Genomic DNA, 55,642 nt, shown 5'->3' with positions numbered 1-55,642 from the left:
GAAATCCGGGGCCGCCCCCACCTCGGCATTTTGGTTCTCGAACTTGAGAACGGGACGAAGCGATGCGCCGGTCAACCGGCGCACATTCGTTTGAATGATCGGATTTTGCCGTGGACAAGCAGGTGGCAGCGCAGCAATCGGCAATGAGCTTGCCCATTCCGCGCTGGGAATTCATTGCGCTCTGCGCGGCGCTGATGGCGCTCAACTCTTTGGCCATCGACATCATGCTGCCGGCGCTGCAGCAGATCGGCGCCTCGCTCGGCGTCGAGAACGAAAACCATCGCCAATACGTCATCACCGCTTACATTCTCGGCTTCGGCACCGGACAGCTTTTCTTCGGGCCGATATCCGATCGTTTCGGCCGCCGCGCGCCGCTGGTCGTCGGCCTGATCATCTATGTCGCGGCGGTGGCTGCCGCTGCTGTTGCGCCGACCTTCGGCATCCTGCTCGCCTGCCGTGTCGTGCAAGGCATCGGCGCCGCGGCGACGCGCGTCATTGCCGTTTCGATCGTGCGCGACACCTTCGAGGGCCGCCGCATGGCCGAGGTGATGTCGCTGATCTTCATGGTGTTCATGGCGATCCCGGTCGTGGCGCCCGGGATCGGCCAGTTCATCATGCTGTTCGCCACCTGGCACTGGATCTTCGTCACCATGGCCGTCGGTGCGCTGATCGTGTCGACATGGTCGCTGCTGCGACTGCCGGAGACGCTGCATCCGGAATACCGCCGCCCGCTGACGGTCAACGCGGTCGTCGGCGGCTTCCGCATCGTGCTCACCAACCGCATCGCGCTTTGCTATGCCTTTGCCAGCACTTTCATCTTCGGCGCGATGTTCGGCTTCATCAATTCGGCGCAGCAGATCTATCTCGATGTCTTCCACGTCGGCGAGCTATTCCCGCTGATCTTCGCCGGCGTCGCTGGCGTGCTCGCCTTCTCGAACTTCCTCAACGCGCGCCTCGTAGGCAGGATCGGCATGCGCCGGCTGTCGCAAAGCGCGCTGCTGCTCTTCCTCGCCATCAGCCTGATCTGGCTCGTCGTCTCGCTGGAAATGCAGATGCCGCTCTGGCTGTTCATCGCCTTCTTCGCCGGCGCGATGGTCCCATTCGGCTGCCTCGGCGCGAATTTCAACGCGCTTGCGATGGAGCCGCTCGGCGAGCTTGCGGGCACGGCGTCCTCCATCCTCGGCTTCATGCAGACCTTTCTCGGCGGCCTGCTCGGCACGCTGATCGGCCAGGCCTACAACGGCACGGTGACACCGCTCGCCGCCGGCTTCTGCAGCGTGTCCGTCGCCGCCCTGCTGATGATCCTGGTCGCCGAGCGCGGGCGGCTGTTCCAGCCGCACAACCCGCCGGTGTGAAGCAAGAAAGGTCGATCTACTCGGCCCAAAGCTCGCGGCGTAGCTCCTGCCAGCTTTGCTTGTCGGGCGCGACGAGCAGCCCGCCATCGATATGTGACGGCAGATAGGCGTCGCCGTCGATCCGCGCGGCATAACCGCCGGCCTCCTGATGGATCAGCACGCCCGCAAGGTGATCCCACGGCATCAGCTTGTTGTAGACGACGAAATGCGCGTGGCCGCTGGCCAGCAACCTGTATTCATGCGCCGCGCAGCGATAGCCGAACTGCGACAGCGCCTTGGTATGGTTGCGCGCAAGCCGCGACCGCTCCGGCTCCTTCAGATACTGCCACGAGACCGCGCCAGTCATCTCGGCGATCGGCACCGGCTCGGCGACCTTGACCTTCTCCAGCGCGCCATGCGCATGGCGGATATGGCTGCCCGCCCCCTTGGCGCCGATCAGCCAGTCCTTGCCGATGGGGTCGTGAATGATGCCGGCAACTGTCTCGCCCTTGACGACAACGCCCAGCATGACGCCGAACAGCGGCACGCCGGAAGCGAAATTGAAGGTGCCGTCGACCGGATCGATGACGAAGGCGAGCTCGGCATCGCCAAGGCCCCTAAGCAAGGCTGGATTGTCGGAGCAGGCCTCCTCGCCGACGATCATCGCTGAAGCGTAACGCTCGCGCAGCCTGGCGGTGATCAGCCTTTCGGCGTTCACATCCGCTTCGGTCACCAGATCGGCAGCGGAGGTCTTCTGGCGGATGTCGCCCTCGCCCAGCCGACGGAAGCGCGGCATGATTTCAGCCCTGGCTGCATCGGCGAGAAGCTCGGCCAGCCAGTCGATCGCGCGGTCGTCAAATGTCATCGGAAATGTCTTGCCCTGTGGTGAGGCGCGCATCGAGCGCGGCGAAGTCGAACAGTTTTCGGTCGAGCAGATGCGAGGGCCGCACATTGGTCATGGCGCGGATCATCGTGTCCTTGCGGCCGGGCATACGCCTCTCGATGTCGTCGAGCATCGCCTTCATGGCGTTGCGCTGCAGCCCGTCCTGGCTGCCGCAGAGGTCGCACGGGATGATCGGGAACTTCATCGCGCCGGCGAACTTCTCGAGATCCACCTCGGCGCAATAGGCGAGCGGGCGCAGCACCATGACGTCGCCCTCGTCGTTGATCAGCTTGGGCGGCATGGCGGCGAGACGCCCGCCGTGGAACAGGTTCATGAAGAAGGTTTCGAGAATGTCCTCGCGGTGGTGGCCGAGCACCAGGGCGGCGCACCCCTCCTCGCGTGCGATACGGTAGAGATGGCCGCGCCTCAGGCGCGAGCAGAGCGAGCAATAGGTGCTGCCCTCCGGCAGCTTGTCGGTGACCACCGAATAGGTGTCCTGGTACTCGATGCGATGCGGGATGCCGTTGGCGCTGAGATAGTCCGGCAGGATGTGTTTGGGGAAATTCGGCTGGCCCTGGTCGAGGTTGCACGCTAGCAGCTCGACCGGCAGCAGCCCGCGCCATTTGAGGTCGAGCAGCAGGGCGAGGAGGCCATAGGAATCCTTGCCGCCGGAAAGCGCCACCAGCCAGCGCTCGCCGGGCTTCACCATGGCGAAGTCTTCGATCGCCTGGCGGGTGAGCCTCAAGAGCCGCTTGCGCAGCTTGTTGAACTCGACCGAGGACGGCACGTCACGAAACAGCGGATGAAACCCGCCCTCTTCCTCGTCGGCGATCGGTTCAAGCGATTTGACGCCAAGTGATCTGGTATCTGGCAGCATGTTCATGGCGCGTATGCCCACGGTCTTTGTTACGGCCCGGCTTAACGGACAAGACCGACAAAGAAAAGGCCGCCTCGAGGGCGGCCTTGAATGGTGTCGCTGACTGACTTCGATCAGCGCGAATAGAATTCGACGACCAGGTTCGGTTCCATCTGGACAGCGAACGGCACGTCCGCAAGGCCGGGAACGCGGCTGTAGGTCGCGGTCATCTTGTTGTGGTCGGCCTCGATGTAGTCCGGCACGTCGCGCTCGGCCAGACCGACCGATTCCAGCACGATGACGAGCTGCTTCGACTTCTCGCGCACCTCGATGACGTCGCCCGGCTTGCAGCGGTACGAGCCGATGTTGGTGCGCTTGCCGTTGACGTTGACGTGGCCGTGGTTGACGAACTGGCGGGCGGCGAAGATGGTCGGCACGAACTTGGCGCGATAGACGATCGCGTCGAGGCGCGACTCCAGCAGGCCGATCAGGTTCTCCGAGGTGTCGCCCTTGCGGCGGTTGGCCTCTTCATAGACCTTGCGGAACTGCTTCTCCGAAACGTCGCCATAGTGACCCTTCAGCTTCTGCTTGGCGCGCAGCTGCAGGCCGAAGTCGGAAAGCTTGCCCTTGCGGCGCTGGCCGTGCTGGCCGGGGCCGTATTCACGCTTGTTGACCGGGGACTTCGGGCGGCCCCAGATGTTTTCGCCAAGACGGCGGTCGATCTTGTATTTCGCGGATTCGCGCTTGCTCATCGCATTCCCTTTCAAAACAATATACTCGGAACCCCATGGCTCCGGGCGAAGGAAACGCGCCCTCCTCTGGCCTCCGTTTTCGAGACCTGACAGGGTTTTCCACGCAACGCGACGGAAAACCCACGGGACACGTCAGTTCGAGCAAGACCGCCGGCTAGCGGTGAGGTCTTGCCCATGCAAAAGAAACCACCGGGCGTCGCCACCCGGTGTTGGAGGGGCTGTTAAACGGAGATTTAACCGGTGTCAAGCTTGTGACTGGCTGCACGGCCCGCGACGCTATAACAATTCAGCGTTGCATGCGGTGCCGGCGGACGCCCGACGGCATCGGGGCGGGGCTGCAATCACTTTGGACGTAAGCTCGCCCTGACACTTTGATGAAGGGACTGGAGCAGAGGAGTCCGAATTCCCATGAAGAAGTTCTTCCTTACCTTGACCGGAGCCGCGGTGTTGGCCGGGTCGATGGCCGTCATGACGCCGGAGCCGGCGATGGCAAGGCACTGGTACGGCCATAAGCAGGTCTGCCGCGTCGTGGTGAAGAAAAGGGTCGTCTGGCGGCACGGCCACCGTCACGTCATCCGCTACAAGGTGCGGCGCTGCTGGTGGCGCTGGTAATTGCCGGCCTAAAGCGCGTCGCGCTGAAACGGAATCAGGCGACGCGCTTTAGATTTGTTTTCATGCATGTCGTTTTCGCAAAACCGCTGCACACTTTTGCGCGACATGCATTAAATCCAATCCAGACGAAGCCCGCGGTTCATTCCGCGGGCTTTTTCATGCCAGGCCGGGCCTGCAACGCGTGCAGACGCCGAAAGCAGCCCGCGACAGGCACCTACGACTTCTTGTTGGGCAGGCCCTTGCGCTTGGTTTCGGCGAACTCCTCGAGCTGCTTCTCGCTCATCGATTCATACATGTCGCGCGAGGCGCCCTTGAGCTCGCTCTTCTTGATCTCGCCGCGCTTGGCCGCAAGTGCCGCGCCGGCTGCCTTTTGCTGAGCTTGAGATGTAGCGGGCATGGTGTGTTTCTCCTTGTTGTGTGGAGAAACGCTACGCCATAGGCCGCAGTTCCAGCCCTAGCGCGCGGTCAAGCCAAAGCCCTGGATGAGCCGGCGCATGGCAAAATCCACCTTGCCTGAGGTGAAGACTGCGATATCCGGCTCGCTTTCGCCCGCCGGCTCGCCGATGGGCTCGAGCAGCGACATGGCCCGCCTGGCGATCGCTTCCGCCGGATCGATCCAGTCGACCGGCCAGGGCGCCGTCTTGCGCATACGGTTGACCAAGAAGGGATAGTGCGTGCAGGCGAGCACGACGATGTCCGTGCGCTGGCCGTCGCGCTCGATGAAGCAGGGCGTAATCTCGGCGCGCACGGCCTCCTCGTCGACAAAGCCCTCGCGCATATAAATCTCGGCCAGTCCGGCGAGCCGGTCGCTGCCGACCAGCCGGACATGGCATTTCTGCGCCCATTTGCTGATCAGGTCGCGCGTGTACTGGCGCTTCACCGTGCCCGGCGTCGCCAGCACCGACACCAGGCCGGCACGCGTGCGCTCGGCCGCCGGCTTGATCGCCGGCACGGTGCCGACAAAGGGATGTCCGGGGAATTTTTCGCGCAGCGCGTCGATCACCAGGGTCGAGGCGGTGTTGCAGGCGATGACGGAAATCGCCGGTTGAAGCCGGTCGAGCAATTTGCCGAACAGTGCCAGTATGTGTTCCTTGAGCGCCGGCTCCTCCCATGCGCCGTAGGGGAAAGCCGCATCGTCGGCGACATAGACGAAGCGACGATCCGGCATCAGCACGCGCGCCTCGCGGAGCACCGTCAACCCGCCGATGCCGGAATCGAACATCAGGATCGGGCGCTGGCTTGATCGATCGTTCATTGTCATCCGACCATGGAAGAGGCTGGCCGATAATTGGCCAACCGCGCTTCTATCCTGAACGATCATGGTCTTGAAGTGGCAAATGCCAGCAGCTTTTGCGCAGTGCCGACCGGCTCAGAGCCCGCGCTTGCCGAAACCGGCAGGTCGAGGCCGGCCGAACGGCTGGAGCGCCGGACGCGTGATTTGCGCCGCAGCCCGCGAGGCAGCCGGAGCGACGCTCGCTGTCGTCCGTTCGGTGCGCGCCGGTGCCGGCAACGAGTCTTCGAAGTCGAAAACCTCGGTCAACTCATTGATATTACTGCCTGCGACAGGCTTCGCCCACAGGATCGTGCACCAGAGGCCGAATATGGCCAGGCCGAGCAGGTTCACGCCGCCAGGCGCGCTTTCCGGATTACCGAAATCGATGACCAGAAGCGTGCCCGCCTGCAGGAAGGCATAGATGCCGGAAAAGACGATGTAGGACCACAAGATCCAGCCCGAACCATTGGCATCGCGGCTGCGGCGCCAGGCGATATTGCCGCGCAGCGCGACGAAGATGAGCGACACGATAAGCGCGGCGCCGGCCAGACCCTGCCGTGAAGGTCCCGGCATCGAATTGATCAATCCGGCGAAGCCGATCGTTCCGGCAATGCACAGAACGATCGCCACCGCTTCAGCGATGAACAGGCCGAGCGAATAGAAGAAGAAACGCAGACGGCCAATATTGGACGTGAACATCTGCTATCCCACCGTTTCAATAATGATGGATCAAACCGAATAATATTCGGTTACTTTGAAGGCTTGGACCTTACAGTTTTTAACTTTCTTTGTCCGCTGCTCGCTTTCGCGTGGCGGGCAACCGCCTCGGATCATCCCCCGGTGAGCCGTCGCCGCGCGGCATTGCCGGAGAAAACCTGTCGAGCGACGAGATGATGCCGCGCAGCACCTTGAGCTCCGGCTCGGTGAAGCTCGCCCGCGTCAGCACGGCGCGCAGATTGTCGACCATCTTCGGCTTCTTCTCTTCCGGGCGGAAATAGCCGCGCGCCTCGAGAGCGCCTTCGAGATAGGTGAACAGGCTGTGCAGTTGTTCCTTGGTCGCCGGAACGAGCTCCGGCCCGGAAAAGTTGGTCGCGGTCTCTTCGGCGAGGCTCGATTTCATCCATTCATAGGACATCAACAGCACCGCCTGCGCGATGTTGAGCGAGGAGAAGCTGGGGTCGACGGGAAAGGTGACGATCTCGTCGGCGAGCCCGACCTCTTCATTGTAGAGGCCGAAACGCTCTCGGCCGAAAAGAATTCCGGTGCGCAGCCCGGCCTCAACAAGGGCCCTGAGCGCCCTGCCCGCTTCCACCGGGCCGCGCACCGGCTTGAAGCCGTCGCGCTCGCGCGCCGTGGTGGCGAAGACGAAGTTGAGATCGGCGACCGCCGAAGCAAGGTCGTCGAACACCCTTGTCGCGTCGATGACATGGTCGGCGCGGCTGGCGGCCGCGCGCGCCTTCTCACTCGGCCAGCCGTCGCGCGGATTGACCAGGCGCAGCTCCGAAAGACCGAAATTCGCCATGGCGCGCGCGACCATGCCGATATTCTCGCCGAGCTGCGGCTCGACGAGGATGATCGCCGGTCCGGCGGTCTTGGCGGGGTCTACTGCGGTTGGCATGGCTCTCCGTACATAGGGTTTGCGGCGTTTCGGCGTCCCCTGCCACATCCGGCCCGGAAAATGAAGCATTCACAAGCGCGGCACCGGTCTGCAGCCGGCTCATCGCGGTTTGCGCGCTCAAAAAGGCTTTGATATACGCTGCCCAACCCCGGCCGAAACCATGCGGGCAAGGCCGTTCAGATCCCCCAGCAACGAGGCATTCTTTCCATGGCGAAGATCAAGGTGGCGAACCCGGTCGTCGAGCTCGACGGCGACGAGATGACCCGCATCATCTGGCAGTTCATCAAGGACAAGCTGATCCACCCCTATCTCGACATCAAGCTGGACTATTTCGACCTCGGCATCGAGAACCGCGACGCCACCAACGACCAGGTGACGATCGACTCGGCCAACGCCATCAAGAAATACGGCGTCGGCGTGAAATGCGCGACGATCACGCCCGACGAGGCCCGCGTCGAGGAATTCAAGCTGAAGAAGATGTGGAAGTCGCCCAACGGCACCATCCGCAACATCCTCGGCGGCACCATTTTCCGCGAGCCGATCATCATGAAGAACGTGCCGCGCCTCGTTCCCGGCTGGACCAAGCCGATCGTCGTCGGCCGTCACGCCTTCGGCGACCAGTACCGCGCCACCGACTTCCGCTATCCCGGCAAGGGCAAGCTGACGATCAAGTTCGTCGGCGAGGACGGCACGGTGATCGAGCATGACGTCTACGACGCGCCGGGCGCCGGTGTCGCGATGGCCATGTACAATCTCGACGAGTCGATCCGCGAGTTTGCCCGCGCCTCGCTGAACTACGGCCTGCTGCGCAACTTCCCGGTCTACCTGTCGACCAAGAACACCATCCTCAAAGCCTATGACGGCCGCTTCAAGGACGTCTTCCAGGAGGTCTACGAGAAGGAATTCGAGGCCGAGTTCAAGGCAAGAAAACTCTGGTACGAACACCGCCTGATCGACGACATGGTGGCCTCCAGCCTGAAATGGTCGGGCGGCTATGTCTGGGCCTGCAAGAACTATGACGGCGACGTGCAGTCGGACACGGTGGCGCAGGGCTTCGGCTCGCTCGGCCTGATGACCTCGGTGCTGATGACGCCGGACGGCAAGACGGTGGAAGCGGAAGCCGCGCACGGCACCGTCACCCGCCACTACCGCCAGCACCAGAAGGGCGAGGAAACCTCGACCAACTCGATCGCTTCGATCTTCGCCTGGACGCGCGGCCTCGCCCACCGCGCCAAGCTCGACGACAATGCCGAGCTGAAGCGCTTCGCCGAGACGCTGGAGAAAGTCTGCATCCAGACCGTCGAGGCCGGCTTCATGACCAAGGACCTGTCGCTGCTGATCGGTCCCGATCAGCCCTGGCTCTCGACCACCGGCTTCCTCGACAAGATCGACGAGAACCTGCAGAAAGCAATGGGGTAAGGAGAGGTGCGAAGTGCCGGCGAAAGGGCTCGCCTTTGCGCCGGCAACAATGCCGACCTTTGTCAGGCCATTTTCAAGGCGCATGGGCTAAGCGACCGGAGGAGCGGCTCCGTCTGGTCCAGCGACGGGCAAGCACCTCCCTACTACCCCAATGCCGCAACTCTGGATGCCGATGCCGTAGCGGCTCAACTTGCCGAAATAGCCAGACTGACATCCGTTCTTGCCACCGATTTTTCGGTCAAGGACGGATTTTGCCGTCTTGATCTCCAACCGCTGGGGTTCAGTCAACTCTTCGAAGCAAGCTGGATCTGGATGAGCCTAAGTCATCCAACGACGACGCCTTCCGGTTGGGAACGTGTCGAGGACGCTGCCATCTTGGAGATGTGGGAACTTGCCTGGGCGGATGGCGCAAGCCCCTCCGGCGGCCGTGTCTTTCCGGCGGCAGTCCTGGCCGACCCCTGCATCGCCGTCCTTGGCAGACGGGCGGCTGACGGCTTCACCGCGGGCTGCATAGCCAATAGATCCGGGCAGGTAATCGGCTTGTCGAACGTTTTTGCCACGAACGGCGAGCCGACGTATCGGGATGCCGCGCGAGCCGCAGCCAACGCTTTTGCCGGAGGTCGCGCGCTTGTCGGGTATGATCGCGACGGCGGGCTGGATGACGCATTGGCCTGCGGCTTTCAGGTTACTGGCCCGCTGCGCGTCTGGATATGGGATCACCGAGGCAAAGGGGAATGATACGTGGCAAAACCTGTTCTCTACGGCGCCGACTACAGTGTCTATGTCCGTATCGCGCGGATGACGCTGGAGGAAAAGGGCGTCGACTACGACCTCGTCCCTGTCGACATCTTCGCGGCCGAAGGCATTCCGGCCTGGTATCTCGAGCACCACCCGTTCGGCCGCATTCCGGCCTTCGAGCATGACGGTTTCCGGCTGTTCGAGACCGGTGCGATCGCACGCTATGTCGACGAGGCCTTCGATGGCCCTGCCCTGCAGCCCGACGACCCACACGGCCGCGCGAGGATGAGCCAGATCACCGGCATGCTCGACGCCTATGGCTATCGCGCCATGGTCTGGGATGTCGCGGTGGAGCGGCTGGAGAAGGCGCCGGCCGACGAGGAGCTGATCGCGAGAGGGATTTCGCAGGCGGAGACGGTGCTGCGGACGCTTGTCTCGTTGAAGACCCCGGGCCCCTGGCTGCTCGGCGACCAGCTGACGCTGGCCGACCTGCACGCCGCACCGATCATCGCCTATTTCGTCAAGGTTGAGGAAGGGCGCGATCTGCTGGCGCGGTTTGCGGATATCCGGGATTGGTATGCTCGCGTGGCGGCACGGCAGAGTTTTGTGCGAACCGAAAAGGTCGCCTAATTCGAGTGAACTCTCTCAGCGTCGGCGCTGCCCCTCATTGCCCTGCCGGGCATTTCTCCCGTAAACGGGGAGAAAGAAGCCAGCCGCGACGCCGGCGCCTTTTCTGCAACGCGGGCGATTGGCGAAAGCTGCGTTGATAGCGCCCTTCTCCCCGTTCAACGGGGAGAAGATGCCGGCAGGCAGATGAGGGGCAGCGCTACCCTCGGACAGTTAGGAACCGGCTTTAAGCTAAGCCGGTCACTTCGGCCATCACGCCGCCTCCAGCGCAGCCCTCACCGCCGCGATCGCGTCGTCGGCCTTGGAGGCGTCGGGGCCGCCGGCTTGCGCCATGTCGGGACGTCCGCCGCCGCCCTGCCCGCCAAGCGCGGCGGAAGCAACACGCACCAGATCGATGGCGCTGAAGCGGCCGGTCAAGTCTTCGGTGACGCCAACCACCACGCTCGCCTTGTTGTCCTCGCCGGCGCCGACAAAGACGACCACGCCGGAGCCCAGCGTCTTCTTGCCGGCATCCGCCAGCGGCTTCAGGTCCTTCGGCGCCACGCCGCTCACCGCCTTGCCGAGGAAGCCGACGCCGGCGACGGTCTCGTTGGTGGGCGGCGCATCGGACACGGCCGTGCCGGCGCCGAGCGCCAGCTTCTTGCGCGCTTCGGCAAGGTCCTTTTCGAGCTTCTTGCGCTCCTCGAGCAGCGTCTCGACGCGCGCCGGAACGTCGGCCGGCGAGATTTTCAAGGTCGCCGCGGCGGCCTTCAGGCGCTTGTCCTGCTCGTCGAGATGCCTGCGCGCCGCCTCGCCGGTCAGCGCCTCGATGCGGCGCACGCCGGCCGCCACCGCGCTGTCCGACAGGATGCGCACAAGGCCGATGTCGCCGGTCGACCTGACATGCGTGCCGCCGCAAAGCTCAACCGAATAGGGACGGTTGGCCTTGGCGCCATGCAGGCCCGTGCCCATCGAAACCACGCGCACCTCGTCGCCGTATTTCTCGCCGAACAGCGCCATAGCCCCCTCGGCAATGGCATCGTCGACCGACATCAGCCGCGTCGTCACCGGGCTGTTCTGCACCACGATCTCGTTCGCCATGCGCTCGACATCCTCAAGCTCGTCCGGCGAGATCGGCTTGTTGTGCGAGATGTCGAAGCGCAGCCGGTCGGGCGCGACCAGCGAGCCCTTCTGCGCGACATGGGTGCCCAGCACCTCGCGCAGCGCCTCGTGGATGAGATGCGTCGCGGAATGGTTGGCGCGCAGCTTCGAGCGGCGGGTATGGTCGACCTTGAGCTCGACGGCGGCGCCGGTCCTGACCGTGCCGCTCGTCACCTTGCCCAAATGCACGAACAGGCCGTCGGCCTTCTTCTGCGTGTCGGAGACCTCGACCGAGAAGCCGTCACCGGAAATGACGCCGGTGTCGCCCATCTGGCCGCCGGACTCGCCATAGAACGGCGTCTGGTTGACGACCACCGCTACCGCGTCGCCCTGGCCGGCGCTGTCGACGGTCTTGCCGTCCTTGACGAGCGCCTGGATCAGGCCTTCCGCCTCTTCCGTCTCGTAGCCGAGGAAATCGGTGGCGCCGTTTTTCTCGCGCACCGGGAACCAGACCGTCTCGGTCGCGGCTTCGCCGGAACCCGCCCAATGCGCGCGCGCCTCCGCTTTCTGCCGCTCCATCGCATTGGTGAAGCCGGCAAGATCGACTGAGATGCTGCGCTGACGCAGCGCATCCTGCGTCAGGTCGAGCGGGAAGCCATAGGTGTCGTAGAGCTTGAAGGCCGTCTCGCCGTCCAGCATGTCGCCGGCGCCGAGCGTCTCGGTCGCGTCCGCGAGCAGCCCGAGCCCGCGCACCAGCGTCTTGCGAAACCTCGTCTCCTCGAGCTTAAGCGTCTCGGTGATCAGCGCTTCGCCGCGCACCAGCTCCGGATAGGCCTGGCCCATCTCGCGCACCAGCGCCGGGACCAGCTGCCACATCAGCGGTTCCTTGGCGCCGAGCAGCTGCGCATGGCGCATGGCGCGACGCATGATACGGCGCAGCACATAGCCGCGGCCTTCGTTGGACGGCAGCACGCCGTCGGCGACCAGGAAGGAGGACGAGCGCAGGTGATCCGCGATGACGCGATAAGATGCGACGTTGTCCTTGCTTGGCCCGTGACCGAGCGCCGACGAGGCCGCATCGATCAGGTGCTTGAACAGGTCAGTCTCGAAGACGCTCTCCGCCCCTTGCAGGATGGACGCCATGCGCTCCAGGCCCATGCCGGTGTCGATCGACGGGCGCGGCAGGTCGATGCGCTCGTCCTTCGTCACCTGCTCATACTGCATGAACACCAGGTTCCAGAATTCGAGGAAGCGGTCGCCGTCCTCTTCCGGGCTGCCGGGCGGGCCGCCCCAGATGTGCTCGCCGCGGTCGATGAAGATTTCCGAGCACGGCCCGCAAGGGCCGGTGTCGCCCATCGCCCAGAAATTGTCCGAGGTCGGGATGCGGATGATGCGATCGTCCGAGAAGCCGGCGATCTTCTTCCAGTAACCGGCCGCCTCGTCATCGGTGTGATAGACGGTGACCAGGAGCTTGTCCTTCGGCAGGCCGAATTCCTTGGTGATCAGGTTCCAGGCAAGCTCGATCGCGCGTTCCTTGAAATAATCGCCGAACGAGAAATTTCCGAGCATCTCGAAGAAGGTCAGATGGCGCGCGGTGTAGCCGACATTGTCGAGGTCGTTGTGCTTGCCGCCGGCGCGCACGCTCTTCTGCGCGGTCGAGGCGCGTGAATAGGGCCGCTTCTCCAGGCCGGTGAAGACGTTCTTGAACTGCACCATGCCGGCGTTGGTGAACATCAGCGTCGGATCGTTGCGCGGCACCAGCGGGCTGGAGGCGACGATCTCGTGACCCTCCTTGCGGAAGTAGTCGAGGAATGTCGACCGGATGTCGTTCACGCCACTCATGGATACTGCCTTTTCGTAGGAACCGCCGGCTGGGCCGGCGGCAAATGGGCTTCGTGTTTCAGAAGATAGATTGGCCTTTTAGCCGTAGCTCTTGACCCTGTCCAGAAACACGGAATTGGACCAATCCGCCGGCTGGGCAGGGCGTATCCTCGTCCCCCAAACGCAAACCGCCGGCACGAGGGCCGGCGGTTCGGACGCAATACTAAAGAACTCTCTACATAAGCATATTCAGATATAACAGGATTATGGCCAAACTCCGGCCGCCACTCACATCGCGCCGGCTTCGTCCCCGAAGCCGTCGTCGCCGCCTTCCGAGCCGCCATTCTCGAGGAATTTTTCCGCGATCAGCCCAGCATTCTGCCTGAGTGCCAGTTCGATCTCGCGCGCCGTATCGGGATTGTCGCGCAGGAACAGCTTGGCGTTCTCGCGGCCCTGGCCGAGACGCTGCGAATTGTAGGAGAACCAGGCGCCCGACTTCTCGACCACGCCGGCCTTGACCCCGAGATCGACGAGCTCGCCGGTCTTCGACACGCCCTCGCCATACATGATGTCGAACTCGACCACCTTGAAGGGCGGGGCCAGCTTGTTCTTCACCACCTTGACGCGGGTCTGGTTGCCGACCACCTCGTCGCGGTCCTTGACCGAGCCGATGCGGCGGATGTCGAGGCGCACCGAGGCGTAGAACTTCAGCGCGTTGCCGCCGGTGGTGGTTTCCGGCGAGCCGAACATGACGCCGATCTTCATACGGATCTGGTTGATGAAGATGACCATGGTGTTGGAGCGCGAGATCGAAGCGGTGAGCTTGCGCAGCGCCTGGCTCATCAGGCGGGCCTGGAGACCCGGCAGCGCGTCACCCATCTCGCCCTCGATTTCGGCGCGCGGCGTAAGCGCCGCCACCGAATCGACCACCAGCACATCGATGGCGCCGGAACGCACCAGCGTGTCGCAGATTTCCAGCGCCTGCTCGCCGGTGTCGGGCTGCGAGATCAGGAGGTTTTCGAGATCGACGCCGAGCTTGCGGGCATAGACCGGATCGAGCGCGTGCTCGGCATCGACGAAGGCGCAGATGCCGCCCTTCTTCTGGGCTTCCGCAACCGTGTGCAGCGCCAGCGTCGTCTTGCCCGAGCTTTCCGGCCCGTAGATTTCGATGATGCGGCCGCGCGGCAGGCCGCCAACGCCGAGCGCGATGTCGAGGCCGAGCGATCCCGTCGGCACGGTTTCGATCTCGACGACCTGCTCGTTCGCGCCGAGCCGCATGATCGAGCCCTTGCCGAAGGCGCGCTCGATTTGCGACAGCGCCGCATCCAGAGCCTTTGATTTGTCCACTGCCTTATCCTCTACAAGCCGCAAAGTATTCTGAGCCATGATACATCACCCCTTGGTCGTCAATGAAGGCCGGACAATCCGCGATCCCTGACATTTTGTACCTTTTTTGTTCTCGCTTGGCAAGAGGCATCAAGCTACTGAAAAACAAACAATATCCGGATTTGTTCTATTTTTGTCCCGTCATGACTGGATTGCATATGCCCTGTTTGGTCCAGTCGGGGCCGATTGCCTGATCGATCCGAATCGCGGCCCCGATTGCGGGGCGATGCGCGGAAACCTAGTGTGCGCACGCGAACAATCAACGAAGGTCCACGCATGCCGACATCCCCAAAAATCCTGGCGCTGGGCGGCGCCCATATCGACAGGCGCGGCCAGGTGTCCGGCACCTATGTGCCCGCAGCGTCCAACCCCGGCATCATGCGCGAGGATGTCGGCGGCGGCGTCTTCAACGCGCTGCGCAGCGTGGTGAAGCGCGGCGTGTCGGCCTCGCTGCTTTCGGTGCGTGGCGGCGACGCCGCGGCCGAGACCGTAGCATCGGCGATCGCCGGCGCCGGCATCGCGGATCTCTCAGTGGTGTTCCTCGATCGCACGACGCCGAGCTACACGGCGCTGATCGACAGCGAGGGCGAGCTGATCGTCGGCTTTGCCGATATGGGCCTCTACGACCTCGCCTTCCCCAAGCAGATCCGCCGCGCCAAGGTGCGCGAGGCGGTCGCCGAGGCCGACGCAATCCTCTGCGACGCGAACCTGCCGACAGCAGCGCTCGAGCGCCTCGTCGCGCAGGCCGGCGACAAGCCGGTCTTCGCCATCGCCATCTCGCCGGCCAAGGTGGTGCGGCTGGCGCCGCTGCTCGGCAACCTCTCGCTGCTGTTCATGAACCACCGCGAGGCGGCGGCGCTCGCCGGCACCGACATGTCCAGTCAGGATCTTGTCAACGCGCTGAGGCGAGCGGGGCTGACCGCCGGCGTGGTCACAGCCGGCAGCGCCCCTGTGCTGGGCTTCGACGGGACCGGCGTCTTCGCCATCGACCCGCCCGCGCCGCGACGGGTCGCCGACGTGACCGGCGCCGGCGATGCCCTGACCGGGGCCACGGTTGCCGCGCTGCTGCGCGGCCTGCCTTTGCGGGCAGCGCTGCGCGAAGGCGTTGCCGCGGCGATACTCGCCATCGAGAGCACGGAGGCTGTGCCGTCCTTCACGGCCGCCGGTTTCGCCCAAGCGCTTGCCCTTGTGCCGGAGGCACGGGAGGTGGCATAGGGCCACCAAACCATCTTGCCGGAGTGTTTTCTCCGGATTGGAGAACAGACATGACTCCCGAAACCGCCCGCCCCTTCATCGACATCCACCCGCCGGTGGCGGAGGCGCTTGCTGCCGGGCGGCCGGTGGTGGCGCTGGAAAGCACCATCATCACCCATGGCATGCCCTACCCCGACAATGGCGCGATGGCGGCCAAGGTCGAGCAGATCATCACTGACGGCGGCGCCGTGCCGGCGACGATCGCCGTGATCGACGGCCGCATCAAGATCGGTCTTTCCGACGGCGAGCGCGAATCGCTTGCCATGACCGGCGACGCCATGAAGCTGTCGCGCGCCGATATCGGCTTTGCGGTCGCTCAGGGGCGCACCGGCGGCACCACGGTTGCGGCGACCATGATCGCAGCCCACATGGCCGGCATAAAGGTCTTCGCCACCGGCGGCATCGGCGGCGTCCACAAGGGCGCGGAAAAGAGCTTTGATATCTCGGCCGACCTCGACGAACTGGCGCGCACGCCGGTCATCGTCGTCTCGGCCGGCGCCAAGGCGATCCTCGACATCGAAAAGACGCTGGAAGTGCTGGAGACGCGCGGTGTCCCGGTCATCGGCTACGCTTGCGAAACCATGCCTGCCTTCTGGTCCAGGCACTCGCCGTTCCGTGCGCCGCTGACGCTGCATGCGCCTCAGGACATCGCGCATTTCTATCACACGCGCCAGGCGCTGGGCCTCGGCGGCGGCATTCTGGTTGCCAATCCGGTGCCGCAGAACGATGAGATCCCGGCCGCCGAGATGGATGGCTACATCCAGGCCGCGCAGAAGGCGGCCGAAGCGCAGAATGTCACCGGCAAGGCGGTGACGCCGTTCCTGCTGTCGAAGATTTTGGAGCTCACCGGCGGCCGCAGCCTCAAGACCAACATCGCGCTGGTCGAGAACAATGCACGGCTGGCGGCGGAGATCGCCAAGGCGCTGTAACAGCTATTCAAACGTCCAGCAGCCCGGCCAATCGCGACAGCCTAGTTCCTTCGCACCCCCCTCTGGCCTGCCGGCCATCTCCCCCCGCAAGGGGGGAGATTGGACGTCGCCGCGGCTTTCGCCAATCGCCAACGGTTGAAGGTGAGAGCCGGCAATTGAGCTGCCGATCTCCCCCCTTGCGGGGGAGATGTCCGGCAGGACAGAGGGGGTGCTGTCCCTCAGCGTTTCCAATAGTCCGACACAAGCCGCGACGCTCGAAAGTTGCCGCGTCACTTCCCAGCCCTTCGCCCCGCCTCGTAAGCCCGCCGCGCCCAGACCGCCATTTCATCGGGATCGTCGAAGGCGCTGTCCGGCACGCTCCAATAGGGCATCGCCACGTCCTTGCCGTGCCGCGAGCCGGTATAGGTCCACTGGCTGCAGCCGGCGGCCTGGAAATCGGGAATCGTCTCCTCGTCCGCCTTCAGCATCAGCTCGCCGCGCACGACCACCGCGACGATGACGCCGTCGCAATAGATGCCCTTGCCGCCGAACATCTTGCGGATGCTGATCGGCCCAAGGCTGTCGAACAGTTCTTCCAGGCGGTCATTGTCCATGCCCAATCATCTCATCCGGCATGGGCCTTGTCATCGCCGCAACCAAAAGCATGCTGACAGGTTGAGACCTGGAAACGGAGTTCCCGCCATGCCTGTCCTGCTCAAAGGCTCCTGCCGCTGCGGCGCCGTGCGCTTCGAGGTGGAAAGCCACACCCCGGTGCCGTTCATGCTCTGTTACTGCTCGATCTGCCGCAAGCAGCAAGGCGGCGGCGGTTTCGCCATCAATCTCGGCGCCGACTACGAGACCATGAACATCAGGGGCAAGCGCGCCCTCGGCGTCTACCGCGCCGAGATCGAGGACGACGAGCACCCACATTGCGAAGTTTCCACTGGCGAGCGCAACTTCTGCAAGAAATGCGGCGCCGCGCTCTGGCTCTACGACCCGACCTGGCCGGACCTCGTCCACCCCTTCGCCTCAGCGATCGACAGCGATCTGCCCAAGCCGCCGGAGAAGGTTCATCTGATGCTGAAATACAAGGCGAACTGGGTCGAGCCGGTGATCGGCAAGAAGGACAAGGTGTTCGACGTCTACCCGGAGGAATCGATTGCCGACTGGCACAAGCGGACAGGGATGTGGGTGGATTAGGATTTCTTCTCCCCGTAAGCGGGGCGAAGGAAGATCAGGCCGAAGCGCGTGCCTCGGCAAGCGCCTTGAGATCGGCCGGCTTCAGCTCGACGGATTCGCCGCAGCCGCAGGCCGAGCTCTGGTTCGGATTTCTGAAGGTGAAGCCGGTGCGCAACGTCGTCTGCTCGAAATCCATCTCGGTGCCGAGCAGGAAAAGAGCCGCCTCCGGCGCGACATAGACATGCGCGCCGTCGCGCTCGACATGGTCGTCCTTGGCGCTCGGCTCGGTCACCAGGTCGATCGTGTATTCCATGCCGGCGCAGCCGCCTTTCCTGATGCCTAGGCGGATGCCATGCGCGTTTTCGCGCGTGGCGACGATCTCGCGCACGCGGTCGGCGGCTTTGTCGGTCATTGTTATGACGGCGAAGCGTCCCATGTCATTCTCCACGTTCACACGGGTTCAAGGCCCGCGGAATGAGTCTGCCCTTAAAATGGTGAACTTTCACCTTTGCTGCAAGTCGGCCAAATCTTTACTGGGTCGCCAGTTAGTACCACCCGACCGCGACCTGCGCCTCTTCCGACATGCGGTCGGGCGTCCACGGCGGGTCGAACACCATGTTGACCTCGACGCCGGAAACGCCCTCGACGGCGCCGACGGCATTCTCGACCCAGCCCGGCATTTCGCCGGCCACAGGACAGCCCGGCGCGGTCAGCGTCATGTCGATCTTGACCGTGCGGTCGTCCTCGATGTCGATCCTGTAGACGAGGCCGAGCTCGTAAATGTCGGCCGGGATTTCCGGATCGTAGACCGTCTTCAGCGCCGACACGATGTCGTCGGTCAGCCGCGACAACTCGTCGGCCGGGATAGCCGAGGCCGAGACGATACCGTTGCCGGCCGTTTCCGGTGCGGTCTCTGCGGTGGTGCTCACATCGTCCATGGTCGTCATCCGAAGAACTTTCGCGCCTTTTCCAGCGCATCGGCCAAAGCGTCGACTTCGGCCCTGGTATTGTACATGCCGAACGATGCCCTGCATGTGGAGGTCACGCCGAAGCGTTTCAACAGCGGCTGGGCGCAATGGGTGCCCGCGCGGACGGCTACGCCCTGCCTGTCGATCACCATTGACACGTCATGGGCATGGATGCCCTGCAATTCGAACGAGATGATGGCGCCCTTGCCCGGCGCATCGCCGAAAATGCGCAGCGAGTTGATCGCCCGCAGCCGCTCATGCGCGTAATTCTTGAGATCCGCCTCGTGCTCGGCGATGCGCTCGCGGCCGACCTTTTCCATGTATTCGAGCGCAGCACCCAGCCCGATCGCCTGCACGATCGGCGGCGTGCCGGCCTCGAAACGGTGCGGCGGCTCATTGTAGGTGACGATGTCCTGCGTCACCTCCTCGATCATCTCGCCGCCGCCCATGAAGGGCCGCATCTCTTCCAGCCTAAGCTTCTTGCCGTAGAGCACGCCGATGCCCGATGGGCCGTAGACCTTGTGGCCGGTGAAGACGAAGAAATCGCAGTCGAGATCCTGCACGTCGATCGGCATATGCACGGCGCTCTGGCTGCCGTCGACGAGCACGGGAATGCCGCGCGAATGCGCGATGCGCACGATCTCCTTGATCGGCGTCACCGTACCCAGCGCGTTGGACATTTGCGTAATGGCAACGAGCTTGGTGCGCGAGGTCAGCCGCTTCTCGAATTCCTCAATGTGGAAGGCGCCGAGGTCGTCGACCGGCACCCAGACGAGCTTGGCGCCCTGCCGCTCGCGGATGAAATGCCAGGGCACGATGTTGGAGTGGTGCTCCATGATCGAGAGCACGATCTCGTCACCCTCGCCGATCCTCGGCATGCCCCAGCCATAGGCAACCGTGTTGATCGCCGACGTCGTGTTGGAGGTGAAGACGATGTTGTCGGTGCTCGGCGCATTCAGGAATCGGCGCACCGTCTCCCGCGCCTTCTCATAGGCATCGGTCGCGGCGTTCGACAAGAAATGCAGGCCGCGATGGACGTTGGCGTATTCCTGGGAATAGGCGTGCTGGATTGTGTCGAGCACCACCTGCGGCTTTTGCGCCGAGGCGCCATTGTCGAGATAGACCAGCGGCTTGCCGTAAACCTGGCGCGACAGGATCGGGAAGTCGCGGCGGATCGCCTCGACGTCGTAGGGGGTGGTTTCGATCTTCTGGTCCATTTCGAAGTCCTTGGCGGCCAAAGCCGCGATCCTTCAACACCCCTCATCCGACCGAGCTTCGCTCGGCCACCTTCTCCCACAAGGGGAGAAGGCAGGGCGCTACCCGTGCGTCAAAAACCAGCCGTCGAGCCGTGCTTCGAGCGCATCGACCAGCGCCTCGTCGTCCAGTTCCTCGATCACTTCGGCCACGAAGGCTTTCACCAGCAGGCCTCGCGCCGTCTTCTCCTCGATGCCGCGCGCCATCAGGTAGAACAGATGGTCGTGGTCGATCTCGGTGACGGTCGCGCCGTGACCGCAGACCACGTCGTCCGCAAAAATCTCCAGCTCCGGCTTGGTCGAGAACTCGCCGTCGTCCGACAGAAGCAGCGTGTTGCAGGCCATCTTGGCATTGGTCTTCTGCGCATATTGATGGACGTTGATGCGGCCCTGGAACACGCCGCGCGCCTTGCCGGTCACCACGTTGCGGACCACTTCGGTCGAGGTCGTGTGGGGCACCGTGTGGTCGAGCACCATGGTGGTGTCGGTATGCGTGTCGCCGGCCAGAAGATTGATGCCGCGCAGCTTGAAATCCGCGCCCTCGCCCGTCGTCCTGACCACCACCTCCTGGCGCACCAGCTTGCCGCCGGCATTCATGACGAACAGCGTCAGCTTCGCATCCTTGCCGATATGCGCCTTGAACTGGGCAAGGTGCGTGGCCGTATCCGGCTGCTCCTGCACGATCAGCCAGGTCACCTCGGCGCCCTCGCCGACCACGAGCTGGCTGACCGAGCTGACGAGCGCCTCGCCGCTTTCGCCTGCCTCGCCCGCCTGGCGCTCGACGATCACCGCCTTGGCGCCAGCGCCGACACGCGTCAGCAGCCGCACATGCGCCTGGCCGCCGGCCTGCAGGTTCTGCAGCTCGATCGGTTTCTCCAGTTGGGTGCCCTCGGCGATATCGACGAAATAGCCGTCGGCGACGAAGGCCGTGTTCAGCGCGCCGATCGCATCGTCGGCGCCATAGCGATCGAGCCCCGGCGCCACGCTGCCGTCGGTGAGCTTCTCCGACAGGCGCTGCGCCGTGACGCCCTCGATCTCGGGCAGCTTGGCGTTCGAGACGCCGTTCAGCACCGGCAGCACGGCGGAACCGTCGAGGACCGGATCGAGCGCCTTTGCAACCGCGTCGGCCTCGAAGACCGGCACCTTCGTCAGCATTCGGCGCAGGTCCGTATAGTGCCAGGATTCGATGCGTCGCGTCGGCAGGCCGTGCTTGATGGCCTCGATCGCGTCGTCGCGCTTGACCATCACCGCGCCGTCGCCGGGCAGCAGCGACAGCCGCTCGCCGAAGGCATCGATCAGCGCCGTCTCGGCCAGTGTCCGCTGGGGCTGTGCGTGCATGTTCATTGCTCTCGCCTCGCTTGGCCCCATCTCACGCGGCTTGCCCGATCACGCCGGCATAGCCGTTGGTTTCGAGATCGAGCGCCAGCGACTTGTCGCCCGACTTGATGACCTGACCCTTGTAGAGCACGTGCACGCTGTCCGGCACGATGTGCTCGAGCAGGCGCTGGTAGTGGGTGATGACGACGATCGCGCGCTCCGGTGAGCGCAGCGCGTTGACGCCTTCGGCGACGATCTTGAGTGCGTCGATGTCGAGCCCGGAATCGGTTTCGTCGAGCACGCAGAGCTTCGGCTCGAGCAGCTTCATCTGCAGGATCTCGGCGCGCTTCTTCTCGCCGCCGGAGAAGCCGACATTGAGCGGTCGCTTCAGCATGTTCATGTCCATGTTGAGCGAGGCGGCGGCTTCCTTCACGCGCTTCAGGAATTCCGGAACCTTCAGCGGCTCCTCGCCGCGCGCCTTGCGCTGCTCGTTCATCGCCACTTTCAGGAATTCCATGGTCGCCACGCCCGGTATCTCCATCGGATACTGGAAGGCGAGGAAGATGCCGGCACTTGCGCGCTCGGCCGGATCCATTTCCAGGATCGACTGGCCGTTATAGAGAATGTCGCCTTCTGTAACCTCATAGTCCTCGCGGCCGGCAAGGATATAGGACAGCGTCGACTTGCCCGAGCCGTTCGGGCCCATGATGGCGGCGACCTCGCCGGCTTTGACCGTCAGGTCCAGGCCACGGATGATCTCGGTGCCGTCGTCGACGATGCGGGCATGCAGGTTTCTGATTTCAAGCATTCTTTTCTTTCCTGAATATCTTGTCCGGTCAGCCGACCGAGCCCTCGAGGCTGATGCCGATGAGCTTCTGCGCCTCGACGGCGAACTCCATCGGCAGCTGCTGGATGACGTCCTTGACGAAGCCGTTGACGATCAGCGCGATCGCTTCTTCTTCGGGAATGCCACGCTGCATGACGTAGAACTTCTGGTCCTCGGAGATCTTCGACGTCGTCGCCTCGTGCTCGAACTTCGCCGTCGCGTTCTTGGCTTCCATGTAGGGCACGGTGTGCGCACCGCACTGGTCGCCGATCAGAAGCGAATCGCAGTTGGTGAAGTTGCGGGCGTTGGTCGCCTTGCGGTGCGCCGAGACCTGGCCGCGATAGGTGTTCTGCGAGAAGCCGGCGGCGATGCCCTTGGAAATGATGCGGCTCGACGTGTTCTTGCCGAGATGGATCATCTTGGTGCCGCTATCGACCTGCTGATAGCCGTTCGACACCGCGATCGAATAGAACTCGCCGCTGGCATCGTCGCCGCGCAGGATGCAGCTCGGATATTTCCAGGTGATCGCCGAACCGGTCTCGACCTGCGTCCAGGAGATCTTCGAGCGGTCGCCGCGACAGTCGCCGCGCTTGGTGACGAAATTGTAGACGCCGCCCTTGCCTTCGGCGTCGCCCGGGTACCAGTTCTGCACGGTCGAATATTTGATCTCGGCATCGTCGAGCGCGATCAGTTCGACCACCGCGGCGTGCAGCTGGTTCTCGTCGCGCTGCGGCGCCGTGCAGCCCTCGAGGTAGGAGACGTAGGCTCCTTCCTCGGCGATGATCAGCGTGCGTTCGAACTGGCCGGTGTTCTTCTCATTGATGCGGAAATAGGTCGACAGCTCCATCGGGCAGCGCACGCCCTTCGGCACGAAGACGAAGGAGCCGTCGGTGAACACGGCCGAGTTCAGCGTCGCGTAGAAATTGTCGGTGGTCGGCACGACCGAGCCCAGATATTTCTGCACCAGTTCTGGATGCTCGCGGATGGCTTCGGAGATCGAGCAGAAGATGACTCCGGCCTGAGCCAGCTCCTTCTTGAAGGTGGTGACGACCGAGACGGAATCGAACACCGCGTCGACCGCGACGCGGCCCGACTTGTAGACGTTGTCGTTGGCCTCTTCCAGCTCGGACTCTTCGGTCTTCTGCACGCCCGCGAGGATTTCCTGCTCCTTCAGCGGGATGCCGAGCTTCTCGTAGACCTTGAGCAGCTCAGGATCGACCTCGTCCAGCGACTTCGGGCCGGGCGTGCTCTTCGGCGCCGCGTAATAGTGGATGTCCTGGAAGTTGATCTTCGGATAGTGGACACGCGCCCAGGTCGGCTCTTCCAGCGTCAGCCAACGCCGATAGGCGCCCAGACGCCATTCCAGCATCCAGTCCGGCTCGCCTTTCTTCGCGGAGATCAAGCGAATGATGTCTTCGCTCAGGCCCTTGGGGGCCTTGTCCATCTCGATCTCTGTCTGGAATCCGTATTTATACTGGTCGACGTCGATCTTTCGGACTCGATCGATCGTCTCCTGCACAGCAGGCATAAGCGTTCTCCATCCACGCCGGGGTCAAGGCCCGGCAGTTTTCAAACTATGGCACCGCAGAGGCGCGCCCCAGGAAGGACTCGTTGCGGAGTAAGCTCCATATAGTGCGTTCCGACCGGAAATTCACCCGGCCAAGACGAAACGCACGGCTCTACCAGGCCGGACGGCCTGAATTCGTTTTCGAGCACTGGATTTCGAGGAGCCGCCGCGACCTCTTCTCCGATGCTCTTGCCGCCGTCAGGCGGCCTGTTCCTTTCCAGCCCGACGCGCGGCTATGGCGGCCAGGGCTGCCCGAAACGCCTCGATCTCCCCGGCGCCGGTGGTGTGGCCGGTCGAGACGCGCAAGGCGCCAAGGCTGTCGCCGTAGCCCATCGCCTTCAACACGTGGCTTGGCCCGACTTTTCCCGACGAGCAGGCTGAACCGGCCGACAGCGCAACGCCGGCAAGATCGAAGGCGATCTGCGCCGTCTCGGCCTTGAGGCCTGGAATAGCGAAGAATGTCGTGTTGGCAAGCCTTGGCGCCGCCGCTCCAAAGATTTCCGCGTCCGGCGCGAGTTCCCGCACGATCGCCTCGATCTCGTCGCGGCACTGCGCGACCGCTTCCATTGCATCCAGGCCGGCGAGCGCTGCCCGCGCCGCAGCGCCGAAACCGGCAATGCCGGGAAGGTTCTCGGTGCCGGCGCGATGGCCCTTTTCCTGGCCGCCGCCATTGATCAGCGGCTTCGGCATCATCAGGTCGGCGTGAGCGATGATGGCGCCGACACCCTTCGGACCGCCGATCTTGTGCGAGGAAAGGATCAGATAGTCGGCATAACCCGCTGACATGTCGATCGGAATCCGCCCGGCAGCCTGAACGGCATCGACCACGAGCACACCGCGCGCGGCCTTGACGATCTCGGCGATGCGGCCGATCGGCTGGATCACGCCCGTCTCGTTGTTGGCGGCATGGATCGCCACCAGCGGCAGGCCGTCGGCCCTGTCATGCGCGGCGAGCGCCTTGGTCAGCGCATCAAGATCGGCGATGCCGTTCCGATCGACGCCGATCCGCGTCACCTGCGCGGCCGCAAAGCGCCCGCCGCCGAGCACGCAGGGATGGTCGGCCTCGCAGACATAGAGATGGCTCATGCGGACGTCACCGCGCCCCATCTGCCAGTCTGGCGTCAACAGCGTCGAGGCGGCTTCCGTCGCGCCCGAGGTGAACACGACATGTTCGGGCTTGGCGTTGACCAGCCTTGCCACGTCGCGCCTGGCATCCTCGATCAACCGCCGGGCTGCGCGGCCCTCGCTGTGCACCGACGACGGATTGGCGGCATCGAGCGCGGCGACCATCGCCGACCGCGCCTCTGCAATGAGAGGTGCGCTGGCGTTGTAGTCAAGATAGGCGCGAGTTGCGGCCATTTTCCTTCCGTCGGTCCCGTCAGCAGCCATTCCGCGAGGATAGCGCGTTATTTCCTTGAAATTGCAAGGCAAGCCGTCCTATTTACCCGGCTTGCGGCGCGGGCGGCCGGACCATTGCGTTTTCGGCCACCCAGTTTTGAACAATTCTAAACTAGCTTCTAGGAAGACGCTTGCCCGGCGTCAAGGCCACAGAATGGGCCAAGGAAGAGTCCGGGCCAAGGGAAGTTCTGGGCAAGCGCCTTCGTATGCCACGTGGAGTATTTTATGCCTGAGGTCATTTTCGCCGGTCCGGCTGGTCGCCTGGAGGGACGCTACCAGCCTTCCAAGGAAAAGAGCGCGCCGATCGCCATCGTGTTGCACCCGCACCCGCAGTTCGGCGGGACGATGAACAACAAGATCGTCTACGACCTCTTCTACATGTTCCAGAAGCGCGATTTCACCACGCTTCGCTTCAATTTCCGCGGCATCGGCCGCAGCCAGGGCGAGTTCGACCACGGCACCGGCGAGCTGTCGGACGCGGCCGCCGCACTCGACTGGGTGCAGTCGCTGCATCCGGATTCCAAGAGCTGTTGGGTTGCCGGCTATTCCTTCGGCTCCTGGATCGGCATGCAGCTGCTCATGCGCCGGCCGGAGATCGAGGGTTTCATCTCGGTCGCCCCGCAGCCCAATACCTACGATTTCTCGTTCCTGGCGCCCTGCCCGTCGTCCGGCCTCATCATCCACGGTGACGCCGACAAGGTGGCGCCGCCGAAGGATGTGCAGACGCTGGTCGACAAGCTGCACACGCAAAAGGGCATCACCATCACGCAGAAGACGATCCCCGGCGCGAACCATTTCTTCGCCAACCATGCCGAGCTGCTGATCGACGAGTGCGCCGACTATCTCGACCGGCGGCTGGCGGGCGAACTCGCCGATCCGCGGCCGAAGCGGCTGAGATAGATTTCGGGCGATCCTGAGAGCAAATAGCTCTACGGGCGGTCAGCCGACAAATGCTCGCGGCGCCGCCTTGCCGGCAATGCTTTATCCTTCGACCCGCTGGAAGACAGCAGCCGGAATGTGCGCTTCGGCACCGGTCTGGTCGAGGACGGCCGCCGGAAGATGAAACCGAGTCGCGCGAAAACCATCCCCGAGACGATAGCGAAGGCAAGCCCGAGCCCGAACCCGGCCACCGTGTCGCTCGGATAATGCGCGCCGACAAAGACGCGCGTCGAGGCGATGCAGGCGGTGACCGCCAGCGCGATATACCAGCGCCTGGGGAAGAGCAGCAGTAGTATCCCGAACACCGCCCCCATTGTCGTGGCATGGCCGGACGGAAAGCCGGCGAAGCGCGCATCCATGGCGAAGGGATGCAGCGAGAGAACTCCGAAGCTGTCGAAATAGAGCGGGCGGGCGCGTCCGATGCCGTATTTCAAGAGATTGACCGCCAGGCCGGAAAGGCCGACCGCGCAAAGCACCAGGAAGGCAAAGCACGTCCAGTTGTAGACGATCAGGCGCGTTTGCCGGGAAAGGCGCCGCCAGTCCGTCAGATTGGCTGCGACGAGACAGAGACCTGCCGGGATGAGGTACCAGCCGCCCAGGCCGAAATCCGTGAAGAAATCGGTGAAATGGACGAAACCCGGCGACCACGCTCCGCGCATCCTGCCGGCGGCGCTATCGAGGGTGAGAAATGCGGCCGCGGCGAGCAAGAGCCAGGCGAACACCCAGACAACCCACGCAATCTCGGGATAGCGCGCAGGGCGCACGGCAAAGCGCCGCTTCACGATGCGCATCGTGTCGAGGAAATTGCCGAGCGAGCGGCGATAAAGGGCGACGGCGGACATGACTGCACAAAGCCTATAGGGGCATCCGGGGCCCGACACTATTCCTCACGGGGCCGCCCGATAAAGGCCGAGCGCCAACTTGTCTCCTGACGAATAGTTGAGCCCGTCGATCTCGGTCAGCCGCTTCGCCGACCTGCCCTGCCCCGCAAGCAGTTCGTTGAGCTTCTGCTCTTCCTTGACCGGGGCGAGGCCCAGCGCGCAGGCCGGGTCGGCAAGCAGGTGCTTTGCGACACCGTCGACATCGGTCAGCACCGTATTCGTGCCGACCAGGAAGACGAGGCTCGGCTCATGATAGGGCGACGAGGCTAGCACGGTCGTATCGCAAGGGCGGTCGGCGTCGACCGCGGCCTTGATGGCGGGGCTCAGCCAGATCGGCCTCAACGAGGGCGCAATCACGCCGAACAGCAGGCTGAAGGTGATGCCGGCGCCGATCGCGATCGCCGCGATGCGCCCCAGCGGCACCTGCAATTGGCGCGGGAAAGCCAGATAGCCGGTGACGAGCGCGGCGATCGCCGCCGGGATGCTCCACCAGGAGAAGGCCTTGGCGAAATAGATCGGCGCCCCGATGCACACCGCGGCCAGCCCGATCGACACGACGACGACGCCGAAGGCGGTCGACCACCACAGCCAGCTCTGCCAGCGCTTCAGCGGCGCGTTGGCCTTCTCCGCCGGCAGGGTCAGCAGCCAGCCAATCAGCAGCGCCATGCCGGGATAGGCGGGCATCACATAATGCGGCAGCTTGGTCGGAATCGCCTCGAACACCAGCCAGAACGGGATATACCAGGCAAGGCAGAAGCGCAGACGTGGATCGTCCCAGAAGCGGTTGATTGCCTGCAGGCCGGCGCCGACCGCAATCAGGCCGAAAGGCCACATGAACAGCGAATAGGTGAGCATGTAGAAGCCGGGCGGCAGGCCGTGCGATTCCTCGCCCTGCGCCACCTTGTTCAGCATGTCTTTGCCGACCGCCTCCTGGAAGAAGGCGCCGCCGCTCTTCCAGCTGATGAGGATGAGCCAGGGCAGCACGATGGCGAGCACGATCGCCACGCCGCGCACCAGCTTGAGCTTCAGCAGCCAGCGCCAGTCGCGATCGAAGGCAAACAGCGCGGCGGCCGTCAGCAACGACAGGAGTGGCGCGACAGGACCTTTGATGAGGATGCCGAGCCCCTGCGCGATCCAGAAGATCCAGGGCAGGTGGCCGGCAACCGGCTCCTTGCGCCGCGCGGCGAGATAGACCTGCGCCAGCGCGCCTTGCGCGGCTACGCAGCAGGCAAGCAACATGGCGTCGGTCTTGGCGTCGCGGCCCTCGAAGGCGGTGGCGAAGATCGCCGCCATCATCAGGCCGGCGGCAAGGCCGGCGTCGGCGCCGAAGAGTTTCGTGCCCGTCCAGCCGATGCCGACGACGGCGAGCGCAATACCTAGCATGGAAACAAGGCGATAGACCCAGATCGGTGCTTGCGCCCCCTCGCCGCTCAACGCCACGGCCGCCGACTGCAGCCAGTAGATGCCGATCGGCTTCTTGTAGCGCGTCACATCCTGCAGACGGATGTCGATATAATCGCCGGTCTCGACCATCTGCTTGGTCGACTGGACGAAACGGGATTCGTCGCGGTCGACCGGCGGCAGGCTTGCCAGCCCGCTGACGGTCATAAGGATGCTGAACAGAAAAAGGATAAGATAGTTCCTGTTCATCGCGGGAGCTTGTCCGATCTTCGATTGCGGGATGGCCCCGTCGCGGCGCTTGGGGAGCGCGCTGCCCTTGCGCGGGCGCCTCATTACGCCAGCAAAACGGGCGAAGCAAGGATGCGCGGCATCGCGGGGCGATCGAACGCAAAACCGGAAACCACTTTTGCTGATCGCCGGTTTGCCGATTGAAGCGCGATCGGACGCAAAACCGGAAACCACTTTTGCTGATCGCATGTTTGTCAGTTGAAGCGCGATCTTACGCAAAACCGGAAACCACTTTTGCTGATCGCGCTTGGATGCTAAACGCGCCCCTTCATATCAGGCTCGGCCGGATGCCGGGCGAATTCCGGGAAGAAAAGATGTGCGCCTTCAAATCCGATTTCCTGCGCGTCATGAGCGAGCGCGGCTTCATCCATCAGATTTCGGATGAAACCGGCCTCGACCAGCTTTTCGCCAAGGAAACGGTGAGCGCCTATATCGGCTTCGACGCAACCGCCAAGAGCCTGCATGCGGGATCGCTGATCCAGATCATGATGCTCCACTGGCTGCAGCAGACCGGCCACCGGCCGATCGCGCTGATGGGCGGCGGCACTTCGATGATCGGCGATCCTTCCTTCAAGGACGAGGCGCGCAAGCTGCTGACGCCTGAGGACATCGAGAACAATCTCGTCGGCATCCGCCGCAATTTCGCGCCCTACCTCAAATTCGGCAGCGGTGCCGGCGACGCGGTCATGGTCAACAACGCCGACTGGCTGATGGAGATCAACTACGTCAATTTCCTGCGCGATGTCGGCCGGCATTTCTCCGTCAACCGCATGCTTGCCTTCGATTCCGTGAAGCTCAGGCTCGACCGCGAGCAGTCGCTGTCGTTCCTCGAATTCAACTACATGATCCTGCAGGCCTACGACTTCGTCGAGCTCTACAAGCGCGTCGGCTGCCGGCTGCAGATGGGCGGCTCCGACCAGTGGGGCAACATTGTCAACGGCATCGACCTCGGCCATCGCATGGAAGGCGTGCAGTTGTTTGCGATGACCACCCCGCTGCTCACCACCTCGTCCGGCGCCAAGATGGGCAAGTCCGCCTCGGGCGCAGTCTGGCTCGATGCGGATATGCTGTCGCCTTACGAGTTCTGGCAATACTGGCGCAACACCGAGGACGCCGATGTCGGCCGCTTCCTGAAGCTTTACACGACGCTGCCGCTCACCGAGGTCGCGCGCCTCGAAAAGCTCGGCGGATCGGAGATCAACGAGGCGAAGAAGATCCTCGCCACCGAGATCACCGCCATGCTGCACGGCCGGGAAGCCGCCGAGACGGCGAGCGAAACCGCGCGCAAGACTTTTGAGGAAGGCGCGCTCGCCGACACGCTGCCCAGCGTCGAGGTCGCCAGGGCCGATCTCGAGGCCGGCATCGGCATCCTGTCGCTGTTCGTGAGCGCCGGGCTTGCGGGGTCGAACGGCGAGGCGCGGCGGCACATCCAGGGCGGCGCCGTGCGCCTCAACGACCAGCCGGTCACGGACGACCGGCGGATGGTAACGCGTGAAGACCTGGGCGCTGAGGGCGTCGTGAAACTCTCGCTCGGCAGGAAGAAGCACGTTCTGGTCCGGCCGATCTGACCCATTCGCCTCCACGCATGCCCCCGGCCGCGACTTTGCCGGAGGCGGCAGGCCGGTCAGCTTCGCAGGTATTTGACCAGCGCTGCTATGCCGAGCAAAAGCGTGATAAAGACCAGAACCCAGATGAGCGCCATGCCGCCCATCATCCAAGCCGAACCATCCATCATGGCGATCATCCTCCATGGGTGGCGAGAGCCGGCCTCGCCGGTGCGTATCGGCGATTGCGGGGTGAACTAGATCGCCGTGCGAGCCTGTCAAGGCGGCGGTGATTCCGGCGAGCGGCGGTCAGCCGGCGGAATGTCACCCCCGGCAAGCCGCTTACATCCCTCCACCGCAGCCGTCGGAAAGGTTCCACACATCGACGATCTGCTCGCCGGTAAAGCGATGCTCGTGGATCAGGTACTTCGCCAGTCCGCCATACACCTTCCAGCGCCAGCATGGGCAGCAGCAAGGGCCCTTCTCCGCGGAATTGGCCATTGCGTAGTCATAGGCCTTCTGCTCGTCACCGGTGAGCTTCAGGTCGTAGTACGGCATCATCTGCTGCGCCGTCGCCGCCGCTATGTCGTACGGATCGCCGGGGACCATCGGAATGGCGCGGTACTTGGTAAGCCCCTTCACCTGCTCGCCATAGCGCTTCAGCTCCATCGGGCTGCAGCACGAACCCTTGATGCGCGCCATCGCCGGCATGGTCGCGATCGACTCCGTGAACTTGGCCGAGCAGGTGCTGTTGCCGTTTTCGCTGAGATCCTTGAAACGCTTGGCCAACTCCGGATCGTCAGCGGCGACCGCCAAATCCGGCTCCTTTAAAACGCCGGTCAGTGTGGCAACGCCGAAAACGCCGCTCAAAACAACCACTCGTCTGTTTGGGTTCATGGCAAAACTCCTTTCCCGGCTTCAGCCGATGCGCGTGAATATTGGGAATTGTTCGAGCAGCCAGAATGAGAAAGTCGACATTTGCCCGGTGATCATGGCGAAGCCCATGCCGACCATGATCGCGCCGGCGGCGAGCTGCATGAGCCAGCCGGTCCGGCCTATCGCCTTCAGCCGCCGCGCCAGCCCATTGGCGAACAGGGCGGCAAACAAGAATGGGACGCCCAGTCCAAGCGAGTAGATGGCAAGCAGGGTCGCACCCTCGACCACTGTTGCCGACGCTGCGCCGATGGTCAGGATGGCGCCGAGGATCGGCCCGATGCAAGGTGTCCAGCCGAAAGCGAAGGCTAGGCCTAGAACGTAGGCCGATGCCGCCCTGCCGCCGGGGATGTCGGCGTGAAACCTCGCTTCACGCATCATCCAGGAAGGGCGTAGAAGGCCGGTGAGGAAGACGCCGAACAGTATGACGATGCCGCCCCCGATAAGGTTCAGCTGCACGTGGTGGCTGAGCAGCAGGCGGCCAAGGGCTGAGGCGCTAGCGCCTAGCGCAATGAAGACGGTCGAGAAACCGAGCACGAAATAGAGGCTCAGTCCGACCGCCGACAAGCGGGCCCTCCCGCTGGGCGCCCCGTCCGTTGCCGTTCGGCCGGCAACGTACGAGACGTAGCCCGGCACCAACGGCAGCACGCAGGGCGAGAGGAACGAGACCGTACCCGCTGCGAACGCGGCCAACACGCCGATATTCGAAATTTCGGGCATAGGTTAGCACCACGCCGCCGTTGATGTTGGGCTCATTTCCCAGCCCTTGCCTGCTCGATCAATTTCTTCAGGGTTGCCAGGTCGGTCGCGCCGGGAAAGATCTGGTCGCCGGCAACGAAGCCTGGCGTTCCGGTGATCCTCAGCGCCTGCGCCAGTTCCGCGTTGCGGTCGATCGATGTCTGGATGTCCGGCTTCTGCATATCGCTTTTCATGCGCTCCACATCGAGTCCAGCCTCGGCGGCGATCTTGAGCACGACCGCCTCCGTTACCCTTGTCCTCGACCCGTACAGCGCCTTGTGGAACTCGCGATATTTGCCTTGCTTGTCGGCCGCGAGCGCAGCCTTGGCCGCGAACACCGAATCCGGGCCGAGGATGGGAAATTCCTTGTAGACGATCCTGAGTTGCGGATCGTCGGCCACGGCCTGTTCCATGATCGGCGCCATCACACGGCAATACGGGCAATTATAGTCGAAGAATTCGACGAGGGTGACATTGCCTTGCGCATTGCCGCCGACGGGGCTCTGCCTGTCGCGGAAGACGTCGTCCGCGCGCGCCTTGAGCACCTTCCTGGCTTCGGCAGCCTCCGCTTGACGCTGGCGCTCATCCAGACTTTGCAGCGCCTGCACGAGAACCTCCGGATGCGCCAGGATATAGTCATGGATCCGCTGGTCGAGCTGGTCCTGGGACATTTCGCCGGCCGCGAACGCCGGTCCCCGCTCACCTTGAAAACCTGGATTGAGCATGAACCATCCTGCCAGTGCGGCGAGCAGAATGGTGCGAAAAATGCCTCCGGAGAATCGGCTCGTATGCGCCTTGGTAGACATATGCTTCCCTTTCTTTTTCGAAAGCGATGGTCCTGCCTCACAGCAGGTTCTTCGGTTTCGCCAGCCAACCTTCGCCCTGCTCATGATGCGGGCGCTCGACATTGTTGGTGAGCGCGTTGACGAAGGTGACGAGGTTGATGGACTGGAAGTTGAGCCCGTGGAAATTCCCCCGCCAGCGGCCCTCCCTGTCGATCACATGGGTGACGATGCCGTGCATCTGATAGCCGTCATCGGTGAGCGTGAACTTATGGCCAAAGGCTTCCGCCAGTTTGCGGGTCGCATCCCCCGGCTGGTCCGGAGCGGTGGTCAGGAACAGCCAGTTGACCGGGTCGAGCCCATGGGTCGGCCCGTAGGCCTTGAGCACATCGGGCGTGTCTTTCTTCGGGTCGGTGGTGATGCTGATGAAGACGACCCGATCCTTCATCGGCGTCGAGTTCACCATCTTCTGGACCTCGGCGATCTTTTCGGCATGCAGCGGGCAAACGTCCGGGCATGAGGTGTAGATGAAATGGAGCACGACGACCTTGCCGGTGAGATCGGCCGGCCGCACGACGCGCCCATCGGCAGCGCGCAGCGTGAAGTCCGGCATCGGCTTGTCGATCTGCTGGAAATACTTCTCATCGCTCTTGAGCATGGCGTCGATGTCGTCCAGCGAATGCGCCCGGGCGCTATGAACGAAGCCGACGGCCAACGCCGCAAGCGCGATCATGCCGAGCAGCAAACGCGTCCAACTCGACTCGTGGCGTGTCCGAACAGGCATCGCTCATTTCTCCTTCTGATCGTCGGCGATACGGCCGCGGATAAAGTCGACCATGTCTGGAGCGTCCCACTCGGCCGGGCCGATCAGCCGGCCGATCTCCTTGCCTTGCCGGTCGATCAGCAGCGTCATCGGCAGGCCGACGGCGCCAAGCGTGAACATCGCCTTGGCCGAGGTGTCGATGTTCAGCGCAAGGTGCGTGACGCCGGTCTCGGCGAAGAATTTCTTCACGGCGTCGGGGCCCTTCCGGTCCATCGACAGCGCGACGACCTCGAAATCCGGCCCGCCGAGCTTGGCCTGCAGCCGGTCGAGTGTCGGCATTTCCTTGCGGCAGGGCGCGCACCATGTCGCCCAGATGTTGAGCAGCACCACCTTGCCGGAATAGTCGGCGAGCGTTTTCGGCTGGCCGGCGGCGTCCGCGAAGCCGATCTCCGGCAACGCGGCGGGCGTGTCGAGAATGGCGAAGTTCTGCGGCGCCTCCGACGCCGCTGCGGGCAGCGAGGCCGCGAGCAGCATTGCCGAAAGGGCCAAGGCCAGCTTGCTTGCGATCATGCGCTCATTCCGTCGCATAGACGGTCGGCGCCTTGCCGTCCTTGGTGAAGGCGTAGATCGTCCAGGTTCCATCCTTCTCGCCGCCCATGCCGGGCGCGCCAGCGGGCATGCCGGCGAGCGTGATGCCCGCGATGGCCGGCCGTTCGGTGAGAAGCTTCTTGACGATCTCGACAGGCACCAGGCCGTCGACGACATAGCCGTCGACCATCATGGTGTGGCAGCCTTCGAGATCGGCCGGCACGCCGGCATCGCTGCTGATCTGCGAGAGATTGTTGACGGGCTTGATGTCGACCTTGAAGCCGTTCTGCTCGAGATAGGCGGCATAGGCCTCGCAGCAGCTGCATTGCGGGTTCTTGTACATCACCGCATTGATCGTCGCGGCAAGTGCCGGCAGCGGCGTTGCGATCGCGAGGCCGAGGGCGGTCAGCGCGTAGGTCAGTTTCATTTTGCGGTTCTCCTTGGTTGATGGGTTGGTTTGAAAATCAGGTCACCCGGAACACGGTCATCAGACCGGCCATCTGGTGATCGGCGACATGGCAATGCAGCATCCAGTCGCCGGGATTATCGGCGACGAAGGCGCATTCGACCGTATCCTTCGGCGCCAGGAGCACCGTGTCCTGCCATTGCCGGCGCGGAACAGGCGAGCCGTTGCGGGAAAGCACCGACAGGCTGAAGCCATGAACATGCATAGGATGCCACCAGGCGGTTTCGTTGCGCATGGTGAGGTGGCAAGTGGCGCCGCGTTCGAGCGTGAACTGCGGCGCCATGCCGGCATGGCCATCGCCGGTCATCGACATGCCGTTGATCGCCCAGGCCGCGCCTCCGTTCATGCCGGGCATCCCCATGCCCATCATGCCGCCAATGCCGGCAAGTTTGCCGCCGCCCATCATGCCGCCCTGCAGCACGATCTCCTGGCGTATCGCGTTCGATAGGTCGGGTTCGGGTAGCGGATTGCGCGGCAGCGCGACGGGCGCTGCGAGCGGATGCGCCCTGAGCGGCGATGTCTGGTCGTAGGCGAGCGTGGTGAGCCTGTAGGCGAGGCCGTCATAGAAATCGTCGATCACGTCGTGCCGGCTGCCCGGATCGCCCTGCATGTCGAGCGCGATGTCGATGCGCATGGCCGGCGCCAGCACCAAACGGCCGTCTTCAGGCTCATGCGGGTCGCAGGGCTGACCGTCGATCGCCAGCACAACCGGCCGGTGGCCTTCGAAGCGCAGCGCCATAATGCGGGCAAGCGAGGCATTGGCGAGCCGCAGCCTGACACGCTCGCCGGCCCGCACGTTTTGGTCCGCCGACGCCTGCCCGTTGATGGTGACGAGATTGCCGACGCGGCCGGACATCGAAGCATCCATCATGCCGCCGAAGCCACCGGCGATCTGCCCGTCACTGTTGAGCCGCCAGTCCTGCAGCAGCCATAGAAGGTCGCGGTCAAAGGCGACTGGCTCGGCCTCCTCGACGATCAGCGGGCCGGCCAGTCCGCGGCCGATCTGCACCAGGCTGTCGGCATGCGGATGGTACCAGAAAGTGCCGGCATCCGGCGGCGTGAACTCGTAGACGAAGCTTTCGCCCGGCCTGATGGGCTGCTGCGTCAGGCCCGGCACGCCATCCATGGCGTTCCGCAGGCGGATGCCGTGCCAGTGGACGGTGGTGTCCTCACTCAGTCTGTTTTCGACGGCGATACGGACCGGCTGGCCTTGCCTAAGCCGGAACGCCGGACCGGGGACGGCGCCGTTATAGACCCAGACAGCGGTGGGCGGACCGGCCTTCCCGCTGAACCGGGCTTCACCAGGCGCGACTTTGATTTGGCGTTCGTCGACGGCGGAGGCGCGCGCCGGGCGCAGCGAAGCAGATATGGCAGCCCCCGCCGCTGCCGCGAGAAAGGCGCGGCGCGATAAGTGATACTTGAAATCGTATTTCACTCTTCAAACCCTTGGCGATCTCGATCGATGGCGAACGGCTCGACAACGAACTGGATTGCAGTGCGCGCCCACGGCGCAACGATGCGCGCGCAGGCGATCAGGCGCCGGGGATCAGCCGTGTTGCGGCTGAACGGGCGTCAGGCGTTGGGTCTGGGAGGATACGGGTCGGGCATGGAACTTCGCCCGTGCAGGAACGGAGTCGGCAAGGCCGATGGTTGCTGCACCGAGGGAACCGGGACTACCCCGAAAGCCTGTGGCAGCACGGCGAGCGCTGGCGCGACGCAGACCGCCGGACACTGAACGGGACTGCCTTTAGCGCCCGTGTCCTTGAGGCAGGCGCTGCAATCGCCCTTCATGGGTGTCTCGGCCATTTTGCCCATGCCCATATCGGCTGGCATCGTCATCGCGCCCGCCATGCGGACTGGCATGACGCTGGCCTGGGCGGCGGACAGGCTGAACCCCGCGGTCAGGAAGACCGCGAGCAGCATGACAATGAGATGTTTTGGCGAAAGCCGAGCCATGATCGGCTCAGGCTGACGGCAAAGAGCGGTCTTTGCAAGTCCCAAGCCCGTGATCGCCCGCCGCTGCGACATCAAGGCCGGACCCAAGCCCTCTGCCCAAACGGTGCGTCGCCTCACCGGTACTCGAAGATCGAGCGGAAGATTCCGGGCGCCACCACGGACAGCGGATTGATGTTGAGGGTTGGCTTGTTGGCGTTGCCGCGCAGCCGGTAGGTGACTCCGATCAGGCCGCGGTCGCGTCCGTTGCCGAGCAGCGGGCCGAACAGCGGCAATTCGCCAAAAATGCGGTTCAGCCCATAGACCGGCATGAAGGTGCCGGTCATGTCCATATTGTTGTTCTGGTCGTAGAGCGTGCCCTGGAACGTGGTGCCGATGCGCGGACCGCGCAGCAGGCCGTTTGCCAGTCTGAGATAGCCGGTTCCTTTGTCGATCTCGGCAAAGCCGCGCTCGAATTGCACCCTTGAGGTATCGATGTCGGCCTTGACCGCCTGGTTGAGGCTGCGCGTGTCGCCGGCCGGCTTGGTCGACACGATCGACGCGAGCTTCGGCTCGTTGACGACATAGAAATTGCTGGCGTCGACCTGGCCCTTCATCGGTCCGTCGGTGGCGCCCGCGAGCGACAGCGTGATCGCCCCGCCCTCCATATGCTCATAGATGTTGAGGAAGCGCAGGATGGCCCCGGCATCGGCCGATTTCATCCTGAGCGACCGGCCGCCGTCGCCGGTTGTGTTCCTGACCGTGATCGCGGCGCCGGAACTCGCCGTCGCGCTGACGTCGAGGCCATTCACCCGGGAACCGGCAGCGCTGTAGTTGAGCTTCAGGTTCGACAGCGCTTCGTCGTGAAAGCCGGTGAGCGACTTCACGTCGGCGCTGACCGAGATCGCGTCGGCGCCGGCGCTTTTTGTGGCTGTATCGACATCGGAGGTGAACTGCTTGATCAGCGAACGGGCGTCGAGAGAATCGCCGCTGACATCGACGGCGTAGCTCTTGCCCGACCGCTTCACCGAGACGGCGACGTCGTCGCCCCGGTTGAGCGCGACCTTGCTGAAGCGGGCCGAGGACAGCGCCCCGTTGACCAGCGTCACGTCGCCGTCCACCGAAAAGCTCTTTCCGTCGAGATTAAAGTCCGACAGCGTGGTGGTGCTGCCGGACTTCGCCATCGTGAAGGTGACCTTGGCCGGAATGCCGGCGCCCTTGCTCCACCCCGCCCAGGGGATGTCGAGCCTTGCGTTGGTCAGGTCGGCCGAGACGTTCTGGCTGCCCTCGCCGCTCTTGTCGATCGCCACCTTGATGGTTCCGGCAAGCAGCGGCGAGAGGCCCGGCATCGTGGCGTCACGCGTCTTGTCGTCGAGCAAGAGCGCCACCTTGCGACTGCGCGGTGGCCCATCGTCCTCAAGCGGCTCGACCAGGTCGAGCTCCGCCGGAATGCCGTTCAACTTCGCCTTGGCCGATATCACCGCGCGGTCGGGGCTGACGGTGATCGACCCGTCGGCCTCGGTCACTGTCTGGTCCTCGAACGGCTTGGCCAAAGAAAGATCCTGGTAGTCCAGCGCCACCAGCCAGTCGAGCGTCGAGGTGTCGACGCCGGAGGTCAGCGGAATGTCGGCTCGCACATGCCCGGTGACGGTGCCGCTCAAATCCTCCGGCGCGAGGCCGACATGGCGCATGGCGTTGATCGGCTCAAAAGAGGCAAGCTCGGCGATTGCCGGCGCTTCTCCGGCGACGTCGATGTCGAGCGCGCCTATCACGGGCGAAACGTTCGCCCGCTTCACCGTCAGCGTGCCGCCGCTTGCCGCCACGGTGCGGCCGCTCGGCATATAGACGCTGCCCGAAGACAGGCTGATGTCGACGTCGTTGCCATGGAAGGCGACGACGCCGACGGCGTCGCGGATCGGCGGAATGCGGCCCGCCGTGTCGAAGCGCGAGCCCTCGACCTGGAAGCGGCCGAATACCTCGTCGCCGGAAAGCGGAACGCCGTTGCCGAGCCGCCCCGGCACGACCTGGAACTGCAGGTTGGCGTCGACCACACGGCCGCCGAACAGATTGTCGAGCACCCAAAGCCGCGCGTTGCGGGCGGAGAACCAGGGCCACAACTGCTTCACATGCGAGACCGGCATGTCGTGGACGTTGAGCGAAAGCGACACACCCGGGGGGCCATTGTCGATGAAGGCGAGCGAAGCCGTGCCCAGCACCTCGCTCGCACCGCCGGAGCGGACGCCGATCTGCTCGGCGACAAGCTTGCGGCTCTTGGTCTGGTAGACGCCGGCGACGCGGGCGAGGAACTGAAGCGCCGGCTCCGGCGATTCCGACGGCGCGAGTGTCGAGCCGTCGCTGACGAGGTCATAGCGGTAGGACGGCTCCTCGCCCGCGGCCGCCGGCTTCGGGCCGATCGAGCCGGAGAAATCGAATGTCGAGCGGCCGCTCTTGATCAGCAGCCTGTCGATCGAGACCTTGTTCGATCCCGCCACAAGCGTGGCATTGGCATCGACGTCGGCCGGCAGCAGCCCACGCGAGCCGAGATCGAGCACCGAGCCGCCGAGCGACAGCGAGGCCGTCAGCCGCGATGGCGTTTCGCCGGACGCTTCGGCGCCCGAAAACTTCAGCGCAATCGTACCAAGCTTGCCGCCCTGGGCGGCGGCGTTTCCGCCGCCGGAGCTTCCCTGAACCGGGGTTCCACCGGCGTCCGCCACCTCGAGGCTGGCATCCAGCGATGCGATACGCCTGGCGCCCGGATCGCGTGCCGCGGAGGCGGTCAGGACGACATGCCGGCCGTCGACATCGGCATCGGACGAGAGTTCCATGCTGCCCGTGCCGGTCTGCGCGACCGTGGCCTCAGCGACGGTCACGCGCTTGATCGATCCACCGGCCGGCAGTTCGAATTCGACATTGCGCAGCTCGACCTGGCGCATCGAATCCGCGCGCACCGCGTCCAGCGCTTCGTTGACGCCGGAAAACACCGCCGCGGACACTTTCTCCGGATCGACGAGACCATCCTCGTTGCGCAGCGCCGCCGTCCAGTCGCCGCCGCCGGATGGCATTGCCGCGACCATGATGCGGGCATCGGAAAACCTGGCGCTGGTCAGCCGGATTTCGCCGGACAATAGCGGCAGCAGGCGCATGCCGAAGCGGACGCGCCCGACATCGGCCATCGGTTTGCCGTCGGCCGTCTTCAGGCTGACGTCGCTGACCTGCAGGGCAACGAAGCTCGACCCGTCGAGCGTCAGCCGCGCCGGCCCGACGGTTACGTTGACATCGACGCCGGCGAGCTTCTCGATGGCCGTCTCGGCCTCGGCGCGCAGCCGCTCCGTGCCGATGCCTGACGTGCCGAGCGCGTAAACGCCGCCTGCGGCCAGAAGCACTAGCGCGCAGAGCCCGGCGAATATCCGACCGATGATGCGGAAGCGGCGGCGCACCAAAGCGCGGCCGAGCGGCGGCTCGCTGCACGCGGACGGAAACGTTCCCAGGTCGGTGATCTCGTCACGCCTGAACCTGATCTTCTCGTGCTGCGGTTGCTCCTGATCCAAGCAATATTCCGTTGTAAACGAACTCGTCGTGGACGAATCCCCGCCTCACGTTATATCGATGCTCGATCCGCGCGTAACCTCGGACAAGGGCATCGATATGGCTGATCTCGACGTGGGCGACGTTGCGCCGCAATTCGATCTTCCGCGCGACGGCGGCGGCTCCCTCAGCCTCGCCTCACTCCGGGGAAAGCCTGTCGTACTCTACTTCTATCCGCAGGACGACACCACAAGTTGCACCAATGAGGCGATCGGCTTCTCGCAGCTCAAGCCGGAATTCGAGAAGGCCGGTGCCGTGGTCATCGGGCTGTCCCCCGATAGCGTGAAGAAACACGACAAATTCAAGGCGAAATACGATCTTGCCGTCGATCTCGTCGCCGACGAGGAGCGCAAGGTGATCGAGGCCTACCATCTGTGGGTCGAGAAGACCATGTATGGCCGCAAATATATGGGCGTCGAGCGCGCCACCTTCCTGATCGGCAAGGACGGTCGGCTCGCCCGCATCTGGCGCCAGGTACGCGTCAAGGGCCATGCCGAAGAGGTGCTGGCAGCGGTGCGCGCTCTCTGACGCGGGGACCGCCTGGCTTTCGCGGCATCGCCGGCCGGTTTTGCCGGCCTTTCCCCGCCGCAACCCGCCACCCGCAATGCGTGAATTGGTACGGGAGCATTGCGGCCAGCAAAGCTTTGTTAACCCTAATAATGTTTAATCCCGGCTGTCGTTGGAGTCGTAACGAAAGCTCGGTCCCGTGAAACCAAACGGTCAGTCAGCGGTCTTCGGCAGGCGTAAGGAGCCCCATACGGTCATTATCGCCAGGGGCAACGAGATCAGGCATTTCACCATCCGCCCCTGGCTTGCCGCCTTCATCGGATCGGCGCTCGCGGCGATCGCCATCGGCTACCTGCTCGCCACGTCCTACCTTGTGCTGCGCGACGACCTGATCGGCGCCACGACGGCCAGGCAGGCGCGCATGCAGCAAGGCTATGAGGACCGTATCTCCGCGCTTCGCGCCCAGGTCGACCGCATCACCAGCCGCCAGCTTCTCGACCAGCAGCTCATGGAGACCAAGGTCAGCGAGTTGCTGGCCAGGCAGACCCAGCTCAGCCAGCGCCATGGGCGGCTCGGGCCGATCCTCGAACGCGCCGAGAACGAGGTCGGCGACGTGCCCGCCGCCGGCGATACCGCAACGAAACCTGACGAGCACGCCGACGCAACCGGCAGCCTTTCGCAGGCCCCGACCTATTCCGTCGCATCCTTGAGCGCTGGCGACACCAGGCCTTTCTCGCTATGGTCGACACGCTCCGATCCGCTCGACAGCGAAACCGCCGCGGATCGTGCCGACAAGCTGTTCGTATCGATCAACGCATCGCTCAAGGCCATCGAGAACCAGCAGCTTACCCGCGTCGCCACGCTCGCCGACAACGCCTATAGGAATGCCGATGCAATCTCGCAGGCATTGGAGGCTGCGGGCTTGCCGGTCGACGCCGAGCTCGACAAGAACGATGTCGGCGGACCGCTAGTGCTGCTGGATTCCTCGATGATCTTCGACAGCAAAGTCAAAGAGCTGGACGAAGCTCTTGATGCGCTTGATCAAGTTAAAAAAGAGGCGCGCAAGCTGCCGCTCACCAATCCCGCGCCAGGCCGCGCCGTCACCAGTCCGTTCGGCGTGCGCACCGATCCGATCCTCGGCACGGCGGCCTTGCACACGGGAATGGATTTCAGGGCGCCGATCGGCATGCCGGCCAAGGTCACGGCCGCCGGCATCGTCACCAAGGCGGGCTGGAACGGCGGCTATGGCCGCATGGTCGAGGTCGACCACGGCAACGGTTTTGCCACGCGCTACGGGCATCTCAGCGAGATCGACGTCACCGTCGGCCAGAAGCTCGCCGCCGGCGACGTGATCGGCAAGACCGGCAGCAGCGGCCGCTCCACCGGCCCGCATCTCCACTATGAAGTGCGCCACAACGGCGAGGCGGTCGACCCGCTGCGGTTCCTCGCCGTCGGCAAGAAGGTCGCGCAGTACCTTTAGCCCGCGTCGCTTTCGGCGGGGCCGGAGATCTCCTTCACATCTATCCACAGTTCGACTGGCAGCAGTTGCCTCGGATTGACTCAGCTCAAGTTGTAGGATGATATGCATCACCCTATCGCCTGACATTGATTTGAACCGCTGATGACCACTCACAGCCTGTCGCCGGACATTCTCAGCGCCCTCGAAGGCGCAGTCGGACGGAATGGCCTCACCGCCGACACTGCCGGAATGGCGAAATACCTTGGCGACTGGGCGGGCGATTATCGTGGCGGCGCCCTCGCGGTGCTGCGGCCCGGTTCCGTCGCCGACGTTCAGGCCTTGATGCGTCTCTGCTGCGAGCTCGGGCTCGGCGTTATCCCGCAGGGCGGCAACACAGGGCTGGTTTCGGGAGCCATCGATACCAACGACGCCAGCCTGGTCGTCGTCAGCCTGGAGCGGCTGAACACCATCCGCCGGATCGATCCTGATAACTTCACACTTGAGGCCGACGCCGGCTGCGTGCTGCAGACGATCAAGGACGCGAGCGAGGCCGAAGATTGCCTGTTCCCGCTGGCGCTCGGCGCGCAAGGCAGCTGCCAGATCGGCGGCAATGCCGCGACCAATGCCGGCGGCGTCAACGTGCTGCGCTACGGCATGGCGCGCGATCTGATCCTCGGGCTGGAAGTCGTGCTTGCCGATGGCGAGTTGTGGAACGGCTTTTCCGGCCTGCGCAAGAACAACAGCGGCTATGACCTGAAACAGCTTTTCATCGGCTCGGAGGGCACGCTCGGGATCATTACCGGCGTCGAGGTCAAGCTGTTCCCGAAGCCGGCCCGCGTCGAGACGGCCTATCTCGGTCTCGCCTCGTTCGAAGCGGCCGTCGCGCTGTTCAACCGGGCGCGCCGGGCCTGCTCCGATCTGATCTCCGCTTTCGAGATCATCGGCTCGGAATGCATCGAGCTTGCCCGGCTGATCGAGCCTGGAATGACGGCGCCTGTCGCGGCATCCGTCCAGGTGCTGATCGAATTGTCCTCGGGGCCAAACATCGACCTCAACGGTCTGCTGGCGGGCTTCCTCACAGATGCGATGGAAGACGGCTTGGTAATTGACGCGGTTCTCGCCGCCAGCGGCGCGCAAGCCAGGGCTTTCTGGTCGATCCGCGAAGGGCTCGTCGAAGGCCAGGCCAAGCGCGGCTATCACGTGCGCACCGACCTCTCGGTGCGCATTTCCGATATCCCTTCCCTGGTCGAGCGCGCCCGCCGTTTCGTCGCGCTCGAACATCCCGGCTGGATCGCGCTCGCCTATGGTCATGCCGGCGACGGCAATATCCATTTCAACGTGCTGCCGCCACTCGACCATCCTGAGGCGGAAGCCCGCGCGCGCGGCGCGGAAGTCACGGCGGGGCTCTATGACATCGCCGTCAGTCTTGGCGGCTCGATCAGCGCCGAACATGGCATCGGCCGCAGCCGTCGGCGCGAATTCTGGGACGGGCTCTCGCCGGCGCATCGCCGCATGGTCGCCGCGCTGAAGACCGCGCTCGACCCCAAGGGGCTGATGAACCCGGGCTGCCTGCTGCCCTCGATGGAGACCCTTCCATGAAGCAAAGACTGGCCGCCATCGGCACCGTCGAGACCCTGCCGCACCGGGTCGCCGCCTTCCTCAGCCGCGAGATCGAATCCGGCGAGCTGATCCCCGGCGCGCGCCTGCCGACCGAGCAGGAGCTTTCCGAGAAATTCGGCGTCAGCCGCAATGTCGTGCGCGAGGCGATCGCCCAGCTCAGGGCCGACGGCATGATCGAGGCGCGGCAAGGCATCGGCGCCTTCGTGCTGGCGCCCGAACAGAGGGCCGCCATCCGCATCGACCGCGAGGCGCTCAAGGACACGCACAATATGGAGCGGCTGTTCGAGCTGCGCTGCATCCTCGAGGCCGAGTCGGCGGCGCTCGCCGCAGCGCGGCGCGGGCAGGAGCATCTCGATTCGATCAAGGCAGCGCTCGACCGCATGGGCGGCGAGGAGCGCTGGGAAGAAGGCAGCATCGACGCCGACCTGCTCTTCCATCGCGAGATCGCGCGCGCCACCGGCAATAGCTACATCCATACGTTCATTTCCTTCGTCTGCGAGCAGATCCGCCACTCGATCCACTATGCCCGCATGACCAACCCGCTGCACGATCTCGTCGAGATCAATGTCGGCGAGCATGTGCGCATCTACGAGGCGCTGGTGGCCGGCGATCCGTCGGCGGCGGAAGCTGCGATGCGCGCTCACATCATCGGCGCGGCCGATCGCGTCGGGGTCAAGCTGCCGCTTCGCAAAACCGGTGGAGCGAAATAGCCATGCCGGCGAGCCTCGCCCGTATCTCCGACGTCTGCCTGCTGGTGGAAAACATCGAGCGGACAGTCGACTTCTATGTCGACAAACTCGGCTTCCGCCTGCGCCGCCGCGCAGAAGGCTTTGCCGATTTCCATGGCGAGGGCGTGACGCTCGCCGCCTGGGAGCTCGACCACATCAACCGGCATACCGGCGTGTCGAACCTGAGATCGCCGCGCCATGCGCACAAGGTTTGCGTCGCCGTCCAGCTCGACACGCCGGCCGATATCGACCGGCTCCATGGCGAGTTGAGCGCCAAGGGCGTGCCCTTCTACGGGCCGCCGGAAAACTGCGTCTGGAATGCGCGCTGCGCCTATTTCACCGACCCGGACGACACGCTCTGGGAGCTTTACGCCTGGCTCGACGGCGGCCCTGGCGACTACCACGACGAACAGCCGTAGACGACGCCGCGCCGAGGGAGCGGCGCTTGGAAAGAAGAAGTCTGCAACAGGAGCGAAAAATGAGTGGGAACAGGGATTTCGAATTGAACCGACGCACTTTCGTGACAGGCGGCATAGCAGCGGTGGCGGCCGCGTCGGCCGGTATGCAGTTGGTGCTGACGCCAGGCGCCAGGGCAGCCGGCAAGGTCGTCATCCAGTATGACTGGCTGATGTCCAACGGCCAGATCGGCGACATCGCGGCGGTCACCAACGGCTATTTCAGGGATGCCGGGCTGGAGGTTGAGTTCAGCCCGGGCGGCCCCAACGCCTCGACGGTGCCGCCGGTGGTCTCGGGCGCCGCGCAGCTCGGCCAGTTTTCCGAAACGCCGCAACTCTATGCCGCGCGCGCCAGCGGCGTTCCGGTGAAGATCATCGCCTGCGGCTTCCGCACCGGCCCTTATGCGCTGACCTCGAAGCCGGCCAAACCGATCCGCAGCGTAGCCGACCTCAAGGGCAAGAAGATCGGCATCCAGCCGACGGCTCGATTCGTCATCGACGAGATCCTGGCCAAGAACGGCATCGATCCGTCCGAGGTCATCATCGTCAATGTCGGCTTCGACAAGGCCCCGCTGGTGCGCGGCGATGTCGACGCCATCGGCGGCTGGATCACCAACACCCAGGCGCTGAGCGTGGTCGGCGACGACCGCATCGACCTTCTGGTGCGCGACCTCGGCCTCGCCTCCTATGCCGATGTCTATTTCGCCACCGATGCGGCGATCGAGAAGGACTCCCAGACGCTGGCGAAATTCATCGGCGCCGTCGGCAAGGGCTGGGGCTGGGTGCACGCCAATCCGCAGGAAGCGGTGAAGAAGATGGTCGCCGCCTATCCGGAAATGGATCTCGGCTGGGAAGAAAAGACCGTCAACCTTGTGCTGAAACTTTCCTTCGACGGCGCGACCGCCAAGGACGGCTGGGGTACGTTCGATCCCGCTTCGATCGAGGAGCAGCTGGCCCTGCTCGACAAGGTCGGCCAGTATCCGAACGGGCGCCCGGCCGCCAAGGATGTCTACACCACCAAGATCCTGGAGCTCTCTGCCGCCGAGCGGCCCAAACTCGACGCGCCCGCGGCCTGATGGCGAGCGCGATCGAAGCCAACAAGCTCGATGTCGGCTATGGCAGCCGGCAAACGGCCGTCAAAGTGCTCTCCGGCCTCGACTTGACCGTCGCGGCCGGCTCCTTCCTGTCGATCCTCGGCCCGTCCGGTTGCGGCAAGTCGACCTTGCTGAGGGTGGTAGCGGACCTGCTCGATCCGCTCGGCGGCACTATCAGCGTGCTCGGAGAGACGCCGCACACCGTGCGTTCGCGCCGCGACGTCGGCTTCGTCTTCCAGGATTCCACTTTGCTCCCCTGGCGCACGGTGCGCGACAATGTGCGCCTGCCGCTCGGCGTCGGCCAGCGCAGCCTGACGCGCAGAATCGAGGACCGCAGCGCGGAACTGCTGGAACTGATGGGGCTCGGCGGCTTTGGCGAACGCCTGCCGCATCAGCTTTCCGGCGGCCAGCGCCAGCGCGTGGCGATCGCCCGCGCGCTGCTTGGCGAGCCCAAGCTGCTGTTGATGGACGAGCCGTTCGGTGCGCTGGACGAGATCACCCGCGACCGCCTCAACGACGAATTGCTGTCGCTTTGGCGGCGCACCGGCACGACGATCCTCTTCGTCACCCATTCGATTGCCGAGGCCGCCTATCTCGGCGAACGCGTCATCGTGCTGGCCGCCAATCCGGGGCGCGTGGTCAAGGACCTCGATATGCGGCCCTTCAAGCAGGACGGCAACCGCTGCAGGCGCGAGGATCCGGCGATCGTCGCCGCCATGGCCGAACTGCGCGCGGCGCTGGAGCGCGCATCGTGAGACCGGCGCCGCTTTCCCCGCAAATGACCCTTGCGCTGCCTGTGTTGGGCGCAGCGTCGATTCTTCTCGCCTGGCAATACCTCCTGCCGCTGCTCGGCGTGCCGGCCTATATCGTGCCGACGCCGACGTCGATCTTCGGCGTCTTCCAGAAGAATTTCGCCCTGCTCATCGACAATCTGAGGCCAACGCTGATCGAGGCCCTGGCCGGCTTCGTCATCGGCAATCTCGCCGCGGTGCTGCTTGCCGTGCTCTTCGTGCACAGCCGCATTCTGCAGGCCGCCTATTTCCCGATCGTGCTGTTCTTCAACACCATTCCGATCCTGGCGCTGTCGCCGATCATCATCCTGATCTTCGGCCTCGGCATGACGCCGAAGATCGTCATCGCCGCGGTGATCTGCTTCTTCCCGACGCTGGTCAACATGATCCGCGGGCTCGATTCGGCAAGCGACAGCGAGCACGAACTGTTCCGCGTGCTGTCGGCGACGCGTTGGGAGATCTTCCGGAGCCTGCGCCTGCCGCGCGCTCTGCCGATGCTGTTCTCTTCGCTCCGCATCGCCTCCGCGACCGCCGTCATCGGCGCCATCGTCGGCGAGTGGATCGGCTCGGACAAAGGCCTCGGCGCGCTGATCATCCAGGCGACCTTCAACTACCAGTCCGATCGCCTCTATGCCGCGATCGTGCTGTCGTCGTCGCTGTCGATCGCGCTGTTCTGCATCGTCGTGCTGATCGAGCGCCGGGTGATCAGGTACTGAACAGACGTACCGACCGGTCCGAGCAAAACCCTGCACAGGCCGGTACGCCTTGGTCAGTCCGATTGCGCGGACAGAAACCGGGTCGCCGCCGAAACCAGGGTCGCGGCGCCAACCTTCAATGCCGCTTCATCGACGCGAAACTTCGGGTGGTGAAGCGGATAGACCGATCCGACCTCCTCGTTGCGGATCCCGAGCCGGAAATAGACCGATGGGCGTCTCTGGCTGTAATAGCCAAAGTCGTCGGCAATGGTCCATCCGGGCGTGTTGAGGACGTTGTCTGCGCCGACGCAACTCTTGGCACTGGCGACGATCAGCTCGGTCATCTCGGCATCATTGACGACGCCCGGCTCGCCCTTGTGGATGTCGAGCTCGACACTGGCGCCGTGGCTCGTCGCTATGCCTTCCAGTATTGCGCGAACGCGGCGCCAGGCACGCTCGCGGGTGGCGTCGCTGCCGCTGCGAATGGTCCCTCGCAGGGCGACCTTGCCGGCGATGACGTTGTAGGCGCCGCCACCGTTGATACCGGTCACGGATATTACCAGGGGATCGTAAGGATCGATCTCGCGCGAGACGATCTTTTGCAGTTCGCCAACCATGGAGCAGGCCACGGCAATCGCATCGACGCCCTCATAGGGCTTTGCCGCATGCGCTGCCTCGCCGATAACGACGGCATCGAACGTATCGCATGCCAGCGTGTAGGGACCTGAGCTGACCGCGACCTTGCCGGACGGCGTATAGGGATCGACGTGAACACAGATGGCGGCGTCGACATCGTCGAGAAGTCCTTCTTCCACCACCCGCCTGCCGCCGGACGGCTCGTCCTCCTCGGCCGGCTGGAAGATAAGGCGGACTGTGCCGCCGAAATCGGCTCTCGATTGATGAAGATGCGCGGCAACCGCGAAGCCCATCGATGCATGGGCGTCGTGACCGCACGCATGCATCACCCCCGGATTGTTGGAGGCATAGTCGACGCCGGACTCCTCCTCGATCGGCAAGGCATCGATATCGGCGCGGATGACCAGCTTTCGATTGGACGGCTTGCCGGTGCCGACGATGTCCACTGCCAGCCCATAGCCAGCGACGTCGCGAATGTCGGCTATTCCACGACCGGCCAGCATCTGCCGCAAATAGCGTTGCGTGTTCGCCTCGCGGTTCGACAGTTCCGGATTGCGGTGCAGATGGCGCCGGATCTCGATCATCTGGTCCAGAATGCCGGCATCGATATCGCCCGCAACGGCGCTGCCGGCAGGGCCCGCCATGGCCTCGCCCTCAGGATTTGACATGAATCTCTCGCGGGAACCTAGTCAAGGTCTCATGGCCGGTTTCGGTCACCAGGATGGTCTCACTGATCTCGATGCCCCAACCATCCATCCACATGCCGAGGATGGAATGAACGACATTGCCGGGCGTAAGCACGGTCTTGTCGCCCGGCCTGAGGCTGATCGTGTGTTCGCCCCAGTCCGGCGGATAGGCGACGCCGATGGAATAGCCGATGCGCGATTCCTTCTTCAGCCCGTGGCGTTCGATAACCTTGCGCCACGCAGCCTCGACCGCTTCGGCCGATGTTCCCGGCCTGACCGCGTCGAGCACCGCGTCCATGCCCTCGATCACTGCCTTGGCGGTGTCCGAGACGCGCGTCGGCGTCTTCCCCAGCTGCATCGTTCGTGCCAGCCCGGCCGCGTAGCGGCGGCAGACGCCGGCGAGTTCCAGCGCAATCGTCTCATTGTCTCCGAACCGCCTGTCGCTCCACATGATGTGCGGGGCCGAAGCATTCTCGCCGCCAAGGATCGTTGGCGGAAGAGCGGTGATATCGCCTGCGAAATCCGAGCTGCCGGCGATCTGCGCCGCCTGGATCGAGGCAATGGCATCGCATTCGCGAACGCCCGGGGCAATGACTTCAAAAGCCCGCGCGACGGCGGCTTCGGCGAGAGTCGAGGCCTTGCGCAGATAGGCGATCTCTGGCGCGGATTTGACCGCGCGGATCCAGTTCACCAGGAGATCGGCATCATGCCATTTTGCGTTGGGTAGCCCGGCGACAAGCCGGGCATGCCCTTTCGGAGAGAAATAATAGGCTTCGAGCTCGATGCCGATGTGCCTGTTTCCCCAGCCTTTTGCGACGATCCAGTTGGCGATCCAGTCCATCGGATGGCGGTCGGCCCGTTGGACGTGGTCTTCCGGGAAGCCGACGACATTCTCTGGCTTTATCCAGGCCGTCAGAAGACCGCCCGCCGCATCCATGGCGCGGCCGATCCAGACCGGTTCGGCCTCCTCGATCGGAACCAGCACCACCTGCGGCGTATAGAATGACCAGCCGTCATAGGCGGTGATGTAGTGTTGGTTGGCGACGTCGTTGACGATCAGCAGTTCGAGACCACGCTTCGCCATCTCGCTGCGGATCTTGTGAAGCCGCTGCTGGTATTCGGCGCGGGCAAACGGCAATTCGATCATCTCTCCTCCGTGCTTGCTGGGTCGACAGTTGCTGGTCCGCTCACCATTGAGGCGGCTTCGACATGGAGGCAATCAGCCAAGGGCGGCCCGTGGACAGGTCCTAAAATCGGTCCTGTCCTTCCCGAGCCTCAGGATTCCACTGTCATTATTTTTGAATTCCATTTGACTGAATAAATCTTCTCTGCGGACCTTGCGTCAACTGGGAGCGCAAGCGATGGCGTTGCGGGGGACCAATCAGGAGTTCGGGCGGCCGTACAACCGGCGCATCGTGCTCGAGTCCATCCGCCGCTTCGGCCCCATAGCCCGCGGCGAGATCGCCCGGCATGTCGGCCTCACCGTCCAGACGGTGTCGACCATCGTGCGCGAATTGGAGGAGCAGGGTTACATCCTGTCGGTCCGCGAGGAACCGAAGGGCCGCGGCCTGCCGCCGGCAACACTGCGCATCAATCCGGAAGGCGGTTTCGCCGTCGGCATCCACCTCACCCCGCTCGGCATCGACGCGGCGCTGATCAACCTCAGCGGCGATGTGATCGAGAGCGCGCATCGCGAGGCGCCCAATGCGGCGCCGGACAACGCGTTCGAAGCGATCGGCGCCATGGTCGCCGAACTGACCGGTCGCCGCTCGGGCGGCCGCGTCATCGGCATCGGCATGGCGCTGCCGGGACCGTTCGGCGTCGAACCGATGAGCTTCGTCGGACCGACCACCATGGCCGGCTGGCAGGACGTTCCGCTGCGCGAGCGGCTGACCGCCGTCACCGGCCTGCCGGCCTTCTTCGAGAATGACATAGCGGCCGCCGCGATGGGCGAGCGCCTCTACGGCCTCGGCGCAAAGCATTCCGAATACTACTACCTCTATTTCGGCGTCGGGCTCGGCGGCGCCATGCTGCATGACGGCAGCGCCTTGCGCGGCGCCTGGGGCAATGCCGGCGAGATCGGCCATATCCCGGTTGTCCCCGGCGGCGAACCCTGTCCCTGCGGCAATCGCGGCTGCCTCGAGCGCTACATCTCTCTGGAAGCGCGCGGCCGCTGGGGCGGCGAGGATGCCGACTGGGTGGCCGAGGTCGCGCCGATCTTTCGCAACGCCATCGCCACCATCGAAAACCTGTTCGATCCCGAGACGATCGTCATCGGCGGGCTGGCCTCGCCTGCCCTGCTCGAGCAACTGGCGGCATCGGCCGAGCCGCTGCACAATTCGGTTTCGGCCCGCAGGGATCGCGCGACGTCCCGCATACTGGTGGCGCAGGGCGGCCAGCACACGGTGCTGCGCGGCGCCGCGGCGCTTGCCGTTTCCGGCGTGCTCTCCCCGCGCTTCGGCCAGATCTTCACCGCCAAGCGGCAGAGCGAGGGCGACCTTCTCAAAGGCGGAGACATCGCGGCATGAGCGAACCCCTGCTGGTCCTCGACAACGTCGCCAAGAACTACGGCGCCATCCAGGCGCTGCGCGGCATCAGCTTTTCGATCGGGCGCGGCGAGGTGGTGGCGCTGCTTGGCGACAACGGCGCCGGCAAGTCGACGCTGGTCAAGATCATCGCCGGCGGGCTCGAGCCGACCTCCGGCCGCATGCTGTTCGAGGGCAAGGAGTTCCTCGCCAAATCCCCCGCCGAGGCCAAGGCCGCCGGCATCGAGACGGTCTACCAGGACCTCTCCCTCTGCACCAATGTCGACGTGGTGGCGAACTTCTTCATGGGCCGCGAGATCACCCGCAAGGTGCTCGGCGTTCCGGTGCTCGACGAGCGCGCCATGGAAGCGGTGGTGGCCAAGGCGCTGGCCAATGCCGGCACGCGCATTCCGTCGCTCCGCACCAAGGTCGAGCATCTCTCGGGCGGCCAGCGCCAGGCCATCGAGCTCAACCGCTTTGTCCATTGGGGCGGCAAGCTGGTGCTGCTCGACGAGCCTTTCGCCGCTCTCGGCGTCGAGCAGACGCGGCGCGGCCTCGACATGATCCGCCAGGTGGCGAGCCAGGGCATCGGCGTCGTCATCATCACCCATATCATGCAGCAGGCCTTCCAGGTCGCCGACCGGATCGTCGTGATCCGCCAGGGCGTCGTGGCGGGCGACGTTGCCCGCAACAAGACAAGTCCCGATGCGGTGATCAACATGATCACCGGGGAGACGCTTGCCGGTGCCGGACCGGCGGGCTGAGGGACAAAAGAGGGGTCCGGCGAGAAGAGGAGCGAACGACATGAAGCGACTGCTATTTTCTGTCTTCGGTATCCTGGCCCTGGCTATTGCCACGCTCACGCCGGCATTCGCCCAGTCCAAGGGTACCGTCTACTACCTGGTTCCGACCCTGCTCGACGAATTCCAGACCGGCTCGGTGAGCGCGCTGGAATTGTTCCTGAAGCAGGTCGGCTATGAGATGAAGACGCTGAACGCCGACAACAAGACCGACGCCCAGCAATCGCAGATGAACGACGTGATCGCGCTGAAGCCCAAGGCGATCATCCTCGCCGCGGTCGATTTCAATGCGCTGAAGCCTTCGGTCGAGGCGGCACGCGCCGCGGGCATCCCTGTGGTCGAGTTCGACCGCCAGATCACCGCCACGCCGTCCGACTTCACCTCGGTCGCCGGCACGGTCGAGATCGGCCACATCGCGGCCGACCAGGCCGAAGCGCTGCTGAAGGCCAAGAACGGCGCGGTCAAGGGCAAGATCCTGCAGGTGCTCGGCGACCCCGGCGACCCCTACACGCTCGACATCCAGAAGGGTTTCGAGGAGAAGATGAAGGCGTTCCCGGACGTCAAGATCATCTCGCTGCCGGCCATGCAGTGGGAAGCGAGCAATGCCGGCACCATCGTCGCCGACCAGATGCTCGCCAATCCCGACATCGACCTGATCTTCAGCCACGCCGCGCATCTTTCGGTCGCCGGCGTCGCCTCGCTGGAGGCCGCAGGCAAGAAGCCTGGCGACGTGATGATGATGAGCTCGAACGGCGCGCCGGTCGGCCTCGACCTGATCCGCAAGGGCTGGCTGAATGTCGAAGTCGAGCAGCCGCTCTACGCTCAGGCCGCCGCGGTTGCCATGTTCATGGACAAGGTCGCCAACAAGCAGGAGATCAAGCCCGGCGACTATGACGTGCTCGGCCTGAAGTCGGTGGTGACCAAGGAAGCCTGGGGTCCGAACATCAAGATCCCGGGCGCCGCGATCACCAAGGCGAACGTCGACAACCCTGCCTTCTGGGGCAACCAGAAGCCGCCGACGGATACGGTGAAGTCCGTCGAATAGGCTTGTCGCATCGAGCTCCGGGCCGGCGGCCCGGGGTCTCGCGGCGCGTCCGCCAGCAATGGCCGCGCATCCCGTACTGACGTCAACCGGATCGGCACATGAGCCCACGTACCCGCCATATCCTCGAGCTCGTGCTCGACAATCTCGTCTGGTTCATGCTGGTCTTCGTGCTGGCGGTGTTTTCGATCTTCATTCCCAACTTCTTCCAGCTTGGCATCTTCGCCAACATCGTCGAAGCCTCCAGCGTGCTGGGCGTGATGTCGAACGGGCTGGCGCTGGTCATCATCGCCGGCCACATGGACCTTTCGGTCGAATCGGTCGCGGCGCTCAGCGCCATGGCGGTCGGCATCATGTTCTGCTCGTCCGGCATCGGCCTTGGCGTTCGGCTGCATCCGGAGTGGCTGATGGTGCCGGTGTCGCTCGCCATCGCCCTTGCCGTCGGCGCCATCATCGGCGCCACCAACGGCTTCCTCATCGTCAGGCTGAAGATGAGCGCCTTCATCATCACGCTTGCCTCCTACATCTGGGTGCGCGGCCTGGTGCTGGTCGTTTCAGGTGGGCGCTCGGCGCAGGACCTGGCGCCCGCCATCCGCTGGTTCGGCATCCAGCGCCTCGCCGGCCTGCCGCTCACCGCCTGGATCGCCGTCGGCTGCTTCGTGGTCTTCTCGCTGATTCTCGCCAAGACGCCGTTCGGCCGGCACCTGGTGATGATCGGCGGCAACGAGACGGCGACCTTCCGCGCCGGCATCCGCGTCAACCGCAACCTGATCATCGCCTTCGTGCTTGCCGGCGCGATTGCCGGCCTCGCCGGCTGGCTGCTTGCCATCCGCACCTCCGGCGCCACCGCCAATCTCGGCGTCGGCCTGCTATTCAATGCCTTCGCCGCCGTCGTCATCGGCGGCGTCAGCCTGAAGGGCGGCGTCGGCACCCTGCCTGGCGTCTATGCCGGCGTGCTGCTTCTGTCGGCCATCAACACCGCCATCAACCTGATGGGCCTGCCGGCCAACTTCACCCAGGTCATCCACGGCTTGCTTGTGCTTGCGGCCGTGCTGCTCGACGCTTTCAAGCAAACCATTCGCCAAAGACTCGCATGACAGGACGGGCTCACATGACCGGACGCTTAGAAGGCAAGGTGGCGGCGATCGTCGGCGCCGCGCGTGGCATCGGCAAGGGCATAGCCCAGCGCTTCGCCGAGGAAGGCGCGAAACTGGTCCTTGCCGACAGCGAGGCAGAGGCCGGCAAAGCGACCGCCGACGAATTGGGTGCCGCCTTCATCCACACCGACATCTCGAAGATGGCCGACGTGGAAGCAGTGGTGGCGTTGGCGCTGCAGCGTCACGGACGTCTCGACATCATCGTCCAGAACGCCGGTATCTATCCCTGGCAGTTGATCGAAAACACCAGCCCCGAGGATTGGGACCGCGTCATGGCGGTCAACCTGCGCGGCAGTTTCAACGCCGCGCGTGCAGCACTTGCGCCGATGAAGGCGCAGGGCAGCGGCCGCATGCTCTTCACCTCCTCCATCACCGGGCCGCAGGTGAGCAGCCCCGGCCACGGCCACTACTCGGCGAGCAAAGCCGGCATCAACGGCTTCATCCGCGCCGCCGCGCTCGAGTTTTCCGGCTACGGAATCACCGTCAACGGCGTCGAGCCCGGCAACATCCTGACCGAGGGCATGAAGCTGCACCGCGACAAGGCCTTCATCAAAAGCATGGAGGATGCCGTGCCGCTCGGGCGCCTGGGCACGCCGCGCGACGTCGCCAACGCCTTCCTCTTCCTGGCCTCGGACGACGCCAGCTACATCACCGGGACGACCATCGTCGTCGACGGCGGCCAACTCCTGCCCGAAGGCCAGGATTTTAGGCTAACGCCGCCGTGAGTCTTGATTGGTGCCGGGAAACTGGTGGGCGATGACGGGCTCGAACCGCCGACATCTTCGGTGTAAACGAAGCGCTCTACCAACTGAGCTAATCGCCCGCTCCGGGCCGGACCTTTAAGCAGTTAGGGCTTCATTCGCAAGGGCCAATGAACGGCTGGCGCACCCGCTGTCGGGCGGATTTCCCCAGCGCCGGCGCACTTGTCAAAAAACCTTCTCCAGTTTGCTGTTATGCTCACATGCCGCGCTTGACACCCGCAAACGAACCCCTTATCCAGCGCCCCAACGACGAACACGCCTGACACGTGCTCGTCAGTGCGCGGGTGTAGCTCAGTCGGTTAGAGTGCCGGCCTGTCACGCCGGAGGTCGCGGGTTCGAGCCCCGTCACTCGCGCCAGTCTTTTCAATAAGTTAGCCATTGGGATAGAGGTCAAAAGTCTGAACGCCAGACCGGCAATTCGGACTTTTAGGTCGTTTTGTTCCCCTGGAGAGGCCGCCTTCCCTCGCGCCGAGCCTCGGCTGCTCTTCTACCTGTAGCTAGTCAAATCCGGATCCAGGTCCTGCTATAATTCCGAATGGCCGTCCGAATAGTGGTTGTCCTGGCGCTTCTTTTCGCGTTCGCCTATGGATTCGCAAAACTCGTGGAACGCTACGGCGGCGTTGGCGATCGGCCCCCTCCGTGTGAGCAATTGTCTGATTGCCCCGACCCAAATGCGCCGCCTCCAGAGCCCAAGCCTAAAACGGGCTAGTCACCTGGAACCAAAGTAAGCTTCATTTTGTTCGGCTTCTGTCACAAGAGCAGGAGTTTGATCGATGG

The 55,642-nt window shown here is 64.2% G+C and carries 53 protein-coding genes and 2 tRNA genes; 24 read left to right on the top strand and 31 right to left on the bottom strand.

All coding sequences use genetic code 11. The features are described 5' to 3' along the window. Positions 1 to 143: 143 nt before the first annotated feature. Positions 144 to 1,355: a multidrug effflux MFS transporter gene (locus RFN30_RS24650; protein ID WP_320264678.1), complete on the top strand. Its 1,212-nt coding sequence runs from the start codon at positions 144 to 146 to the stop codon at positions 1,353 to 1,355. A gap of 16 nt (positions 1,356 to 1,371) precedes the next feature. Here RFN30_RS24650 and RFN30_RS24645 read toward each other — a convergent pair whose 3' ends face one another. The 3 genes from RFN30_RS24645 to rpsD all read right to left on the bottom strand — a co-directional run bounded on the left by RFN30_RS24645 (position 1,372) and on the right by rpsD (position 3,825). Continuing rightward, positions 1,372 to 2,199, bottom strand: coding sequence for an inositol monophosphatase family protein (locus RFN30_RS24645; protein ID WP_320264677.1), 828 nt, complete (start codon positions 2,197 to 2,199; stop codon positions 1,372 to 1,374). Continuing rightward, positions 2,189 to 3,094, bottom strand: coding sequence for a tRNA 2-thiocytidine(32) synthetase TtcA (gene ttcA, locus RFN30_RS24640; protein ID WP_430694635.1), 906 nt, complete (start codon positions 3,092 to 3,094; stop codon positions 2,189 to 2,191). Before ttcA ends, RFN30_RS24645 begins: the two co-directional genes overlap by 11 nt. A gap of 113 nt (positions 3,095 to 3,207) precedes the next feature. Next, positions 3,208 to 3,825: a 30S ribosomal protein S4 gene (gene rpsD, locus RFN30_RS24635; RefSeq protein ID WP_095811030.1), complete on the bottom strand. Its 618-nt coding sequence runs from the start codon at positions 3,823 to 3,825 to the stop codon at positions 3,208 to 3,210. Between the two features lie 408 nt (positions 3,826 to 4,233). On the opposite strand from rpsD, the gene RFN30_RS24630 reads away from it, so the two are divergent. After that, positions 4,234 to 4,437: a hypothetical protein gene (locus RFN30_RS24630; protein WP_320264675.1), complete on the top strand. Its 204-nt coding sequence runs from the start codon at positions 4,234 to 4,236 to the stop codon at positions 4,435 to 4,437. A 214-nt stretch (positions 4,438 to 4,651) separates the two neighbouring features. On the opposite strand, the gene RFN30_RS24625 is transcribed toward RFN30_RS24630, so the two are convergent. The 4 genes from RFN30_RS24625 to RFN30_RS24610 all read right to left on the bottom strand — a co-directional run bounded on the left by RFN30_RS24625 (position 4,652) and on the right by RFN30_RS24610 (position 7,328). Then, entirely contained in the window at positions 4,652 to 4,834 is a 183-nt protein-coding gene (locus tag RFN30_RS24625; RefSeq protein WP_192253902.1) for a DUF3008 family protein, read from the bottom strand. 57 nt (positions 4,835 to 4,891) lie between these two features. Further along, on the bottom strand, positions 4,892 to 5,692 hold the full coding sequence (murI, locus tag RFN30_RS24620) for a glutamate racemase (protein ID WP_320264674.1): 801 nt from the start codon (positions 5,690 to 5,692) through the stop codon (positions 4,892 to 4,894). 114 nt (positions 5,693 to 5,806) lie between these two features. Next, entirely contained in the window at positions 5,807 to 6,409 is a 603-nt protein-coding gene (locus RFN30_RS24615; protein ID WP_320264673.1) for a DUF805 domain-containing protein, read from the bottom strand. Positions 6,410 to 6,488: 79 nt separating this feature from the next. Beyond that, on the bottom strand, positions 6,489 to 7,328 hold the full coding sequence (locus RFN30_RS24610; RefSeq protein ID WP_320264672.1) for an RNA methyltransferase: 840 nt from the start codon (positions 7,326 to 7,328) through the stop codon (positions 6,489 to 6,491). A 207-nt stretch (positions 7,329 to 7,535) separates the two neighbouring features. On the opposite strand from RFN30_RS24610, the gene RFN30_RS24605 reads away from it, so the two are divergent. From RFN30_RS24605 to RFN30_RS24595, 3 genes are read left to right on the top strand one after another with little or no spacing between them, the layout of a single operon-like run. Then, entirely contained in the window at positions 7,536 to 8,747 is a 1,212-nt protein-coding gene (locus RFN30_RS24605; protein ID WP_320264671.1) for an NADP-dependent isocitrate dehydrogenase, read from the top strand. Between the two features lie 6 nt (positions 8,748 to 8,753). Next, a complete protein-coding gene (locus tag RFN30_RS24600; RefSeq protein ID WP_320264670.1) occupies positions 8,754 to 9,485 on the top strand; it encodes a hypothetical protein in 732 nt (243 codons plus the stop codon). 3 nt (positions 9,486 to 9,488) lie between these two features. Then, on the top strand, positions 9,489 to 10,115 hold the full coding sequence (locus tag RFN30_RS24595) for a glutathione S-transferase family protein (RefSeq protein WP_320264669.1): 627 nt from the start codon (positions 9,489 to 9,491) through the stop codon (positions 10,113 to 10,115). 249 nt (positions 10,116 to 10,364) lie between these two features. On the opposite strand, the gene alaS is transcribed toward RFN30_RS24595, so the two are convergent. After that, entirely contained in the window at positions 10,365 to 13,034 is a 2,670-nt protein-coding gene (gene alaS / locus RFN30_RS24590) for an alanine--tRNA ligase (RefSeq protein WP_320264668.1), read from the bottom strand. Between the two features lie 267 nt (positions 13,035 to 13,301). Next, the gene (recA, locus tag RFN30_RS24585) at positions 13,302 to 14,399 is read right to left on the bottom strand and encodes a recombinase RecA (RefSeq protein WP_320264667.1); all 1,098 of its coding nucleotides are present in this window, start codon (positions 14,397 to 14,399) and stop codon (positions 13,302 to 13,304) included. Positions 14,400 to 14,675: 276 nt separating this feature from the next. Between recA and RFN30_RS24580 the strand changes: the two genes are divergently transcribed. Continuing rightward, positions 14,676 to 15,614: a carbohydrate kinase family protein gene (locus RFN30_RS24580; protein WP_320264666.1), complete on the top strand. Its 939-nt coding sequence runs from the start codon at positions 14,676 to 14,678 to the stop codon at positions 15,612 to 15,614. A gap of 50 nt (positions 15,615 to 15,664) precedes the next feature. Then, positions 15,665 to 16,582, top strand: coding sequence for a pseudouridine-5'-phosphate glycosidase (locus RFN30_RS24575; RefSeq protein ID WP_320264665.1), 918 nt, complete (start codon positions 15,665 to 15,667; stop codon positions 16,580 to 16,582). A 269-nt stretch (positions 16,583 to 16,851) separates the two neighbouring features. Here the strand turns inward: RFN30_RS24575 and RFN30_RS24570 are convergent, their stop codons facing one another. Continuing rightward, positions 16,852 to 17,175 carry a TfoX/Sxy family protein gene (locus RFN30_RS24570; RefSeq protein WP_320264664.1) on the bottom strand — a complete coding sequence of 108 codons (324 nt, stop codon included), beginning with the start codon at positions 17,173 to 17,175 and terminating at the stop codon, positions 16,852 to 16,854. A gap of 88 nt (positions 17,176 to 17,263) precedes the next feature. Here RFN30_RS24570 and RFN30_RS24565 point away from each other — a divergent pair, with 88 nt between their 5' ends. Continuing rightward, positions 17,264 to 17,761: a GFA family protein gene (locus RFN30_RS24565; protein WP_320264663.1), complete on the top strand. Its 498-nt coding sequence runs from the start codon at positions 17,264 to 17,266 to the stop codon at positions 17,759 to 17,761. Positions 17,762 to 17,795: 34 nt separating this feature from the next. Here RFN30_RS24565 and sufA read toward each other — a convergent pair whose 3' ends face one another. From sufA to RFN30_RS24530, 7 genes are all read right to left on the bottom strand, one after another. After that, entirely contained in the window at positions 17,796 to 18,176 is a 381-nt protein-coding gene (gene sufA, locus RFN30_RS24560) for a Fe-S cluster assembly scaffold SufA (protein ID WP_320264662.1), read from the bottom strand. A gap of 109 nt (positions 18,177 to 18,285) precedes the next feature. After that, positions 18,286 to 18,678, bottom strand: coding sequence for an SUF system Fe-S cluster assembly protein (locus RFN30_RS24555; protein WP_320264661.1), 393 nt, complete (start codon positions 18,676 to 18,678; stop codon positions 18,286 to 18,288). Between the two features lie 5 nt (positions 18,679 to 18,683). Continuing rightward, positions 18,684 to 19,925 carry a cysteine desulfurase gene (locus tag RFN30_RS24550; RefSeq protein ID WP_320264660.1) on the bottom strand — a complete coding sequence of 414 codons (1,242 nt, stop codon included), beginning with the start codon at positions 19,923 to 19,925 and terminating at the stop codon, positions 18,684 to 18,686. Between the two features lie 99 nt (positions 19,926 to 20,024). Next, positions 20,025 to 21,305, bottom strand: a complete 1,281-nt coding sequence (gene sufD / locus RFN30_RS24545) for a Fe-S cluster assembly protein SufD (RefSeq protein ID WP_320264659.1) — start codon at positions 21,303 to 21,305, stop codon at positions 20,025 to 20,027. Between the two features lie 25 nt (positions 21,306 to 21,330). Next, entirely contained in the window at positions 21,331 to 22,086 is a 756-nt protein-coding gene (sufC, locus tag RFN30_RS24540) for a Fe-S cluster assembly ATPase SufC (RefSeq protein WP_320264658.1), read from the bottom strand. 28 nt (positions 22,087 to 22,114) lie between these two features. Further along, complete coding sequence (gene sufB, locus RFN30_RS24535; RefSeq protein ID WP_320264657.1) at positions 22,115 to 23,632, bottom strand: Fe-S cluster assembly protein SufB; 1,518 nt, start codon at positions 23,630 to 23,632, stop codon at positions 22,115 to 22,117. Between the two features lie 237 nt (positions 23,633 to 23,869). Next, positions 23,870 to 25,030, bottom strand: a complete 1,161-nt coding sequence (locus RFN30_RS24530; protein ID WP_320264656.1) for a cysteine desulfurase family protein — start codon at positions 25,028 to 25,030, stop codon at positions 23,870 to 23,872. A gap of 264 nt (positions 25,031 to 25,294) precedes the next feature. Between RFN30_RS24530 and RFN30_RS24525 the strand changes: the two genes are divergently transcribed. Continuing rightward, entirely contained in the window at positions 25,295 to 25,969 is a 675-nt protein-coding gene (locus RFN30_RS24525) for an alpha/beta hydrolase (protein WP_192253869.1), read from the top strand. 29 nt (positions 25,970 to 25,998) lie between these two features. Here the strand turns inward: RFN30_RS24525 and RFN30_RS24520 are convergent, their stop codons facing one another. Then, entirely contained in the window at positions 25,999 to 26,850 is an 852-nt protein-coding gene (locus RFN30_RS24520) for a phosphatase PAP2 family protein (RefSeq protein WP_320264655.1), read from the bottom strand. Between the two features lie 45 nt (positions 26,851 to 26,895). Next, a complete protein-coding gene (locus RFN30_RS24515) occupies positions 26,896 to 28,539 on the bottom strand; it encodes an ArnT family glycosyltransferase (protein WP_320264654.1) in 1,644 nt (547 codons plus the stop codon). 353 nt (positions 28,540 to 28,892) lie between these two features. On the opposite strand from RFN30_RS24515, the gene tyrS reads away from it, so the two are divergent. After that, the gene (tyrS, locus tag RFN30_RS24510; RefSeq protein ID WP_320264653.1) at positions 28,893 to 30,146 is read left to right on the top strand and encodes a tyrosine--tRNA ligase; all 1,254 of its coding nucleotides are present in this window, start codon (positions 28,893 to 28,895) and stop codon (positions 30,144 to 30,146) included. 318 nt (positions 30,147 to 30,464) lie between these two features. Here tyrS and RFN30_RS24505 read toward each other — a convergent pair whose 3' ends face one another. The 9 genes from RFN30_RS24505 to RFN30_RS24465 all read right to left on the bottom strand — a co-directional run bounded on the left by RFN30_RS24505 (position 30,465) and on the right by RFN30_RS24465 (position 39,872). Further along, on the bottom strand, positions 30,465 to 31,019 hold the full coding sequence (locus tag RFN30_RS24505) for a hypothetical protein (protein ID WP_320264652.1): 555 nt from the start codon (positions 31,017 to 31,019) through the stop codon (positions 30,465 to 30,467). A gap of 21 nt (positions 31,020 to 31,040) precedes the next feature. Further along, positions 31,041 to 31,775, bottom strand: coding sequence for a cytochrome c biogenesis CcdA family protein (locus tag RFN30_RS24500; protein WP_320264651.1), 735 nt, complete (start codon positions 31,773 to 31,775; stop codon positions 31,041 to 31,043). Between the two features lie 32 nt (positions 31,776 to 31,807). Further along, on the bottom strand, positions 31,808 to 32,599 hold the full coding sequence (locus RFN30_RS24495; protein WP_320264650.1) for a DsbA family protein: 792 nt from the start codon (positions 32,597 to 32,599) through the stop codon (positions 31,808 to 31,810). 37 nt (positions 32,600 to 32,636) lie between these two features. Next, on the bottom strand, positions 32,637 to 33,359 hold the full coding sequence (locus tag RFN30_RS24490; protein WP_320264649.1) for an SCO family protein: 723 nt from the start codon (positions 33,357 to 33,359) through the stop codon (positions 32,637 to 32,639). Positions 33,360 to 33,362: 3 nt separating this feature from the next. Continuing rightward, positions 33,363 to 33,908 carry a TlpA disulfide reductase family protein gene (locus RFN30_RS24485; protein WP_320264648.1) on the bottom strand — a complete coding sequence of 182 codons (546 nt, stop codon included), beginning with the start codon at positions 33,906 to 33,908 and terminating at the stop codon, positions 33,363 to 33,365. Positions 33,909 to 33,912: 4 nt separating this feature from the next. Further along, on the bottom strand, positions 33,913 to 34,353 hold the full coding sequence (locus RFN30_RS24480) for a DUF411 domain-containing protein (RefSeq protein WP_320264647.1): 441 nt from the start codon (positions 34,351 to 34,353) through the stop codon (positions 33,913 to 33,915). A 37-nt stretch (positions 34,354 to 34,390) separates the two neighbouring features. Further along, a complete protein-coding gene (locus tag RFN30_RS24475) occupies positions 34,391 to 35,827 on the bottom strand; it encodes a multicopper oxidase family protein (RefSeq protein WP_320264646.1) in 1,437 nt (478 codons plus the stop codon). A gap of 137 nt (positions 35,828 to 35,964) precedes the next feature. Beyond that, the gene (locus RFN30_RS24470) at positions 35,965 to 36,348 is read right to left on the bottom strand and encodes a hypothetical protein (RefSeq protein ID WP_320264645.1); all 384 of its coding nucleotides are present in this window, start codon (positions 36,346 to 36,348) and stop codon (positions 35,965 to 35,967) included. A 113-nt stretch (positions 36,349 to 36,461) separates the two neighbouring features. Beyond that, positions 36,462 to 39,872 carry a DUF3971 domain-containing protein gene (locus RFN30_RS24465; RefSeq protein ID WP_320264644.1) on the bottom strand — a complete coding sequence of 1,137 codons (3,411 nt, stop codon included), beginning with the start codon at positions 39,870 to 39,872 and terminating at the stop codon, positions 36,462 to 36,464. Positions 39,873 to 39,969: 97 nt separating this feature from the next. On the opposite strand from RFN30_RS24465, the gene RFN30_RS24460 reads away from it, so the two are divergent. The 8 genes from RFN30_RS24460 to RFN30_RS24425 all read left to right on the top strand — a co-directional run bounded on the left by RFN30_RS24460 (position 39,970) and on the right by RFN30_RS24425 (position 47,279). Then, positions 39,970 to 40,437, top strand: a complete 468-nt coding sequence (locus RFN30_RS24460) for a peroxiredoxin (RefSeq protein ID WP_320264768.1) — start codon at positions 39,970 to 39,972, stop codon at positions 40,435 to 40,437. A gap of 178 nt (positions 40,438 to 40,615) precedes the next feature. Then, a complete protein-coding gene (locus RFN30_RS24455) occupies positions 40,616 to 41,896 on the top strand; it encodes a M23 family metallopeptidase (protein ID WP_320264643.1) in 1,281 nt (426 codons plus the stop codon). A gap of 141 nt (positions 41,897 to 42,037) precedes the next feature. Continuing rightward, entirely contained in the window at positions 42,038 to 43,474 is a 1,437-nt protein-coding gene (locus RFN30_RS24450) for an FAD-binding oxidoreductase (RefSeq protein ID WP_320264642.1), read from the top strand. After that, positions 43,471 to 44,205, top strand: a complete 735-nt coding sequence (locus tag RFN30_RS24445) for a FadR/GntR family transcriptional regulator (RefSeq protein ID WP_320264641.1) — start codon at positions 43,471 to 43,473, stop codon at positions 44,203 to 44,205. Before RFN30_RS24450 ends, RFN30_RS24445 begins: the two co-directional genes overlap by 4 nt. A 2-nt stretch (positions 44,206 to 44,207) precedes the next feature. Next, positions 44,208 to 44,642 carry a VOC family protein gene (locus tag RFN30_RS24440; protein WP_320264639.1) on the top strand — a complete coding sequence of 145 codons (435 nt, stop codon included), beginning with the start codon at positions 44,208 to 44,210 and terminating at the stop codon, positions 44,640 to 44,642. Between the two features lie 59 nt (positions 44,643 to 44,701). Beyond that, complete coding sequence (locus RFN30_RS24435) at positions 44,702 to 45,754, top strand: ABC transporter substrate-binding protein (RefSeq protein ID WP_320264638.1); 1,053 nt, start codon at positions 44,702 to 44,704, stop codon at positions 45,752 to 45,754. Beyond that, entirely contained in the window at positions 45,754 to 46,527 is a 774-nt protein-coding gene (locus RFN30_RS24430; RefSeq protein WP_320264637.1) for an ABC transporter ATP-binding protein, read from the top strand. The genes RFN30_RS24435 and RFN30_RS24430 overlap by 1 nt, the downstream gene beginning before the upstream one ends. Continuing rightward, a complete protein-coding gene (locus RFN30_RS24425; protein ID WP_320264636.1) occupies positions 46,524 to 47,279 on the top strand; it encodes an ABC transporter permease in 756 nt (251 codons plus the stop codon). The genes RFN30_RS24430 and RFN30_RS24425 overlap by 4 nt, the downstream gene beginning before the upstream one ends. Before the next feature lie 53 nt (positions 47,280 to 47,332). Here the strand turns inward: RFN30_RS24425 and RFN30_RS24420 are convergent, their stop codons facing one another. Next, positions 47,333 to 48,562 carry a M20 metallopeptidase family protein gene (locus RFN30_RS24420; protein WP_320264635.1) on the bottom strand — a complete coding sequence of 410 codons (1,230 nt, stop codon included), beginning with the start codon at positions 48,560 to 48,562 and terminating at the stop codon, positions 47,333 to 47,335. Further along, positions 48,549 to 49,727: a M24 family metallopeptidase gene (locus RFN30_RS24415; RefSeq protein WP_320264634.1), complete on the bottom strand. Its 1,179-nt coding sequence runs from the start codon at positions 49,725 to 49,727 to the stop codon at positions 48,549 to 48,551. The genes RFN30_RS24420 and RFN30_RS24415 overlap by 14 nt, the downstream gene beginning before the upstream one ends. Before the next feature lie 214 nt (positions 49,728 to 49,941). Between RFN30_RS24415 and RFN30_RS24410 the strand changes: the two genes are divergently transcribed. The 5 genes from RFN30_RS24410 (at position 49,942) to RFN30_RS24390 (ending at position 54,829) form a co-directional block, all read left to right on the top strand. Beyond that, positions 49,942 to 51,108 carry an ROK family transcriptional regulator gene (locus RFN30_RS24410; RefSeq protein WP_320264633.1) on the top strand — a complete coding sequence of 389 codons (1,167 nt, stop codon included), beginning with the start codon at positions 49,942 to 49,944 and terminating at the stop codon, positions 51,106 to 51,108. Next, the gene (locus RFN30_RS24405; protein WP_126093568.1) at positions 51,105 to 51,869 is read left to right on the top strand and encodes an ATP-binding cassette domain-containing protein; all 765 of its coding nucleotides are present in this window, start codon (positions 51,105 to 51,107) and stop codon (positions 51,867 to 51,869) included. Before RFN30_RS24410 ends, RFN30_RS24405 begins: the two co-directional genes overlap by 4 nt. Before the next feature lie 40 nt (positions 51,870 to 51,909). Then, positions 51,910 to 52,950: a sugar ABC transporter substrate-binding protein gene (locus RFN30_RS24400; protein ID WP_320264632.1), complete on the top strand. Its 1,041-nt coding sequence runs from the start codon at positions 51,910 to 51,912 to the stop codon at positions 52,948 to 52,950. Between the two features lie 98 nt (positions 52,951 to 53,048). After that, a complete protein-coding gene (locus RFN30_RS24395) occupies positions 53,049 to 54,044 on the top strand; it encodes an ABC transporter permease (RefSeq protein WP_320264631.1) in 996 nt (331 codons plus the stop codon). 14 nt (positions 54,045 to 54,058) lie between these two features. After that, positions 54,059 to 54,829 (top strand): SDR family NAD(P)-dependent oxidoreductase, encoded by a 771-nt coding sequence (locus tag RFN30_RS24390; protein ID WP_320264630.1) that lies wholly within the window; start codon positions 54,059 to 54,061, stop codon positions 54,827 to 54,829. A gap of 22 nt (positions 54,830 to 54,851) precedes the next feature. On the opposite strand, the gene RFN30_RS24385 is transcribed toward RFN30_RS24390, so the two are convergent. Then, positions 54,852 to 54,927 (bottom strand) — tRNA-Val (locus tag RFN30_RS24385). Between the two features lie 218 nt (positions 54,928 to 55,145). Between RFN30_RS24385 and RFN30_RS24380 the strand changes: the two genes are divergently transcribed. Next, positions 55,146 to 55,222 (top strand) — tRNA-Asp (locus RFN30_RS24380). Positions 55,223 to 55,642: the final 420 nt, after the last annotated feature.

The organism is Mesorhizobium dulcispinae (assembly GCF_033977345.1).
Classification (GTDB): Bacteria; Pseudomonadota; Alphaproteobacteria; order Rhizobiales; family Rhizobiaceae; genus Mesorhizobium; species Mesorhizobium dulcispinae.
Note: the sequence above shows the minus strand (reverse complement) of the source record. Positions and strands in the feature narration are given on the sequence as shown.

What these genes read in the sequence shown, in the direction of transcription:
- RFN30_RS24400 (WP_320264632.1), top strand. Translation starts at nt 51,910, where the DNA reads ATGAAGCGACTGCTATTTTCTGTCTTCGGTATCCTGGCCCTGGCTATT.
- RFN30_RS24615 (WP_320264673.1), bottom strand. Translation starts at nt 6,409, where the DNA reads ATGTTCACGTCCAATATTGGCCGTCTGCGTTTCTTCTTCTATTCGCTC.
- RFN30_RS24530 (WP_320264656.1), bottom strand. Translation starts at nt 25,030, where the DNA reads ATGGCCGCAACTCGCGCCTATCTTGACTACAACGCCAGCGCACCTCTC.
- RFN30_RS24650 (WP_320264678.1), top strand. Translation starts at nt 144, where the DNA reads ATGAGCTTGCCCATTCCGCGCTGGGAATTCATTGCGCTCTGCGCGGCG.
- RFN30_RS24575 (WP_320264665.1), top strand. Translation starts at nt 15,665, where the DNA reads ATGACTCCCGAAACCGCCCGCCCCTTCATCGACATCCACCCGCCGGTG.
- RFN30_RS24500 (WP_320264651.1), bottom strand. Translation starts at nt 31,775, where the DNA reads ATGCCCGAAATTTCGAATATCGGCGTGTTGGCCGCGTTCGCAGCGGGT.
- RFN30_RS24485 (WP_320264648.1), bottom strand. Translation starts at nt 33,908, where the DNA reads ATGATCGCAAGCAAGCTGGCCTTGGCCCTTTCGGCAATGCTGCTCGCG.
- RFN30_RS24580 (WP_320264666.1), top strand. Translation starts at nt 14,676, where the DNA reads ATGCCGACATCCCCAAAAATCCTGGCGCTGGGCGGCGCCCATATCGAC.
- RFN30_RS24395 (WP_320264631.1), top strand. Translation starts at nt 53,049, where the DNA reads ATGAGCCCACGTACCCGCCATATCCTCGAGCTCGTGCTCGACAATCTC.
- RFN30_RS24390 (WP_320264630.1), top strand. Translation starts at nt 54,059, where the DNA reads ATGACCGGACGCTTAGAAGGCAAGGTGGCGGCGATCGTCGGCGCCGCG.
- RFN30_RS24440 (WP_320264639.1), top strand. Translation starts at nt 44,208, where the DNA reads ATGCCGGCGAGCCTCGCCCGTATCTCCGACGTCTGCCTGCTGGTGGAA.
- RFN30_RS24495 (WP_320264650.1), bottom strand. Translation starts at nt 32,599, where the DNA reads ATGTCTACCAAGGCGCATACGAGCCGATTCTCCGGAGGCATTTTTCGC.
- RFN30_RS24555 (WP_320264661.1), bottom strand. Translation starts at nt 18,678, where the DNA reads ATGGACGATGTGAGCACCACCGCAGAGACCGCACCGGAAACGGCCGGC.
- RFN30_RS24470 (WP_320264645.1), bottom strand. Translation starts at nt 36,348, where the DNA reads ATGGCTCGGCTTTCGCCAAAACATCTCATTGTCATGCTGCTCGCGGTC.
- RFN30_RS24460 (WP_320264768.1), top strand. Translation starts at nt 39,970, where the DNA reads ATGGCTGATCTCGACGTGGGCGACGTTGCGCCGCAATTCGATCTTCCG.
- RFN30_RS24490 (WP_320264649.1), bottom strand. Translation starts at nt 33,359, where the DNA reads ATGCCTGTTCGGACACGCCACGAGTCGAGTTGGACGCGTTTGCTGCTC.
- RFN30_RS24515 (WP_320264654.1), bottom strand. Translation starts at nt 28,539, where the DNA reads ATGAACAGGAACTATCTTATCCTTTTTCTGTTCAGCATCCTTATGACC.
- sufD (WP_320264659.1), bottom strand. Translation starts at nt 21,305, where the DNA reads ATGAACATGCACGCACAGCCCCAGCGGACACTGGCCGAGACGGCGCTG.
- RFN30_RS24550 (WP_320264660.1), bottom strand. Translation starts at nt 19,925, where the DNA reads ATGGACCAGAAGATCGAAACCACCCCCTACGACGTCGAGGCGATCCGC.
- RFN30_RS24625 (WP_192253902.1), bottom strand. Translation starts at nt 4,834, where the DNA reads ATGCCCGCTACATCTCAAGCTCAGCAAAAGGCAGCCGGCGCGGCACTT.
- RFN30_RS24430 (WP_320264637.1), top strand. Translation starts at nt 45,754, where the DNA reads ATGGCGAGCGCGATCGAAGCCAACAAGCTCGATGTCGGCTATGGCAGC.
- RFN30_RS24415 (WP_320264634.1), bottom strand. Translation starts at nt 49,727, where the DNA reads ATGATCGAATTGCCGTTTGCCCGCGCCGAATACCAGCAGCGGCTTCAC.
- RFN30_RS24480 (WP_320264647.1), bottom strand. Translation starts at nt 34,353, where the DNA reads ATGAAACTGACCTACGCGCTGACCGCCCTCGGCCTCGCGATCGCAACG.
- murI (WP_320264674.1), bottom strand. Translation starts at nt 5,692, where the DNA reads ATGAACGATCGATCAAGCCAGCGCCCGATCCTGATGTTCGATTCCGGC.
- sufA (WP_320264662.1), bottom strand. Translation starts at nt 18,176, where the DNA reads ATGGGACGCTTCGCCGTCATAACAATGACCGACAAAGCCGCCGACCGC.
- sufB (WP_320264657.1), bottom strand. Translation starts at nt 23,632, where the DNA reads ATGCCTGCTGTGCAGGAGACGATCGATCGAGTCCGAAAGATCGACGTC.
- sufC (WP_320264658.1), bottom strand. Translation starts at nt 22,086, where the DNA reads ATGCTTGAAATCAGAAACCTGCATGCCCGCATCGTCGACGACGGCACC.
- RFN30_RS24410 (WP_320264633.1), top strand. Translation starts at nt 49,942, where the DNA reads ATGGCGTTGCGGGGGACCAATCAGGAGTTCGGGCGGCCGTACAACCGG.
- tyrS (WP_320264653.1), top strand. Translation starts at nt 28,893, where the DNA reads ATGTGCGCCTTCAAATCCGATTTCCTGCGCGTCATGAGCGAGCGCGGC.
- RFN30_RS24630 (WP_320264675.1), top strand. Translation starts at nt 4,234, where the DNA reads ATGAAGAAGTTCTTCCTTACCTTGACCGGAGCCGCGGTGTTGGCCGGG.
- RFN30_RS24450 (WP_320264642.1), top strand. Translation starts at nt 42,038, where the DNA reads ATGACCACTCACAGCCTGTCGCCGGACATTCTCAGCGCCCTCGAAGGC.
- RFN30_RS24520 (WP_320264655.1), bottom strand. Translation starts at nt 26,850, where the DNA reads ATGTCCGCCGTCGCCCTTTATCGCCGCTCGCTCGGCAATTTCCTCGAC.
- RFN30_RS24570 (WP_320264664.1), bottom strand. Translation starts at nt 17,175, where the DNA reads ATGGACAATGACCGCCTGGAAGAACTGTTCGACAGCCTTGGGCCGATC.
- ttcA (WP_430694635.1), bottom strand. Translation starts at nt 3,094, where the DNA reads ATGCTGCCAGATACCAGATCACTTGGCGTCAAATCGCTTGAACCGATC.
- RFN30_RS24505 (WP_320264652.1), bottom strand. Translation starts at nt 31,019, where the DNA reads ATGAACCCAAACAGACGAGTGGTTGTTTTGAGCGGCGTTTTCGGCGTT.
- recA (WP_320264667.1), bottom strand. Translation starts at nt 14,399, where the DNA reads ATGGCTCAGAATACTTTGCGGCTTGTAGAGGATAAGGCAGTGGACAAA.
- RFN30_RS24565 (WP_320264663.1), top strand. Translation starts at nt 17,264, where the DNA reads ATGCCTGTCCTGCTCAAAGGCTCCTGCCGCTGCGGCGCCGTGCGCTTC.
- RFN30_RS24610 (WP_320264672.1), bottom strand. Translation starts at nt 7,328, where the DNA reads ATGCCAACCGCAGTAGACCCCGCCAAGACCGCCGGACCGGCGATCATC.
- RFN30_RS24645 (WP_320264677.1), bottom strand. Translation starts at nt 2,199, where the DNA reads ATGACATTTGACGACCGCGCGATCGACTGGCTGGCCGAGCTTCTCGCC.
- RFN30_RS24605 (WP_320264671.1), top strand. Translation starts at nt 7,536, where the DNA reads ATGGCGAAGATCAAGGTGGCGAACCCGGTCGTCGAGCTCGACGGCGAC.
- RFN30_RS24445 (WP_320264641.1), top strand. Translation starts at nt 43,471, where the DNA reads ATGAAGCAAAGACTGGCCGCCATCGGCACCGTCGAGACCCTGCCGCAC.
- RFN30_RS24525 (WP_192253869.1), top strand. Translation starts at nt 25,295, where the DNA reads ATGCCTGAGGTCATTTTCGCCGGTCCGGCTGGTCGCCTGGAGGGACGC.
- RFN30_RS24420 (WP_320264635.1), bottom strand. Translation starts at nt 48,562, where the DNA reads ATGTCAAATCCTGAGGGCGAGGCCATGGCGGGCCCTGCCGGCAGCGCC.
- alaS (WP_320264668.1), bottom strand. Translation starts at nt 13,034, where the DNA reads ATGAGTGGCGTGAACGACATCCGGTCGACATTCCTCGACTACTTCCGC.
- RFN30_RS24405 (WP_126093568.1), top strand. Translation starts at nt 51,105, where the DNA reads ATGAGCGAACCCCTGCTGGTCCTCGACAACGTCGCCAAGAACTACGGC.
- RFN30_RS24435 (WP_320264638.1), top strand. Translation starts at nt 44,702, where the DNA reads ATGAGTGGGAACAGGGATTTCGAATTGAACCGACGCACTTTCGTGACA.
- rpsD (WP_095811030.1), bottom strand. Translation starts at nt 3,825, where the DNA reads ATGAGCAAGCGCGAATCCGCGAAATACAAGATCGACCGCCGTCTTGGC.